General features: G+C 55.2%; 46 protein-coding genes (2 of these 46 only partly in view). 15 read left to right on the top strand and 31 right to left on the bottom strand.

Features of this window, described 5'->3' with window-relative positions; translation table 11 throughout:
- The 17 genes from wzxC to MUU46_RS15745 all read right to left on the bottom strand — a co-directional run.
- Positions 1-216, bottom strand: partial view of a colanic acid undecaprenyl disphosphate flippase WzxC gene (wzxC, locus tag MUU46_RS15665; RefSeq protein ID WP_159753093.1) — the beginning only. Its footprint begins 1263 nt before the window's first position; 216 of the gene's 1479 nt are visible here — the first part of the coding sequence; it begins with the start codon at positions 214-216; the stop codon falls past the left edge of the window.
- Between the two features lie 9 nt (positions 217-225).
- Positions 226-1620 carry an undecaprenyl-phosphate glucose phosphotransferase gene (wcaJ, locus tag MUU46_RS15670; RefSeq protein ID WP_159753091.1) on the bottom strand — a complete coding sequence of 465 codons (1395 nt, stop codon included), beginning with the start codon at positions 1618-1620 and terminating at the stop codon, positions 226-228.
- A 51-nt stretch (positions 1621-1671) separates the two neighbouring features.
- On the bottom strand, positions 1672-3042 hold the full coding sequence (gene cpsG / locus MUU46_RS15675; protein WP_159753089.1) for a colanic acid biosynthesis phosphomannomutase CpsG: 1371 nt from the start codon (positions 3040-3042) through the stop codon (positions 1672-1674).
- 187 nt (positions 3043-3229) lie between these two features.
- Positions 3230-4666 carry a mannose-1-phosphate guanyltransferase gene (gene cpsB / locus MUU46_RS15680; protein WP_159753087.1) on the bottom strand — a complete coding sequence of 479 codons (1437 nt, stop codon included), beginning with the start codon at positions 4664-4666 and terminating at the stop codon, positions 3230-3232.
- A complete protein-coding gene (gene wcaI, locus MUU46_RS15685) occupies positions 4666-5907 on the bottom strand; it encodes a colanic acid biosynthesis fucosyltransferase WcaI (protein ID WP_258965979.1) in 1242 nt (413 codons plus the stop codon). Before wcaI ends, cpsB begins: the two co-directional genes overlap by 1 nt.
- Positions 5904-6383: a GDP-mannose mannosyl hydrolase gene (locus MUU46_RS15690; RefSeq protein WP_159753083.1), complete on the bottom strand. Its 480-nt coding sequence runs from the start codon at positions 6381-6383 to the stop codon at positions 5904-5906. Before MUU46_RS15690 ends, wcaI begins: the two co-directional genes overlap by 4 nt.
- Before the next feature lie 3 nt (positions 6384-6386).
- On the bottom strand, positions 6387-7352 hold the full coding sequence (fcl, locus tag MUU46_RS15695) for a GDP-L-fucose synthase (protein ID WP_258965980.1): 966 nt from the start codon (positions 7350-7352) through the stop codon (positions 6387-6389).
- A gap of 3 nt (positions 7353-7355) precedes the next feature.
- A complete protein-coding gene (gene gmd / locus MUU46_RS15700; protein WP_159753079.1) occupies positions 7356-8477 on the bottom strand; it encodes a GDP-mannose 4,6-dehydratase in 1122 nt (373 codons plus the stop codon).
- Positions 8478-8604: 127 nt separating this feature from the next.
- Positions 8605-9144 (bottom strand): colanic acid biosynthesis acetyltransferase WcaF, encoded by a 540-nt coding sequence (gene wcaF, locus MUU46_RS15705; RefSeq protein ID WP_258965981.1) that lies wholly within the window; start codon positions 9142-9144, stop codon positions 8605-8607.
- Positions 9145-9162: 18 nt separating this feature from the next.
- Positions 9163-9906 (bottom strand): colanic acid biosynthesis glycosyltransferase WcaE, encoded by a 744-nt coding sequence (gene wcaE / locus MUU46_RS15710; protein ID WP_258965982.1) that lies wholly within the window; start codon positions 9904-9906, stop codon positions 9163-9165.
- 15 nt (positions 9907-9921) lie between these two features.
- The gene (gene wcaD, locus MUU46_RS15715; RefSeq protein ID WP_258965983.1) at positions 9922-11142 is read right to left on the bottom strand and encodes a colanic acid polymerase WcaD; all 1221 of its coding nucleotides are present in this window, start codon (positions 11140-11142) and stop codon (positions 9922-9924) included.
- Positions 11117-12334: a colanic acid biosynthesis glycosyltransferase WcaC gene (gene wcaC / locus MUU46_RS15720; RefSeq protein ID WP_258965984.1), complete on the bottom strand. Its 1218-nt coding sequence runs from the start codon at positions 12332-12334 to the stop codon at positions 11117-11119. Before wcaC ends, wcaD begins: the two co-directional genes overlap by 26 nt.
- Positions 12331-12819, bottom strand: a complete 489-nt coding sequence (gene wcaB / locus MUU46_RS15725; protein WP_159753543.1) for a colanic acid biosynthesis acetyltransferase WcaB — start codon at positions 12817-12819, stop codon at positions 12331-12333. The genes wcaC and wcaB overlap by 4 nt, the downstream gene beginning before the upstream one ends.
- Positions 12820-12821: 2 nt before the next feature.
- Complete coding sequence (gene wcaA / locus MUU46_RS15730; RefSeq protein WP_159753069.1) at positions 12822-13664, bottom strand: colanic acid biosynthesis glycosyltransferase WcaA; 843 nt, start codon at positions 13662-13664, stop codon at positions 12822-12824.
- 74 nt (positions 13665-13738) lie between these two features.
- A complete protein-coding gene (gene wzc / locus MUU46_RS15735; RefSeq protein WP_185153715.1) occupies positions 13739-15901 on the bottom strand; it encodes a tyrosine-protein kinase Wzc in 2163 nt (720 codons plus the stop codon).
- A gap of 2 nt (positions 15902-15903) precedes the next feature.
- On the bottom strand, positions 15904-16347 hold the full coding sequence (wzb, locus tag MUU46_RS15740; protein ID WP_159753065.1) for a low molecular weight protein-tyrosine-phosphatase Wzb: 444 nt from the start codon (positions 16345-16347) through the stop codon (positions 15904-15906).
- A gap of 5 nt (positions 16348-16352) precedes the next feature.
- Positions 16353-17486: a polysaccharide export protein gene (locus MUU46_RS15745; RefSeq protein ID WP_110509522.1), complete on the bottom strand. Its 1134-nt coding sequence runs from the start codon at positions 17484-17486 to the stop codon at positions 16353-16355.
- A gap of 787 nt (positions 17487-18273) precedes the next feature.
- Between MUU46_RS15745 and MUU46_RS15750 the strand changes: the two genes are divergently transcribed.
- Positions 18274-19854, top strand: a complete 1581-nt coding sequence (locus tag MUU46_RS15750) for a TerC family protein (RefSeq protein ID WP_258965985.1) — start codon at positions 18274-18276, stop codon at positions 19852-19854.
- Between the two features lie 229 nt (positions 19855-20083).
- On the opposite strand, the gene asmA is transcribed toward MUU46_RS15750, so the two are convergent.
- The 3 genes from asmA to udk form a co-directional block, all read right to left on the bottom strand.
- Positions 20084-21931 carry an outer membrane assembly protein AsmA gene (gene asmA / locus MUU46_RS15755; RefSeq protein ID WP_159753061.1) on the bottom strand — a complete coding sequence of 616 codons (1848 nt, stop codon included), beginning with the start codon at positions 21929-21931 and terminating at the stop codon, positions 20084-20086.
- Between the two features lie 25 nt (positions 21932-21956).
- Positions 21957-22538, bottom strand: a complete 582-nt coding sequence (dcd, locus tag MUU46_RS15760; RefSeq protein ID WP_159753059.1) for a dCTP deaminase — start codon at positions 22536-22538, stop codon at positions 21957-21959.
- 71 nt (positions 22539-22609) lie between these two features.
- Positions 22610-23251, bottom strand: coding sequence for a uridine kinase (gene udk, locus MUU46_RS15765; protein ID WP_110509518.1), 642 nt, complete (start codon positions 23249-23251; stop codon positions 22610-22612).
- 344 nt (positions 23252-23595) lie between these two features.
- Between udk and MUU46_RS15770 the strand changes: the two genes are divergently transcribed.
- Positions 23596-26919 carry a diguanylate cyclase gene (locus tag MUU46_RS15770; RefSeq protein ID WP_258965986.1) on the top strand — a complete coding sequence of 1108 codons (3324 nt, stop codon included), beginning with the start codon at positions 23596-23598 and terminating at the stop codon, positions 26917-26919.
- A gap of 232 nt (positions 26920-27151) precedes the next feature.
- Entirely contained in the window at positions 27152-28402 is a 1251-nt protein-coding gene (locus MUU46_RS15775; protein WP_258965987.1) for an MFS transporter, read from the top strand.
- Here the strand turns inward: MUU46_RS15775 and alkA are convergent.
- On the bottom strand, positions 28399-29241 hold the full coding sequence (alkA, locus tag MUU46_RS15780) for a DNA-3-methyladenine glycosylase 2 (RefSeq protein ID WP_258965988.1): 843 nt from the start codon (positions 29239-29241) through the stop codon (positions 28399-28401). The genes MUU46_RS15775 and alkA overlap by 4 nt on opposite strands.
- A 135-nt stretch (positions 29242-29376) precedes the next feature.
- Here alkA and yegD point away from each other — a divergent pair, with 135 nt between their 5' ends.
- Positions 29377-30729, top strand: a complete 1353-nt coding sequence (yegD, locus tag MUU46_RS15785; protein ID WP_258965989.1) for a molecular chaperone — start codon at positions 29377-29379, stop codon at positions 30727-30729.
- 101 nt (positions 30730-30830) lie between these two features.
- Here the strand turns inward: yegD and MUU46_RS22985 are convergent, their stop codons facing one another.
- Entirely contained in the window at positions 30831-30890 is a 60-nt protein-coding gene (locus MUU46_RS22985; protein WP_125354338.1) for a type I toxin-antitoxin system Ibs family toxin, read from the bottom strand.
- Positions 30891-31177: 287 nt separating this feature from the next.
- Between MUU46_RS22985 and MUU46_RS15790 the strand changes: the two genes are divergently transcribed.
- The 7 genes from MUU46_RS15790 (at position 31178) to trhP (ending at position 43804) form a co-directional block, all read left to right on the top strand.
- Positions 31178-32419: an MdtA/MuxA family multidrug efflux RND transporter periplasmic adaptor subunit gene (locus MUU46_RS15790; RefSeq protein WP_258965990.1), complete on the top strand. Its 1242-nt coding sequence runs from the start codon at positions 31178-31180 to the stop codon at positions 32417-32419.
- A complete protein-coding gene (locus MUU46_RS15795; RefSeq protein ID WP_159753048.1) occupies positions 32419-35541 on the top strand; it encodes an MdtB/MuxB family multidrug efflux RND transporter permease subunit in 3123 nt (1040 codons plus the stop codon). The genes MUU46_RS15790 and MUU46_RS15795 overlap by 1 nt, the downstream gene beginning before the upstream one ends.
- Positions 35542-38628 carry a multidrug efflux RND transporter permease subunit MdtC gene (gene mdtC / locus MUU46_RS15800; RefSeq protein WP_258965991.1) on the top strand — a complete coding sequence of 1029 codons (3087 nt, stop codon included), beginning with the start codon at positions 35542-35544 and terminating at the stop codon, positions 38626-38628. It abuts the gene before it with no gap.
- A gap of 53 nt (positions 38629-38681) precedes the next feature.
- Positions 38682-40097, top strand: coding sequence for an MFS transporter (locus tag MUU46_RS15805; RefSeq protein ID WP_258965992.1), 1416 nt, complete (start codon positions 38682-38684; stop codon positions 40095-40097).
- The gene (gene baeS / locus MUU46_RS15810) at positions 40094-41527 is read left to right on the top strand and encodes an envelope stress sensor histidine kinase BaeS (protein ID WP_258965993.1); all 1434 of its coding nucleotides are present in this window, start codon (positions 40094-40096) and stop codon (positions 41525-41527) included. The genes MUU46_RS15805 and baeS overlap by 4 nt, the downstream gene beginning before the upstream one ends.
- The gene (gene baeR, locus MUU46_RS15815) at positions 41524-42246 is read left to right on the top strand and encodes an envelope stress response regulator BaeR (protein ID WP_159753040.1); all 723 of its coding nucleotides are present in this window, start codon (positions 41524-41526) and stop codon (positions 42244-42246) included. The genes baeS and baeR overlap by 4 nt, the downstream gene beginning before the upstream one ends.
- A gap of 196 nt (positions 42247-42442) precedes the next feature.
- On the top strand, positions 42443-43804 hold the full coding sequence (trhP, locus tag MUU46_RS15820) for a prephenate-dependent tRNA uridine(34) hydroxylase TrhP (protein WP_258965994.1): 1362 nt from the start codon (positions 42443-42445) through the stop codon (positions 43802-43804).
- Between the two features lie 688 nt (positions 43805-44492).
- Here trhP and MUU46_RS15825 read toward each other — a convergent pair.
- Positions 44493-44798, bottom strand: coding sequence for a putative quinol monooxygenase (locus MUU46_RS15825; RefSeq protein ID WP_258965995.1), 306 nt, complete (start codon positions 44796-44798; stop codon positions 44493-44495).
- 82 nt (positions 44799-44880) lie between these two features.
- Positions 44881-45888, bottom strand: coding sequence for a zinc-binding alcohol dehydrogenase family protein (locus MUU46_RS15830; protein WP_258965996.1), 1008 nt, complete (start codon positions 45886-45888; stop codon positions 44881-44883).
- A 313-nt stretch (positions 45889-46201) separates the two neighbouring features.
- Here MUU46_RS15830 and MUU46_RS15835 point away from each other — a divergent pair, with 313 nt between their 5' ends.
- Both MUU46_RS15835 and yegS read left to right on the top strand, forming a co-directional pair.
- Positions 46202-46462, top strand: a complete 261-nt coding sequence (locus MUU46_RS15835; protein ID WP_258966024.1) for a hypothetical protein — start codon at positions 46202-46204, stop codon at positions 46460-46462.
- On the top strand, positions 46455-47354 hold the full coding sequence (yegS, locus tag MUU46_RS15840) for a lipid kinase YegS (protein ID WP_258965997.1): 900 nt from the start codon (positions 46455-46457) through the stop codon (positions 47352-47354). The genes MUU46_RS15835 and yegS overlap by 8 nt, the downstream gene beginning before the upstream one ends.
- 23 nt (positions 47355-47377) lie before the next feature.
- On the opposite strand, the gene MUU46_RS15845 is transcribed toward yegS, so the two are convergent.
- From MUU46_RS15845 to fbaB, 7 genes are all read right to left on the bottom strand, one after another.
- Positions 47378-48151, bottom strand: a complete 774-nt coding sequence (locus tag MUU46_RS15845; protein WP_258966022.1) for an ABC transporter ATP-binding protein — start codon at positions 48149-48151, stop codon at positions 47378-47380.
- 21 nt (positions 48152-48172) lie between these two features.
- The gene (locus MUU46_RS15850; RefSeq protein WP_258966023.1) at positions 48173-49039 is read right to left on the bottom strand and encodes an ABC transporter ATP-binding protein; all 867 of its coding nucleotides are present in this window, start codon (positions 49037-49039) and stop codon (positions 48173-48175) included.
- Positions 49011-49916, bottom strand: a complete 906-nt coding sequence (locus MUU46_RS15855) for an ABC transporter permease (protein WP_258965998.1) — start codon at positions 49914-49916, stop codon at positions 49011-49013. Before MUU46_RS15855 ends, MUU46_RS15850 begins: the two co-directional genes overlap by 29 nt.
- A complete protein-coding gene (locus MUU46_RS15860; protein WP_258965999.1) occupies positions 49913-50950 on the bottom strand; it encodes an ABC transporter permease in 1038 nt (345 codons plus the stop codon). Before MUU46_RS15860 ends, MUU46_RS15855 begins: the two co-directional genes overlap by 4 nt.
- On the bottom strand, positions 50947-52578 hold the full coding sequence (locus MUU46_RS15865) for an ABC transporter substrate-binding protein (protein ID WP_258966000.1): 1632 nt from the start codon (positions 52576-52578) through the stop codon (positions 50947-50949). Before MUU46_RS15865 ends, MUU46_RS15860 begins: the two co-directional genes overlap by 4 nt.
- A 77-nt stretch (positions 52579-52655) precedes the next feature.
- The gene (locus tag MUU46_RS15870; protein WP_258966001.1) at positions 52656-53810 is read right to left on the bottom strand and encodes a mandelate racemase family protein; all 1155 of its coding nucleotides are present in this window, start codon (positions 53808-53810) and stop codon (positions 52656-52658) included.
- Positions 53811-54102: 292 nt separating this feature from the next.
- On the bottom strand, positions 54103-55152 hold the full coding sequence (fbaB, locus tag MUU46_RS15875) for a class I fructose-bisphosphate aldolase (RefSeq protein ID WP_258966002.1): 1050 nt from the start codon (positions 55150-55152) through the stop codon (positions 54103-54105).
- Positions 55153-55401: 249 nt separating this feature from the next.
- On the opposite strand from fbaB, the gene MUU46_RS15880 reads away from it, so the two are divergent.
- Complete coding sequence (locus tag MUU46_RS15880) at positions 55402-56685, top strand: nucleoside permease (protein ID WP_258966003.1); 1284 nt, start codon at positions 55402-55404, stop codon at positions 56683-56685.
- A protein-coding gene (locus tag MUU46_RS15885; protein WP_258966004.1) for an ADP-ribosylglycohydrolase family protein crosses the window boundary here: on the top strand, positions 56682-57671 show its 5' portion. Its footprint extends 18 nt past the window's final position; only the first 990 of its 1008 coding nucleotides appear in the window; it begins with the start codon at positions 56682-56684; its stop codon lies off the right edge, out of view. The genes MUU46_RS15880 and MUU46_RS15885 overlap by 4 nt, the downstream gene beginning before the upstream one ends.

A 57671-nucleotide genomic window follows, 5' to 3' on the forward strand; every position in this document is an offset into this window, starting at 1 on the left:
GATTTCTTTGCGCTGAATAATGGAGTTGGCGATACCGAAATCCGACAGCGTGTCCGCCAGGGCGATAATGACCAGCGAAACCGTCAGCAGGCCGAACTGATGATTGTCGATTATCCGCGCCAGCACAGTCATCTGCACCAGTCCCAGACCGATGATAACCACCGTGGCCATGGCGGACCATTTCGCGCCGCTGATGGTTTTCTCTCTCAGGCTCATGTCACTACCTCAATATGCTGCTTTGTTGACAAAGCCTTTGAAAATCGTCAGGAAAACGATACGGATATCGAACCACAAGCTCCATTCACGGATGTATTCCAGGTCGAACTCGATACGTTTTTCCATTTTTTCCAGGGTGTCGGTTTCCCCGCGCCAGCCGTTAATCTGCGCCCAGCCGGTAATGCCCGGTTTAACCTTGTGGCGAAGCATGTAGCCTTCAATGAGCTGACGATACTGTTCGTTATGAGCCACCGCGTGCGGACGTGGACCGACGATAGACATCCCGCCGGTCAGCACATTGATGAACTGCGGTAGTTCGTCGAGGGAAGTGCGACGCAGGAAGTTACCCACGCGTGTGACGCGCGGATCGTTTTGCGTTGCCTGGGTCACCACGGCGTCGTTTTCCATGACGCGCATAGAGCGGAATTTCCACACTTTGATCGCCTTACCGTCCATGCCGTAGCGAGTCTGGCGGAAGATAATCGGTCCCGGCGACGTGATTTTGACCGCCAGCGCGATGCAGGCCAGCACAGGGGAAATCAGCAACAAGATCATCGTGGCCAGCACAATGTCTTCCACACGTTTAATCACGCGATTCAGGCCGGACAGCGGCGTGTCATACAGAGGCACCACCGGCACGCCGTTCACTTCATCGATACGGGAATGCAGAATGTTAAAGGTGAAAACGTCGGGAATGAGGATGACAGAACAGGTGGTGTCAGCCAGCTCGCGCACCAGGTCTTTAATGCAGGCTTCGTCTTGCATGGTCAGCGCGATGTAGACGTTATGAATTTTGCCCGCACGTGCATCTTCCAGCAGCTGCTGATAGTTGCCCGCCCAGTCGGCATTCACACCTCCCGGTTTCGGATCGTGATAGCTGCCCACCACGTCAAAGCCCAGCCATGGCTGATTGCGGAAGCTATCCAGCAGCACCTGCCCCGCAGGCATATCACCCGCGACGGCTACCTGACGAATGTTATAGCCGCGGTTACGCAGCCAGCCCACGCCGAAGCGGATAAACGCCCGGCAGGCCACCATGCCGCAGGTGCTCAGCAAATACCAGGCCAGCCACACAGCCAGGCTGTTATTGAAATCATCATTGAAGGCCAGCACACCGGCACAGAGGATCAGCGCCAGAGTCCAGTTTTGCAGGAGTAACAGCAGCTCAGTGGTCATGCGCACGCCGCGCCACGAGCGGTAAAAATCAGTCATACCGCCAATCATCTGAAACGCCACCAGGGTGACCAGCGCCATCATCAGATGCATGTAGGAAAACGGCAATGCTGCGCCTTTACAGACCACCCACAGCCCACCAAACATAATGGTAATGTCGGAGAATCGCTGCACCATTGAAATTAACGATGCATTCGTTTTGGCTCGCTCGCGCTTTCTTAGAGTCGTCATCGTTGTTCCTGTTAAAAGTGTCCCTCCCCCCGTCCGGGAGAGGGTATGGGCTTATTGGTTCAGCAGCGCCAGAATGTCCTTTGTTTTGGCTTCCATCAGCGTCGTATCACCGCGTGACTCGACGTTCAGACGCACCACTGGCTCAGTGTTGGACGAACGCAGATTGAAACGCCAGTCTTCGAACGCCAGGCTGATGCCATCGGTGCGGTCAATTTCCAGCGCGTGCTGCGCGAAATGCTGCTCCACGCGGGCGATGGCGCTAACCGGTTCGGCCAGCTTGCTGTTGATTTCACCGCTCGCCGGGAACGCCGCCATGCGGTCACGCACCAGTTCGCCGAGCGTTTTGCCCTTCAGGCACAGCAGCTCGGTCACCAGCAGCCACGGGATCATCCCGCTGTCGCAGTAGGCAAAATCGCGGAAGTAGTGATGGGCGCTCATTTCGCCGCCGTAGATGGCGTCTTCCTGGCGCATGCGCTCTTTGATAAAGGCGTGACCGGTTTTCGACATCACCGGCGTGCCGCCCGCCAGATTCACCACATCCACGGTGTTCCAGGACAGGCGCGGGTCGTGAATAATGCGCTCGCCAGGCTGTTTCTCGAGGAACGCCTCCGCCAGCAGGCCGACGATGTAGTAGCCCTCGATAAACTGACCGTTTTCGTCGAACAGGAAGCAGCGATCGAAATCACCGTCAAAGGCAATACCCATGTCTGCGTCGTGTTCGATAACCGCGTTGCGGGTGTCATCGCGACACTCCGGCAGCAGCGGGTTCGGGATACCATTCGGGAAATTACCGTCCGGGGTGTTGTGAACTTTAATGAACGTCACCGGCAGGTTCATGGCCTGGAAGCGGGCTTCCAGCGCATCAATTACCGGGCCAGCGGCGCCGTTACCGGAGTTGATTACCAGCTTCAGCGGCTTAAGGTTCGCCGTATCGATGTAGCCCATCAGATGGTCGATATACGCTTTTTGCAGGTCGATTTTCTGATAGCTGCCGCGCCTGGATTCAACCACCGGCGGGAAATCATTGGCTTCCGCCAGACGCTGCACGTCGCGCAGGCCAGTGTCGCCGCTGATTGGACGCGCGCCTTCACGCACCAGCTTCATGCCGTTGTAATCCATTGGGTTATGGCTGGCCGTCACTTCGATACCGCCGTCCACACCGAGGTGGAAGGTGGCAAAATAGATCTCTTCGGTCCCGGACAGACCGATATCCAGCACGTCGACGCCCGCATCGCGCAGGCCTTTCGCCAGCGCCATTTTCAGCGTTTCGCTGGTCAGACGCACATCGCCGCCGAGGACGATAGTTTTCGGTTTGAGGAATTCGCCGTACGCGCGGCCGATGCGCCAGGCGATGTCTTCGTTCAGCTCTTCGCCCAGCTTGCCGCGAATATCGTAGGCTTTAAAACAGGTTAATGTGGTCATGTTTTTACCCTTTTCAGGCAACAGTTAACCCTCTCCAGTACGGAGAAAATTATTTAGTAAAATGTATAACCATTAGATTTCGCGTTGCAGGAAGGCGGCAACTGCGTGCATCGCCGGGATGCTTAGTAAACTAAGTGACCGGTGTGCGCAAAGGAAGCCAACGCATCTGCAACGTGAAAGATGATGGTTAGACCCTTCCGTAGCGATCCTGGAACCGCACAATATCGTCCTCTTCGAGGTACGAACCGGAGCGGACTTCAATCAGGTCGAGTGGGATCTTGCCGGGGTTTTCCAGGCAGTGCGTGGCCCCTAGCGGAATGTAGATGGACTCGTTTTCGCCAAGCAGCTTCACGTCGTCATTGATGGTTACTTTCGCGGTGCCCGCCACCACAATCCAGTGTTCGGCGCGGTGATGGTGCATCTGTACCGACAGTCCTTCGCCTGCCTTCACGGTGATGCGTTTCACCTGGTAGCGTTCGCCGGAATCGATGGAGTCATATTTACCCCACGGGCGGTAAACTTCGCGGTGAATGTGGTGCTCGTGGCGGCCGTCGGCCTTGATGCGCTCGACAACTTTCTTCACATCCTGAACTGAATTGCGGTCGGCGATTAGCACGGCGTCTTTGGTCTGCACAACCACCAAATCTTTGACGCCCACTGTCGTCACCAGGCCGGATTCGGCATACACGTAGCTGTTTTCAGTTTTATGGCTGATAACGTCGCCATGATGCACATTGCCTTCGGCGGTGCGGTTACTGATTTCCCACAAGGAAGACCATGAACCGACGTCGCTCCAGCCCGCGTCCATTGGCACCACGACGGCATCGGCAGTGCGTTCCATTACCGCGTAGTCGATGGACTCTTCCGGACAGGCCAGGAATGCCGCTTCGTCGACACGAATAAAATCGAGATCCGGGTCAACCACGCTCATCGCTTTTTCACAGGCCTGCATGATGTCCGGACGGAATTTGCTCAGCTCTTCGAGATAACGTCCGGCGCGGAACAGGAACATGCCGCTGTTCCAGTAGTATTCGCCGCTGGAAACGTAAGCCTGCGCGGTGTCGAGATTTGGTTTTTCAACAAACTGTGCCACGTTAAACGCCACGGCATCTTTTTCGCCTGGGCAAACGTCGCCGCGACGGATGTAGCCGTAGCCAGTTTCCGGCTGATCGGGCACGATGCCGAAGGTCACCAGTTTGCCGCTTTCGGCGTAAGGCACCGCATCACGTACCGCATCGCGGAACGCATCTTCATTCTGAATCACATGGTCAGCCGCCAGCACCAGCATCAGCGGGTCGCCATTCGGGCAGCTGCGTTTTGCCGCCAGCGCCGCCAGGGCAATGGCGGGCGCGGTGTTGCGTCCTGCCGGTTCGAGAATTATGTTCTCGGTCAGCTTATCCAGTTTGCGCAGCTGTTCAGCGACAATAAAACGGTGCTGTTCGTTACAGATAACCACCGGGCTTTCGCACTCCACGCCATTCAGGCGGTTAACCGTGGACTGCAGCATGGTCAAGTCGCCTTTCAGGCACAGGAACTGCTTGGGATAAAGTACCCGGGACAGCGGCCATAAACGGCTGCCGGAGCCACCGGCCATCACTACCGGAAAGAGTTGTGTCTGACTCATCATTTAACCCCGACGTCTTGAGAGGAAATATCAGCAATAAATTGTTTCAGCACGTTCGTCTTTTCGAGCGTGCGTTCGGCGTAATCGCCTGCAATCACGTTGTGGTGTGGCATCAATAGCGCCTGTTCGATACCGTCGACCAGCGCCGGAACCGACTCGGGCGCCACGCACACCGCAATACCTGGATGTACATCGCACAGCTGGCCGAGCTCGGTGGTGGCTTCGGCGGTGATCACCGCATTACCGCCTACCGCCAAAATATTGGTCAGTTTCGACGGCAGTACCGCGTCCGCCGCGCCGCGTTTCTGGATAACCAGATGGCAGTCGGCCATTTTCAACAGCGCGGGCAGCGCTTCGTAGGACTGCAGCGGGAAGAAGCGCACATTGTTCAGGCCGCGTTCGGCGACACGTTTTTCCAGGCGTGCTTTGCCCCCGCCCTGCCCCACAATCACGAACAGCCATGGTTTGTCCTGCAACGCCTCGGCAGCGGCAACGACGTTTTCCAGCCCCTGCTTCTCGCCGATGTTGCCGGAGTAAAGAATAATTTTGCGGTCTGCGGGCAGGCCCAGCTGCTCACGCAGGACAACGACCTGAGTCGGATTCACATCACGAAAGCGCGCCACTTCGGACCAGTTTGGGAAGAAAATGACTTTCTCCTCCGCTACGCCTTTTTCCTGCGCTTTGTTCATCATTGAGCGCGAAATCGTGGACACGTTATCGACGTTATGCAGGCCGCTACGCTCAAAACGGCTGGCGAGTTTCGCCACGGTGCCGCCTTCGCCTTTTCCAGCCATGCCCAGACCGAGCATCGCATCCACTTCATAATCCTGAATGTGCAGCAGGGTGCGCGCGCCGGAGAGTTTCGCCAGCAGGCGCATGCCAGGGGTGCAAAACAGCGTCGGCACGACACCGATAATGCGATCCGGCTTCCAGCGACGTTGCGCCATCAGCGGGAAAAAACTGCTCAATGCAAAGCTGCCGAGGTGAATCAGGCGCTTGAGCGTTGAAGGCTGTTTCGGTACGTACAGCGGGCAGCGCCAGACGGTGGCGGCCCCCTCTTCGCGGCGATAGCGCCACGCGGAGTAGCGCTCGCCAATTTTCCATTCTGGATAGTACGGTGGCGCCGTTATCACGCGCACGTCGTGCCCTTCCTGCGCCATCCACTCCACCATTTCACCGGTGTATTTGCCGATACCGGTGAGTTCAGGCGAGTAGTTGATTCCGTAGACGAGGATTTTCATAAACCCGGTGCCTCTGCGCGTTTCTCTTCGAGGAAGTAAGCGCGACTGTTGTCGTGGACGTTGTCCGCCGCCAGCAGTGCGTCCTGCGTCAGCCAGCGATAGTCGTTGTGCTGCGCTGTCGGCAGTTGCAGGTCATCAACGTCAACCTTCAGGCGAAATCCCAGCACCACGTAATGGGTGCTGAAATCGGTGCCGGAAAAATTGTCGTCATAGAAATGCTGCCAGACGCCGTAAAACTGGCCTGCCGACATCGGCAGGCGCAGACCCAACTCCGCTTCGGTCAGGCGCATAAAGGCATGGCTAAGCGTTTCATCTTTCTGCACTCGCCCGCCCGGCACGAACCAGTAGCCCTGTGCCGGACGGTTATTACGTTTCCCGAGCAGAAATTCGCCCTGGGCATTCTCCACGACCAAATCAATCGAGATGAGCGGTGTCGAACGCACCACGGTGGCAAAATCTTCTGGCTTCAGAAACATGGTTTACCCCCGGAAGCGGTGCTGGTTCTCAAGGAACCACTGGTAAGTACTGGCCAGACCCGCTTCCAGCGTCACCTCGTGATACCAGCCGAGCTGATGCAGACGCGAAACGTCCAGCAGCTTGCGCGGCGTACCGTCGGGTTTGCTGGCGTCGAACACCACGCGACCCTTGTAACCGATCACTTTGGCGAGAGTTTGCGCCAGTTCGCGAATGGTGCAGTCCACACCGGTGCCGACATTGATATGCGACAGCATCGGTTCAGTGTTTTCCTGCCACACCTCGCGGTCGAGTTCCATCACGTGAATACTGGCCGCAGCCATGTCATCCACGTGCAGGAATTCGCGCATCGGCGTGCCGCTGCCCCACACCACTACGTCAGGCGCGTTGTCCTGCGTCGCTTCGTGGAAACGGCGCAGCAGCGCCGGGATCACGTGCGAGTTGCTCGGATGAAAGTTGTCATTCGGGCCGTACAGGTTGGTCGGCATCACCGAACGATAGTCGCGGTTGTACTGACGGTTGTACGATTCGCACAGCTTAATACCGGCAATTTTGGCGATAGCATACGGCTCGTTAGTCGCTTCAAGCGTGCCCTGCAGCAGCTCGCTTTCCGGCATCGGCTGTTTGGCCATCTTCGGGTAAATACAGGATGAACCGAGGAACAACAGCTTATTCACGTTGTGCAGATGCGCGGCGTGAATGATGTTGCTTTCGATCATCATGTTTTCGTAGATGAAATCCGCCGGGAAGCTGTTGTTGGCGACAATCCCGCCCACTTTCGCCGCTGCCAGATACACCTGATCAATGCGCTCTTCAGCAAAGAAATCATTAACCGCTTTACCGTCGAGCAGGTTCAGCTGGTCGCGGGTGCGTAGCACCAGCTCCACATCACCGCGCTGTTCCAGCTGGCGGACGATGGCTGAGCCCACCATCCCGCGGTGGCCCGCCACGAAAATACGTTGTCTGGTCATGACTCAGGACTCCAGCGCGATGGCTACCTCGTAACCGTGAGCTTTAAGCAGGGAGTGTTTCTTCGCCGCTTCCAGATCGTTGGCAACCATTTCGGAGACCATTTCCTGCAGGGTGATTTCCGGTTTCCAGCCCAGTTTTTCGTGCGCTTTGGTTGGGTCGCCGAGCAGGGTTTCCACTTCAGCAGGACGGAAGTAGCGCGGGTCAACGGCAATCATTACATCGCCTGGTTTCACGCCCGGTGCGTCGTGACCAGTGACAGAAACCACGATGCCTTTCTCTTCTACGCCAGTGCCTTCAAAGCGCAGTTTGATGCCCAGCTGTGCCGCGGCCATTTCGACGAACTGACGCACGGAGTACTGCACGCCGGTAGCGATCACGAAGTCTTCCGGGTTGTCCTGCTGCAGCATCATCCACTGCATTTTTACGTAGTCTTTCGCATGGCCCCAGTCACGCAGGGAATCCATGTTGCCGAGGTACAGGCACTTCTCCAGGCCCTGAGCGATATTGGCAATCGCGCGGGTAATTTTGCGGGTCACGAAGGTTTCGCCACGGCGTGGGGACTCGTGGTTAAACAGAATGCCGTTACAAGCGAACATGCCATAAGATTCACGGTAGTTGACGGTGATCCAGTAGGCGTACAGTTTGGCGACAGCATACGGAGAGCGCGGGTAGAACGGCGTGGTCTCTTTCTGCGGGGTTTCCTGCACCAGGCCGTACAGCTCAGACGTGGACGCCTGATAGAAACGGGTTTTCTTCTCAAGGCCGAGGAAACGAATCGCTTCCAGCAGACGCAGAGTGCCCATCGCATCAACGTCAGCGGTGTATTCCGGAGACTCGAAGGAAACAGCCACGTGGCTCATTGCGCCCAGGTTATACACTTCGTCCGGCTGTACTTCCTGCAGAATACGGGTCAGGTTGGAGGAATCGGTCAGATCACCGTAGTGCAGGTGGAATTTCGGATTTGCAGCATGAGGATCCTGATAAATGTGATCCACGCGCTCGGTGTTGAATGAAGACGCACGACGCTTAATACCGTGAACTTCATAGCCTTTTTCCAACAGCAGTTCTGCCAGATAGGAACCGTCCTGCCCGGTAACGCCGGTGATGAGTGCGACTTTAGTCATAATACTTTTTCCTCTATATACATTTTGGGTTCGCCCTTGCCCCTCACCCCAGCCCTCTCCCCGAGGGGGCGAGGGAGTAACTCCCCTCTCCCTTAAAGGGAGAGGGTTAGGGTGAGGGTGAAAGCACTCACGCTCGGGAGCGTATCGATACTGCTGGATTGCCTCGGCAAATCATGTTTGCCGCAAGCGATTTAAATACGCTGCTGCGTGCGCCAACGACGGTGCCATCACCTATCGTCACGCCGGGTGCCACGAAGACATCCGTTGCCAGCCAGCATTTCTCGCCAATCACAATCGGGGTCGCGTTAATATCAAAATGCGCGCTCATATAATCGTGACTGCCGGTACATAAATAGCACTTCTGCGATACTACTGAATTAGCACCGATGGTAATGTCGCCAAGGGTATATAGCACCGCGTCATCACCCACCCAGGCGTTATCTCCGAGCGTTAATTTCCACGGGTACGTAATTTTTACCGAGGGGCGAATCACTACGTTTTTTCCGATTTTTGCGCCAAACAGGCGTAATAAAAATGCACGCCAGCGGTAGAGTATTTGTGGCGACCAGGCAAATAAGGTTGCCTGGACGGCCCACCATAATTGAACCTTAACTCCGCCCGCCCCCCGGAAACCTTTTGGCACCGAGAATCCGTTTAATTCCTGCATTGATTTTCCTTATATTGACTATTTGTTATATAAGGCTTTGGTCTTGCCCGTAGTACGCAGGCGTAATAAATGAGAGAATTCTGCCCAAAAGCCCGGTACGCGTAATATCTGACGCTGAACATTTTTGGCATCACGGCATAATTCCAGATTATTCGAGGTTGACACGCCGCCCATCGAAAATTCTGACACCAGGCCCTTAATCCGTTTAAAGGAATAACCTTCCTTATACATTTTCGCCGCCAGCGCATAATCGGATGATACGCGATATTGCAAATCATACGGATAACGCTGCAGCCCACTCACCGGGAAGAAAATAGCCTGATGGCTCGCCGGGAGGCTGTGATAAATATACCAGCCTGGTTTGGCACTGCGGCGCACCTGATGGCCATCACCGAAATCGAGCATGGCATCGCCGATATACATCGCATTATCTTTTTGCGCAACGAGCTGGCGGACGCTGGTTGCCACTTCGGTATGGAACACATCGCCGGAGTTCAGGAAGATAGCGAAGCGACCTTGCGACATCTCAATGCCTTTGTTCATCGCGTCGTAGATGCCCTTATCCTTCTCGCTGATATAACGTAAGTTATACTCACCGCTCAGGTTTTCCAGGAATTCTGCGGTACCGTCTGCGGAGCCACCATCGACGACAATCCACTCAAATTCGATACCCGGATCGTGCGCCAAATGAGCCAATGACGCCCAAGTTTTCACCACGCCTTCATAATTTCGAAATGCAACGGTAATCACACTTAGCAGCATTTATTCGACTCCTTATTAGCTGTCCGTCAGTTTCAGCGCTTTACGCAAAATAAATGGACATACAATTAAAAACGCATATTCCGGGCTAAAAATCGAACCGGTGAAAAACAGAGAAACCGGAAAAAACAGAAACAACTGCACGCGATAGTTTTGGTTATTACCAAACGCGTTAATCATCATTTTTCCGACTTTCGACATATACCAGGCTGTCAGTAACACCGCGAACCAGGAGAAATAAATAATCAGCAGATACAACCCATTGTCTATTGTTTTCCCGACGTCCGCACCGTTAAAGATTCCGAATGATGCAACATATTCGTAAAGAGAACCAAAACGAACCACACCATCAATGTGGGTAAGGGAATACCCGACCATCACCAGCGGACCAATAATTCGGTAATAAGAGGATGAGCCCTCCGTTCCGAGATCGCCAAGGCGTTCCGAAATATACGGATAAGCAAATACCAGACCGACTAAAAAGACTGCCAAGGAAATGATTGCCAGGGGTAGTTTCTTACTGATTGCTTCCTTATTCAGATACTGGAATGCCCATTCCAGCAAATAAAACAGGATAAATGTCATTACGCCGGAAAACGATCCTGAAAGCACTATCCCTGCCAGAATCATAGCATCGGTCTTAGGCGTTTTGATACCGAACTGTTTGATACTGAGCCAAATTGAGATTAATGCCAGGGCGAAGAAGGCTGGCTCGAAATATAAAGCAGTAGTTCGCTTGCCACCGAACTTGATAAAGTTCAGAACGTAGCTATTACTGTAAATAAGATATTTCGAAATTATCTCCATCAAACTGCTGCCGCCGGTCAGGATAATCTGCGCCATTTCCAGCGCGGCGAGCATCACTACCAGCCCGACGACAACATAAAAGAAGCGCAGGATTTTACGGTGATTGTGCGGCGAAATCGTTTTAAAACGAATGGCCCACACCATGCCGATAATGATAACGATGTAAACGAACAGCATCGTGGAGGTGACGTATTTGCTGGCATCAAGCGACTGACCAAATACGTAGTTAAACAGCGTCAGTCCGGCACCGGCACCCAGCGCAATCATCAGTTTTTTCAGGCTGATGCGGTCCACATAGAGCAGCAACAGCACGGGTAAAAACGTCACAATGGTTATCGGAAAACTTTCGCCGAGCTGGACGATTTTGACGTTAACCAGCAGGTAGATTAACGGCAGCAGCAGGTAGCTACAGATTCTGATAGAACGAGACATATTCCTCCAGCATCTGTTTTCCGCTGTACGCCTGGCGGCTGCGGGCGCGAAACGCATCGAGCGTGGTCGCAAAAATTGCTTCGGCAATCTGCGCTTTTGGCTGCTGAACCAGCGCCAGCACTTCATCGACGTTTACCGTGCGCCCGCCGGATTTCTCCAGCACTTCCTGGGCCGCTTCGCTTGGAGTCGCAATCACCGGCACGCCGATGGACAACGCTTCACACAGGATCAGCGGATAGTTATCAACGCGCGAGCTGAACAGCAGCGCATCCAACTGATTGAGCTCACTCATTAACTGGCGCTTATTGGTCAGAAAACCGTGATTAATGACGTTGCTGCCTTCAAACGGTGAGAACTTGCCGAAGGTATGCACTTCAACTGCGTCACCCAGTGCAATAATGTCGCGCACCAGCTGCTGATTGGTTTTACCGTCGTAGCGCAGGTCATGGGCCACAACCGCAATTTTCGGTTTGCTGCCGGTCACACTCTGCGGTGCCAGTTCCGCCAGGATGGCTTCGGTCGCGACATCGATACCGTTGTTGATAATCTGGCAGTGCCCTTCCCCGTAGAGACGATTAAACGCATCGGCCACGTGTTGGCTTGGGGAGATAAACTGGCAGCCCAACGTAATCATTTCGCGGAACAGCTCACGTTTTCCACTCACCAGCTGGCTGGCACGGTCAATTTTCACCGGCGGATAGTTGGTCAGGGTCGGGCATTTGCCGCAGCCGTTTTTCCACTCTTCGCAGCCGTCGAGAAACGCACAGCGGCCAGTGACGCTCCAGTGATCGTGCAGCGTCCAGACGAAACGCACGTCGCGCTTGTGCTCTTTCAGTTTGTGGCAAAACTCCACTACTTCTTCGAGGTTCAGCCAATAGCTGTGCAACACGTGGAAGTGCAGCACCACCGGCCCGGATGTGCGGGTCACGGTGCGATACAGATTATTCAGATTGCCGAAAACGTCGCGGTTAAACAGACGAAACAGCGCCAGGTTTGCTATCGAGGTGACGCGTGCGGTGTGTTTGATGACGTTCGGATAGTCGTCGTGGCTGACGCTTTTCTTGCCGCCTTTGCCGTAACCGTAGACAAAGCGAGATGCCATGCCCTGTTGCAGCGCGCGCTGATGCAGATCGAGCGCCACGCCTGCCGCCCCGCCTTCCGCGAGACGAACGTTAAATTGCATAATATTCATTTGATGACCTTTACCCGCGCTTTTTCACCCACCACTAGCGCGTTGTCCGGCACGTCGTCGAGGACGACGCTACCTGCGCCGACGGTGACGTTATTGCCGATGCGTATCTCACCAATCATCACCACGTTCGCGCCAAGCTCAACGCCGTTGCCAATCACCGGGCAGGCCAGGCTTTGTGGGCCACGATTGCCAATGGTGACGCCGTGCCGGATGGTGAAATCATCCCCCGCCACCACGAATTTGTTGATCACCACGGCATAACCGTGGTGAATGGTGAAACGACGGCCAATAGTGGCCGCGGCCTGAATTTCGTAACCGAACACACATTCGGTGATGAATCGGTATATCAGCAGCATCGGGGCTGCCCAGAGGTTGTTAATGACGCTTTTTTTGCGCCACACCGAGCAGAAATGCGCGATACGGTACGCGGTAACCATGCAGCATGGGCGCAGGCTCCAGCTGTTTGCACGTAAGTCTTCCAGCAGCATTATTTCCCCCGCAGGCCATCGGCCAGACGTTTGCCGTTACGCACTGACAGCAGTGTCAGCAGCGTGCGCCAGTTCATGCGCTTGTTGCGGATCTGATACAGCGTGAACAGCTGGTACTTTTTGCTGGCGCGGTCGAATTTGTCTTTGTGCTTACGGTAGAAATGGAAGTAGCCGGAGAATTTTTTCGGCGACGACGTAATCTGCATTTCACCGTGGTTGATGTGCAGAATTTGCGTGGCGTCTTCCACTTTCCACGGCTCGCCGTATTCGGTCACCATGCGCAGGAAAATGTCGTAATCCTGCGCCGCTTTCAGTTCGGTATCGAACAGGCTCTCTTTGAAGCGCCAGGCCCAGCTGAATACCTGGTTGCCGATGATATTGCGCTTGAAAAATAGCGTGCGGGAATATGGTGATTTCGGGTACAACGGCAGGCTCGCGGGCTGGGAGTAAACCTCGCCTTCGCAGACATAGTCGTTGGCATACAGAAACGCGTGGGTCGTCAGCTGATGCTTATGTTCAAGGAACACCGACAGGCGGTTTGGCGTCCATTCGTCATCGTCATCGATACCGGTAATGAACTGGCCTTTGGCCTGCACAATCGCCTGATTACGCACCGCACAGGCTCCAGAGTTAAAGTCGTTGCGAGTATATTTCACGCGCGCATCGTTCAGGCCGTCGACAAACTGCTGCAGCTGTTCAAAGGAAGAGGAGCAGTCGTCGACAATCATCATTTCCCAGTGTGGATAATCCTGGCGAAGCACCGATTTAATGGCGCGAATCGCCAGCTGTTGCCGATTCCAGGTTGGCATATAAATGGAAATTAATGGGTTATGTGTCGTCATTTTGTTCCCCGAATGGCGTTGAACTTTGCCCCTCACCCCTTGGGGGAGAGGGTCAGGGTGAGAGGCAAAGCACGTTATTTACTGTCTGACTTGTACTCGTACTCGTAGTAGCCGTAGTCCTGATAACCGGAGGCCCGACGGAAGATGGAGTTGAGGATGACACCTTTGACGTGAATACCATTCTGCTCGAAGCGGCTGAGGCTGGTTTCCACCTCTTTCAGGGTGTTAACCGCATAACGTGCCACCATCAGCGTGGTGCCTGCGTGGCGACCGATGATACCGGCATCGGTCACGGCCAGAATTGGCGGGGTATCGATAAGCACCAGGTCATACTGGCTGCTGGCCCATTTCACCAGTTCCGCAAAACGTTCGCCCATTAACAGCTCGGACGGATTCGGCGGTACCTGACCACGGGTGACCAGGTCGAAGTTGGTCACCGAGGTGCGTTTGGCACAGTTTGCGATCTCGGTTTTACCGACCAGCACTTCGGAAAGGCCGTTGTCATTGGTAGTACCGAGCAATTCGTGGGTGTAGCCTTTACGCATATCGCAGTCAATCAGCAGCACGCGCTTGCCGGTCTGGCTAATCACTGCCGCCAGGTTGGCGCAGACGAACGTTTTACCGATCGACGGGCTGACCCCGGTCAGCATCAGTACGTTGTTGCTGGCCTGCATCATGGCGAAGTGCAGGCTGGTTCGCAGACTGCGCACCGCTTCGATAGCGAGGTCAGTCGGGTTACCTACAGCCAGCAACTGGCTTTGCTTGTAGCGCTTGATGCCTTTGACGGTTTTGACGTGGTCGCGCTTCTTCTGCCACTCAGACAGCGGAATGCTGGCGTAAACGTTGATGCCGTGGTCTTCCAGGACCTGAGGACTTTCAATCCCGCGGTTAAACAGTGAACGCAGCAGCACGCCAAGAATAGAAAGCATCAGACCCAGAATGATCCCGCCGAAGACAATCAATGCTTTTTTCGGCTTCAGGACGCCCGGCTGAGTGATGGCGGAATCCACGATACGCACGTCACCGACGGTACTCGCTTCCTGGATTTTCAACTCCTGCTGTTTGTTCAGCAGTTGCATGTACACCTGCTGCCCGGATTCCACATCACGCGTCAGACGCACGATTTCCTGCTGGGTTTCCGGCATCGCAGTGATGCGTTTGTTGAGATTAGCCTTCTCGTCTTCCAGCGTTTTGCGTTTTTCCAGCAGCGTGCGGTAAGCCGGGTGGCGCTTAGTGTAGAGCTTGGAAATCTCGGCCTCGCTGAAGGTCAGCTGGTTGAGCTGCGAATCAATGTTAACCACCGAATCCAGCACCGACTTAGCTTCAAGCGACATATCTACCGAGTCTTTCTGCTGGCGATAAGCGTTGAGTTTGTTTTCCGCATCGTCCAGACGCGTTCGCACTTCCGGCAGCTGTTTGGCAAGGAATCGCAGGCTGCGGGATGCTTCTTCCGATTTACGCTCGACGTTTTGCGCCAGATAGTTATCCGCGATGCTGTCGAGGATCACGCGGATTTGATCTTTATCTTCGCCGGTGTATGTCAGGCTCAGCACACCGGTGTCCTTGCCGTTTTCCGTTACCGTCAGGCTGTTTTGCAGGGTGTTGATCATCCCGAGCGTGGAGTATTTGGTGACGGTAAATTCACCGCCCTCCTGCGCATGGATGGCGCTCACCAGCAAGGTCAGACCGGATTTCGTCAGCGGCTGGCCAACGGTCCCGCGTGCACTGAAGCCGCCATCGCTGGTCAACTGGTAGCTGTTTTTCCCCAGCACTTCCAGGGTGAAGGTTTGTTCACGCATGCCCGCAGGCACGGTAAAGGTTTCAACGTTAACGCTCTCGTTGGCGCGGCCCATCAGGCGTTCCCAACCGGCACCAAAAATCGGCATCGTGTTTTTGGTTACGGCGATGTCCAGATTAAGGTCGTCCACCGTTTTGCCGAGCACCATACGCGACTGAATCAGCTGAATTTCAGCGTCAGACGCAGGCGGCTTATTGCTGAGCGCCGAGTTTAAATCCTGTACCAGCGAACTGCTGGTATCCTGCTCAATCTGCACCAGCGCGTCGGCGCTGTAGATTGGCGTCGCAAAAAGGGTGTACACCACTGCGGCAGCGGCAAACACGGCGGTGATGCCGAGCACCCACCATTTGGCCTCCACCACCGTACCGACCAGGCGGCCAATATCGATTTCATCACTGCCCGAAGCCTGCGGCGGTGCGTGTTTTACGTTATCTGTCATTGTTATCCCTGCTGTACTTTCAGTGCCTGCGCCCATTGAAGAGCAGACTGATCGAGTAAGTGGTAAACCGCTTCAAAAGCGTCGCGACTTTTGCGATAAGGATCGGGGATCTCACGTTCATCGTCCCAGTGGCCAAACAGCATCACTTTGCCGCGCATTTCCGGCGCGATTTCGCACAGCCGGGCAATGTGGCGTTTTTCCATGGTCAGAATGAGATCGTATTCGCGGCACATCTTTCCGGAAATTTGACGGGCGCAGTGCCCGTCCAGGGAAATGTTGTGGACAGCCGCGACGCGTGCCGCACTGTCATCGGCACCCTTACCTACCAGTGCGCCGAGCCCGGCGGAATCCACGTCCAGCGACGGAAGATAATTTTTCAGCAACCGCTCCCCCGTAGGGGAACGGCAGATATTGCCGACGCATACCACCAGAATTTTGTTGAACATAATGGTTACCAGGTATGAATATCTTTCGCCGCGTCCGTCATGTAGCGTACGCCACTGATGGTCGGCAGCAATTGGTTGATGAGACGGTTCCAGCGCGTGATCGGTGCGGTGGTGACATACACCACGTCATACGGCTGCAGCGTGAAGTTGGTTGCCATTACCAGCGACGTCGCATCGGACATATCGAGCTGATAAACGTTGGCAATTTTGCCGCTCTTGTCGTTTTTCAGCGGACGAATCACGAAGATGCCGCTGGCGTTGGAGGCGGTCATATCGATACCTTCCGCCTGGCCCAGCGCTTCGGTCAGCGTCATACCGCTGAAGTCCATTTTGAGGGTGCTCTGTTTCTTCACTTCGCCCATCACGAAGACTTTGAGGTCATCGTTACGCGGCACGAACAGAATATCGCCCGGGTACAGCAGACGGTTTTGGCTGAGGTCGCCGTTTTGCATCAGCGCCTGAAGGGATATGCGTTCTTCTTTACCGTTGTGCGTCAGCACCACGTTGCGCCAGTCGGCGAGGTCGGTCATCCCACCCGCGGAGTTGATCGCATCCAGCACGGTCAATGGCACGTTGGTAATGGCCTGCTGGCCAGATTTATTCACCTGGCCGGACACGTAGGCTTTTTGCGAACGGAATGCCGCCACATTCACATCAACCTGTGGGTCGGTGATGTACGTCGCCAGACGGCCGGTAATCATATCGCGGATTTCCGACAGCGTTTTACCGACGACCTGTACGCGGCCAATATAAGGATAGAAAATGGAGCCATCAGGCTGAACCCAGTTACCGGTATCGCTCGAGCTACGATACTGGCCGGCCGGCGTCGTTAACTCCGGGTGATCCCAGACGGTTACGCTGAGCACATCACCTGCGCCCACGCGATACTGATAATTGCTTAACTCCTGATCCAGGGACATGTTTGGCTGCGCCACGTTTGGACGCGGTCGCAGTTGTTCAATCAGTCGCGGGGTCAGCGGATAAACATTCACCATCCGGTCGATATCAAAATCAGCGTCTTGCTGTTTAACGACATCTTTTCCGAAGGTCGACATATTGCTGCCGGGAAGGACCGTGCAACCACTCATCAGGATTGCAGACACCAATAATGGCATCAATTTCAGTTGGGATTTCATCATTGATTATTTATCACTTTGGCAGAGAAATTATCCTGTGCGAATAAAACAAACCAGATTTCATTCAGGTCATTTGCATTGAGCATGCCGTTAACCGAAACGAAATATAACTGGCATCATTCCTAAAAAAACGTTATCTATCCGCAAGCAGTTGACAGAATAATCGAGGCTGATTTAGCAGCCATCAGGCACGCTACCGCCCTTGGCTTTCAGTTACCAATCTACTGTTCAATCATAAGGTTATAAGCAGTTACGGCGATAAAGCAGACCGAAACAGAGAGACAGTGTATAAAACAGCAAACATTTTCTTTCACCGCCGGGAATAAAGCGCGGATGAAATCTAATATTCATTTATACATTTCGATTGTTACAGCAATGCCAATTTCCGACAAGGTAACAACTCCTAACGCCATTGCTTTTAGGATAAATATTAAGAATTGCCGCTGACTTTTAGGATTATCTTTATATTGACATTAACCCCTCCCCTGCAACTCTTGGGAAATTGACCGATTAATAAGAAATTAAATTAGTTAATAACAGAAACAGTAGGGTTATATTATTAACCAACAATAATTCATATTTAAGAATAAACTCAGGGTATATACCCAAATAATTCGAGTTGCAGGAAGGCGACAAGGCTGCAAGTCCCCAGGAGCTTACTTAAGTCAGTGTCTGGGGTGAGCGGACGCAGCCAACGCACATGCAACTTGAAGTATGACGGGGATATTGCAATTTGGGTCACCGTTAACCATGATCCTAATGTCTTGTCACAGAAGGTGTTAAACAACGTATGGAATGGATTGCCGACCCCTCTATTTGGGCAGGGCTTATCACCCTGGTGGTCATCGAACTGGTGCTCGGGATTGATAACCTGGTGTTTATCGCGATCCTCGCGGAAAAGCTGCCACCCGAGCAGCGCAACCGGGCGCGCATCACCGGGCTGATTCTGGCGATGCTGATGCGTCTGCTGCTGCTGGCGTCAATTTCGTGGCTGGTCACCCTCACCCGCCCGCTGTTCACGATTCGCGATCTCAGTTTCAGCGCGCGTGATTTAATTATGCTCGGGGGTGGTTTATTCCTGCTGTTTAAAGCCACGGTCGAACTCAATGAGCGGCTGGAAGGTAAGGACAACGAAGGGCCTACTCAGCGACGAGGGGCAAAATTCTGGGCCGTGGTGGCGCAAATTGTGGTGCTCGACGCCGTATTTTCCCTCGACTCGGTGATCACCGCCGTCGGGATGGTCGACCATTTACTGGTGATGATGGCGGCAGTGGTGATTGCCATCAGCATGATGATGCTCGCCAGCAAGGCGCTGACGCGCTTCGTGAACAGCCATCCAACCATCGTCATTCTCTGCCTGAGCTTCTTGCTGATGATTGGCTTCAGTCTGGTCGCCGAAGGCTTTGGTTTCTACATTCCGAAAGGTTATCTGTACGCGGCGATTGGTTTCTCGGTGATGATTGAGTCGCTCAACCAATTGGCAAACTTTAACCGTCGCCGTTTTTTGTCGGCTAATCAAAGCCTGCGTAATCGCACTACAGAAGCCGTGCTGCGCCTGCTAAGCGGGCAGAAAGAAGATGCCGAGCTGGATGCACAAACCGCCTCCCTTGTGGCGGACAGCAAAGACGAGCCGGTCTTTGACCCGCAGGAGCGACGAATGATTGAGCGGGTGCTAAATCTTAATCAGCGCACCGTTAGCAGCATCATGACCTCGCGCCATGATATTGAGCACATCGACCTCAGCGCGCCGGAAGCCGACGTCCGCGCGCTGCTGGAGAAAAACCAGCACACCCGTCTGGTGGTGACTGGCGGAAATAATGACGAAGAGCAGCTCGGGGTGGTGCACGTCATTGACCTGCTGGCACAATCGCTGCGCGGAGAGCCACTGGATATACGCGCGCTGATCCGCCAGCCACTGGTGTTCCCGGAAACACTGCCGCTCCTGCCCGCGCTCGAACAGTTCCGCAACGCCCGCACTCACTTCGCCTTCGTAGTGGATGAGTTTGGCTCCGTTGAAGGGCTGGTGACGTTAAGCGACGTGATGGAAACCATTGCCGGGAACCTGCCGAATGAAGTGCAGGAGATCGACGCCCGCCACGATATCCAGAAAAATGCTGACGGCAGCTGGACCGCGAACGGCCATATGCCTCTGGAAGATCTGGTGCAGTATGTGCCGTTGCCGCTCGATGATAAACGCGAGTACCACACCATCGCCGGCCTGCTGATGGAGCATTTACAGCGCGTGCCGACCACCGGTGAAAGCGTCGACATCGAAGGCTTTACCCTCAAAACGCTGCAAGTAGAAAATCATCGCGTCCAGCGGGTACAGATTTTCCCGCCCGCGCACCCGGAACTCGATTACGAGGTCTGAGCAATGTGAATAAAAGAGGCCGTCATTTTTAGCAGGCCTTTTTTATACATGACAGTCAAAATCCCCTAAATAATTCGAGTTGCAGGACAACATGCCTGTGGCATGTTGAACAGTGCTTGCGCTGGCCCCGAAACCGAATCACGCGGCAAGATAGTGAATCCCCAGGAGCTTACATAAGTAAGTGACTGGGTTCATGAAAGCCGCCAACGCCTCTGCAGCCTGAAGGGGATTACAGTTTATCGAGAAACTTCTTCAGGTCTTTTCCCGACTGGCTGTCCTGATTCTTATCAGCCCAGTCTTTCAGACGATCGCGGGCTTCGCTTTGCAGCTGCTTACGCAGAACCTGATCGACCTGCAGACTGTAGTTGAGTTCGGTCCATTTGCCGTAAACGCGCAGCGGGATTGCCGTTTCCTTCAGCATATCCACTACCTTGCCCTCGCCCTGCCAGCCATCCAGCACGCGCACATTAAAGAGCATGTCGCCTTCTTCTTTGACCAGGTCCAGAGAGCCTTTTCCGTCCATCGTCATTAACGACGATTTACCGACAATGTCATTGAAGGACATCTGTCCGTTGTTTAACGTCAGGTCGCTGGAAAACTCATCCAGACGGGTTGCGCTCTCAAGGTTCTCTTTCGCTTTCACATGCGTGCTGCGTTCCACGGCCTGCTGAACCAGCTGCTGGAAGTTCAGTCCTTCTGCCCGGGAGTCAAGCAACGACAGCTTCGCCTTTCCTTGCCAGCTGCGACGGAAGTTATCTGCATCAATTTTATCGCCGCTAAATTCGCCATCGAGGGAAAGTTTACCGGTGAGATTGATAGGATAATCAAACGCTTTTAGCAGCGTACCAATCTGAATATTTTCAAGCTTCGGCTGGAAGGACGATTTCGGTGTATTTCGGCGAGCGTCGAGGCTGCCCGGTAGCGACAGGGTGCCGCCGTCCAGTTTGCCCTGCAAGCCGCTGACGTTGAGTAAGCCGAACTGGTTGTCAGCCTGCACGTCAACGTCGGCAAAATTCATACCGCGCCACATCACCTGGCCAGCCTTAAGTTGCACCGCTGCGCTGAATCCACGCAGACCGCTGTAATCAGGCTGATTAGCGCTTTCTGCAATCACCGGGCGCTGCTGCCGTTGCTGGCTTTGCCCCTGCTGGTTCACGCTGGAATTTGCAGACGGATTGCTCTGGGAAAGCAGGTTATCGAGATTCAGTTTGTCGGAGTGCAGATTCAGCGTCCACTGCGGCTTATCGCCGAGAACCACACTGCCTTCGCCGCCGAGAGAGCTATCGTTGGCAGTCAGCTGCAGCTGGCTGAAACTGATGCGCTTCTGCTCTTCCTGCCATTCGGCCTGCACAGAGCCCTGCCCACCAATCCCCTGCGGCGGTAAGTCTGCACCCTGGAGATGCCAGTTGATCTGGCCCAGCGTGGCGGTCAGCGCATGCGGATAATCACCGGCATTCACCTTCGCGCTAAAAGAGAGATTGAGGTCACGCTGATCGCGGTTTACCCGCCCGGAAAAATCAACATTGGCCAGATAATGAGCGTCCTGTTCCAGCTGCATTTTGATGTCACGGACGGTGATTTGTTCGCCGCCTTCATGCTGGAACACCAGCACGCTGTCAGCCACCTGCAGTTTAGCAATATCAAACGACCAGCCCCGGTCTTCCGGTGCTTGAGGGAGCGTATTTTCACGCGGGGCGACCGGCGCTTTGCTATTTTTCACCGATTCCGTTTTCGGCGTCAGCTCAATCACCGCGCCTTTCAGCATCACTTGATTGACCTGCAGCTGGTGAGAAAGTAGCGGGAACAGCGCCACATCAAGGCGCATATTATCGGCTTTGACTAACGGGCCGCTGGCACCCGGTTCGGTCAGCGTCATGCGGCCGGAGAGAATGCTGAGCTGAGGCCAGACGTGCCAGCGCAGCGGGCCGTCCAGTTTCAGTTGATAACCGCTGCGCGATTCCACCTGGCGCACCAGATAGTCGCGAAAATCATTCGGATTAACCAGCAGTACCAGCGCCGAAAGGCCGGCGACAATCACCACCAGCAATATCATCAGCGTTGTCAGAATTCTTCTCATGCTCTCTCCGACGTGTCAGTCACGCTCAGTCTTTATCGATGCGACTGGCAACCGCACCCTGCTGATCGCGATACTTCGCGTCTTCACGGCGGTTGTAAGGACGAGCGGCCGGACCAGACAGTGGCTCAAAGCTCAAGGCACCAATAAGCATACCCGGACGCAGCGCCAGCGGCAGTTTGCCCGAGTTGTAGAATTCAAGCACGATGCAGCCGGACCAGCCGGGATCGATGCGGTGCGCAGTAACGTGAACCATCAGGCCCAGTCGCGCCAAAGAGGAACGCCCGTCGAGCCAGCCGACCAAATCAGCCGGAAGGGTAACGGACTCCAGAGTCACGGCCAGCGCCAGTTCACCGGGATGCAGGTAAAACGCTTCGCCTTCCACCAGCACGATTTCGTCGCTCATCACGCGATCAAGCGCCGCGCTGACTTCCGCTTTCGGCCCGCTCAGGTCGATGAATGCCGCCGTGTGTCCGCTAAACGTACGGAATTTATTGCCGAGGCGAACGTCCACCGTCGCACCATTAATGCGTTCAACCGGCGGTCGTGGAGAAATACCCAAACGGCCGTCATCCAGCCAGGCTTCAATATCTCGGTCACACAGACGCATGCGCTATCTCCTTTAATGCATTATGCCCGGCATCTACCGGGTCATTTAGCACAGTACATAATTCGAGGGAATTATTCAAAAAACTGACTGATTTTGGCCTTTAGAATATCGATGGCGATGCGGTTTTTCCCGCCACGCGGCACGATAATGTCGGCGTACTGTTTGGACGGCTCGATAAACTGCAGGAACATCGGGCGGACCGTTTTTTGATACTGTGCCATCACCGAATCCATCGAACGGCCGCGCTCGTTAACATCACGCTTAATGCGACGCATCAGGCAGATATCCAGCGGGGTGTCGACAAAAATGGAGAAGTTCATTTCTTCGCGCAGACGGGCGTCGGTCAGCAGCAAAATCCCTTCGAGGATAATGACCTTCTTCGGCTTGATATGCACGGTCTGTGGCATGCGAGTATGTTCCACATAGCTGTACACCGGGAGTTCAATTGCTTCACCGCGTTTAAGCGTTTGCAGATGCTGATACAACAGACTGTGATCCATCGCGCTTGGATGGTCATAGTTAGTTTTGACGCGATCTTCCATCGACAGATGACTCTGGTCTTTGTAATAGCTGTCTTCAGGGATCACGCCGATATGTTCATCGCCAACCTGTTCACGCAATTCACGATAGAGGGTGCTGGAGATGAGGCTTTTACCTGAAGCCGATGCGCCGGCGATGCCTATAATGACGCACTGATGAGACTTATCAGTCATAAGTTTTTGCGACCTGATTAACCTGGATGATAGGAAGGGTGGCGTCGGAGCGCCAAACGCGGCAATTATAGGGATTTCAGCCCGTCGATACCAGTCGAAAACGATTTTCCCCCCAGCGGGGCTTAAAAGCGACTATTCTCAAATTAATATGTTCAATTTTCCAACGTGTTAGACACTTTTTGTTCACCGCCACTTCTTTATCTCTCAATGCTGTTAAATATTGAGCAGATACCATAGGAAATGTAAATTGTTTGTACTAGCATGACTCCATTTATCATCCTAATGAATTTAGGCCAATTCCTCGTGAAAAGTCGCGGCCGGAAAGCCATGGCGGAAAGCGGTAAATGAAAATATCTGAACAACAAGTGCATGTTACGCCCCCTCACCCATGGCTAAATATGCTATGCCTCGGGTTGCTGACGTTCATTTTTACCCTTTTCTCACTCGAACTGACGCGTTTTGGCACTGCGCTCGCGCCATTATGGTTCCCAACCGCCATTATGATGGTGGCCTTTTATCGGCACGCCGGGAAATTCTGGCCCGCGATAGCCGCCGTATGCACGCTCGGCAGCCTGTTGGCCTCGTGGGTGCTGTTTCCGCCCAGCACCATGAATATAATTTATCCCGCCATCAATGCTATTGAAGCGGCGTTGGGTGCGCTGCTGCTACGCAAATTTTTGCCCGGCTATAATCCACTGCAAAACCTACATGACTGGGTTCGTTTGGCCATCTCGAGTGCGGTAGTGCCGCCGCTGGTGGGCGGACTGCTGATGCTGCTGTTCGCCCCGGCCGAACATCCGCTGCACACGTTCCTGGTGTGGGTGTTGTCCGAATCGATTGGCGCACTGGCGCTGGTCCCGCTCGGTTTGCTGTATAAAAACCATTATTTATTGCGTCATCGCAACCCGCGTCTGTTACTGGAAACGCTGCTGACGCTGGCGGTTACGCTTGCGCTAAGCGTGATAGCGATGCTGTGGCTGCCGTGGCCGTTTACCTGCATTATTGTGTTGTTGATGTGGAGCGCCGTGCGCCTGCCGCGCATGGAAGCGTTCACCATTTTCCTCGTTACCATCATGATGGTGTCGTTGATGATGGCGACTAATCCGCTGAGCCTGCAAACCCCTCACGTTTATGTGATGAACAACACGCCGTGGCTGCCGTTCTTGATGATCCTGCTGCCCGTCAACGTGATGACGATGGTGATGTATGCCTTTCGCGCCGAACGCAAACACATTACCGAGAGCGAAGAACGCTTCCGCAACGCGATGGAATATTCCGCCATCGGTATGGCGCTGGTCGGCACCGAAGGTCAGTGGCTGCAGGCTAACAAAGCACTGTGCAAATTCCTTGGGTACAGCCAGAACGAACTGCGGGCGATGACTTTCCAGCAGTTGACCTTGCCGGAAGATCTCGACAATGATTTGTCGCAGCTAGAACTCCTGGTCAGCGGCGAAATCAACACTTACACCATGGAAAAGCGCTACTACACGCGTAAAGGCGACGTAGTCTGGGCGCTATTGGCGGTGTCGCTAGTGCGTCATGCGGACGGTACGCCGCTCTATTTCATCGCCCAGATTGAAGACATCAATGATCTGAAGCACACCGAATGGGTCAATAAACGACTGATGGAGCGCATCACGCTCGCCAACGAAGCGGGCGGGATTGGCATCTGGGAATGGGAGCTGGAATCTGACCTGATTTCCTGGGACAAGCGAATGTTCGAGATGTATGAAATCCCGTCGCATCTCAAACCGACCTGGCAACTGTGGCATAACTGCCTGGTGGAAGAGGATCGCGAGCAGGCCGAACGTATTATTCGCAATGCGCTGACGGCCCGTTCGCCGTTCAAGCTGGAATTCCGTATCCACGTCAAAGAAGGCATCCGCCATATTCGCTCGCTGGCTAACCGCGTGCTGAATAAACAGGGCGAAGTGGAGCGCCTGCTCGGCATTAATATGGACATGACCGAGGTGAAACAGCTGAACGAAGCGCTGTTCCAGGAAAAGGAGCGCCTGCACATTACCCTGGATTCTATCGGCGAAGCGGTGCTGTGTACCGACGTCGATATGAATGTCATCTTTATGAACCCGGTTGCCGAAAAAATAAGTGGCTGGAGTCAGGACGAAGCCATGAAGCAGCCGCTGCTTAACGTGCTGCGCATTACCTTCGGCGACAACGGCCCGCTGATGGAAAATATTCACAGCGGTGATATGTCTCGCAACGATATCGAACAGGATGTGGTGCTGCACCGCCGGGACGGCGGCAGTTACGACATCCACTACAGCATCACCCCATTGAGCACACTCGACGGGCAAAACATCGGTTCAGTGCTGGTTATTCAGGACGTCACCGAATCGCGGAAAATGCTCCGCCAGCTAAGTTACAGCGCGTCGCATGATGCTCTCACCCATCTGGCTAACCGCGTCAGTTTTGAGAATCACCTCAAACGTCTACTGCAAACCGTTCAGGAAACGCATCAGCGTCACGCGCTGGTGTTTATCGACCTTGATCGCTTTAAAGCGGTAAACGATACCGCCGGTCACGCCGCGGGCGATGCGCTGCTGCGCGAACTCTCTTCGATGGTGCTCAGTATGTTGCGCACCAGCGATGTGCTCGCCCGTCTCGGTGGCGACGAATTTGGCCTGCTGCTGCCGGACTGCAACATCGAAAGCGCGCGGTATATTTCCGGGCGCATCATTCAGGCCATCAACGATTATCACTTCCTGTGGGAAGGCCGCCTGCACCGCGTCGGTGCCAGCGCCGGGATTACCCTTATCGACGAGCATAACTGTCTGGCGTCCGAAGTGATGTCGCAGGCCGATATTGCCTGCTACACCTCGAAAAATAACGGACGCGGTATTGCCAGCGTCTATGAACCGCAGCAGGACCGGTTGCATCAGCAGCGCAGCATGATGTCGCTCGACGAGCAGTGGCACATGGTACGCGACAACCATCTGGTGCTGATGGCCCGGAGCGTGGCGTCGCCGCGCATTCCAGAAAGTAGCAACTTCTGGCTGCTGTCGATGCGGCTGTGGACCCCCGAAGGTGAAATGGTAGAGGAACAGGCGTTCCGTAAAGGGCTGGCGGATCAGGAACTGATCCATGCTCTCGACAGACGCATTTTCCAGGAGTTCTTCCGCATCTGGGCGCATAAAGTTGCCGCCCGCGGGATAAGCGTAACCCTGCCGCTGTCGGTGGCAGGTCTGACCGGGCCAGTGCTCATTAACGAAATTCTCGACGGACTTAAACTCAGTGCCATGCCTGCCCGGTTGCTGCATCTGGTGTTCAACGCCAGCAGTCTGGCGCAGTCTGGCGTTCAAGAAAGGTTAGATCAACTGCGCCACGCGGGTTGCAAAATCATCATCAGTCAGGTTGGTCAGGATCTCGATTTGTTCGAACAGATGAAAGCGGGTGTCGCTGATTACGTGATGCTGGATCCTGAACTGATTATCAACGTTCACACCAGTCTGATGGATGAAATGATGGTTACCATCGTGCAAGGCCACGCCCAGCGTCTGGGGATGAAAACCATTGCCGGGCCAACCAATCAGGCGCTGATGATGGACACGCTTTCCGGAATTGGCGTGGACCTGATTTACGGCGATTCGATTGCCGCCAACCAGCCGCTGGACGTGGTACTGAACACCAGCTATTTCGCCATCAACTGATCCCCGTTATGCATCTTCTCGCCCGCCGCAGCTGCCGCGGGCTTTTTCATTTTCGTTGCGCTTCGAATATTTACAAAATCTAACGATTAACCTGCTAACTAATTATTCTTTACATGTAATATACAAATGATTAACAAAAGAATCCCGGTGACAGGTCCTGTCGACATCTTGCCCGCACAATGCCCTGCCTGCCCTACGCTGTCCCCGCACAGCCAATTTCAGGACACCGAACATGCCTACACTTTTCAACTGGAGCACGACTCAAAAGCACGTCGCTTTCGCCAGCTTCTCAAGCTGGACGCTGGACGCCTTTGACTTCTTCATCCTCGTATTCGTGCTGAGCGATCTCGCCAGCTGGTTTCATTCATCGGTTTCAGAAGTCTCGATTGCCATCATGCTGACCCTGGCGGTCCGTCCTATCGGCGCACTTATTTTTGGCCGGATGGCGGAAAAATATGGTCGCCGTCCAATCCTGATGCTCAATATTTTATTCTTCAGCATCTTTGAACTGCTGTCTGCGTGGTCGCCGACCTTCACTACTTTCCTGGTGCTGCGGTTACTGTATGGCATCGCGATGGGCGGGATTTGGGGCGTCGCATCGTCGCTGGCGATGGAAACCATTCCCGATCGCTCACGTGGCCTGATGTCCGGGATTTTCCAGGCGGGCTATCCGTGCGGTTACCTGCTGGCGTCGATTATCTTCGGCCTGTTCTACAGCACTGTGGGCTGGCGCGGCATGTTCCTGATTGGCGCCCTGCCGATTTTCCTGCTGCCGTATATCTGGTTCAAAGTGCCTGAATCGCCGGTATGGCAGGCGGCGCGCGAACGCAAAGAGAGCACGGCACTGCTGCCCATTTTACGCAGCCAATGGAAGCTGTGCCTGTATCTGGTGCTGCTGATGGCCTGCTTTAACTTCTTCAGCCACGGCACGCAGGATCTGTATCCGACGTTCCTGAAAGTGCAGCATGGTTTTGATCCACACACCGTCAGCCTGATCGCCATCGGTTACAACATCGCAGCGATGCTCGGCGGGATCTTCTTCGGCTCGGTGTCGGAAAAAATTGGGCGTAAGAAAGCGATGATCATCGCGGCATTTCTGGCGCTACCGGTGCTACCGCTGTGGGCCTTTTCAACCGGATCGTTCAACATTGGGCTTGGCGCATTCCTGATGCAATTTATGGTTCAGGGCGCATGGGGCGTGGTGCCAACCTATCTCAACGAACTGGTTCCTGCGAATGCCCGTGCGGTGCTGCCAGGGTTTGTCTACCAGCTGGGGAATTTGCTGGCCTCGGTGAACGCCACACTACAGGCGCGCATCGCCGAAGCCAACGGCGGTAACTACGGTATGGCGATGGCGCTGGTCGCCGGGACGGTCGCCATTCTTATCTGCCTGTTTGTCGCCTTTGGTCGGGAAACGCGCGGGGTAGTGATTTCCGGTCATCAGCCTGAAGGGACCACTCGCCGCGAGCAGCACACCCATTAGCCCGGCTGAAAGCCGTCGCTGTACCAAATGTGCAGCAGCGCGTAAGAGCGCCAGGGCTTCCAGCGCTGTGCATATCGGCGGATTTGGGCAGGCGTCATGCCAGGAAAACGCTGTTTAATCAGGTAGTCATCTGGCAGGAAAACGTCCTTCGCCTGCCAGCCTCGCAGCGCATAGTAATTGGCGGTCCAGCGGCCAATCCCGGGAAACGTTTGCAGCATTTTCATTGCCGCTTCCACATCGTGAGGTGGCAATAACGGTAGCTCACCCGAAATGGCAGCCTGCGCCAGATGTATCAAGGCTTCGGCGCGTTTTACCGGCATTCCCAGCGCTTTTAACGCCAGCGGATCGGCAACCACCAGCTGCTGGGGCGTCGGGAAACAGGTAAATTCCGGTGCCTCTTCAAGCGGCGTGCCATAGGCTTTCGCTACCCGACTGGTGAGCTTTGCGGCCATCGCCACGCTCACTAACTGCCCGAGAATCGCGCGTACCCCTTGTTCAAACGCATCAACACACCCCGGCAGACGCAGGCCCGGCCGTGCAGCGGCCAGTTCACCCAATGCCGCCGACACCTGCTGTGGCTCGCAGCGCAAATCGAAAAGTTGCTCAAGGCGTTGCAAACACCGCTCTTTAACCGGCAACAGCCCATCGGAAAGAGTGACCACCAGCGTCTGAGTGGTAAGATCGGGCGTGGCGCGCATCAGCCCATGATGGCCGTCCAGCGAAAAACTGCGGGTATAGGTTTGGCAGTCAAAGCGCTCAACGCCCTCTACGGTACGCCCTGCCAGAAAGCCAAACATCCAGGCCCAGTCATAAGGTGCTTGCCAGGGTAAAATGAACATTGTTTCTCCTCAATAAGTTTCCAGAGCATAGCGGCTAAGCGCCATTCGCGCCTTGCTTTCATATTCCGGTTGTCGCCAGCACGACATTCCGCTAAAGTCTTCGCCCTTTCTTCACCGGCATGGGGAATTTACACAGTGTTTATTGGTTTTGATTACGGTACGGCAAACTGTTCAGTGGCCGTCATGCGCGGTGATTCGCCGCAGCTTTTAACTCTCGAAAACGGGAGCACGCTGCTGCCCTCGATGCTCTGCGCGCCAACGCGTGAATCGGTCAGCGAATGGCTGTACCGCCAGCACGACATTCCCGCGACCGGCACGGAAACCGAAGCGCTGCTGCGCCGGGCTATCCGCTACAACCGCGAAGAAGATATTGAGGTTCAGGCCAATAGCGTCCAGTTCGGTCTCGCATCGCTGAAGCAGTACATCGATGATCCCGAAGAAGTGTACTTCGTCAAATCGCCGAAATCATTCCTGGGCGCCAGCGGGCTCAAGCCGCAGCAGGTTGCGCTGTTTGAAGACCTTGTGTGCTCCATGATGCTGCACATTAAGCAGCAGGCAGAATCGCAACTGTCAGAAAACATTACTCAGGCGGTGATTGGCCGTCCGATTAACTTCCAGGGGCTCGGTGGCGGTGACGCTAACGAACAGGCCCAGGGCATTCTGGAACGTGCCGCGCAGCGTGCCGGTTTCGCCGACGTGGTATTCCAGTATGAGCCGGTTGCTGCGGGTCTGGATTTTGAAGCCACGCTGACCGCCGAAAAACGCGTGCTGGTTGTTGATATCGGCGGCGGTACCACCGACTGTTCCCTGCTGCTGATGGGGCCGCAGTGGCGCGCCCGTCGTGAGCGTCAGGACAGCCTGCTCGGCCACAGTGGTTGCCGCGTGGGCGGTAACGATCTGGATATCGCGCTGGCGTTTAAATGCCTAATGCCACTGCTCGGCATGGGGGGCGACACTGAAAAAGGTATCGCCCTGCCGGTTCTGCCCTGGTGGAACGCCGTCGCTATCAACGACGTTCCGGCACAGACCGATTTTTACAGCGCCGCCAATGGGCGCATGCTGCGTGACCTGGTGCGTGACGCGCGCGATTCGGACAAAGTCAATCTGCTGTTGAAAACCTGGCAACAGCGCCTGAGCTATCGTCTGGTGCGTAGCGCCGAAGAGAGCAAAATCGCCCTTTCCGACAAAGAAGATATCACCACCGCGCTGTCGTTCCTGAGCCCGGAACTCGCCGCGGACATCAACCAGATGGGTCTGGAAGCTGCGCTGAATCAGCCGTTAAACCGCATTCTGGAGCAGGTTCAGCTGGCACTGGAAAACGGCAATGAAAAACCTGACGTTATCTATTTGACCGGCGGTAGCGCCCGTTCACCGCTGATCAAAAAAGCGCTGGCGCAGCAGCTGCCTGGGATTGAAATTGCCGGCGGCGATGATTTCGGCTCGGTCACGGCCGGTCTGGCGCGCTGGGCTCAGGTCATTTTTTCCTGAGTTTGCGAGCAGCGTCGGAAAAGCGCGGGTTGACTCCGTTGCTTTTTCGACCTAATTTGGAAGGCAAAGGGCGAGGGAGGATTACTCCCCCCTCTGGTCTCTTAGTATGCTGGCAAGCTAATGACTAAGAGCACGACCAGTATGATGACTACCTTCATCATATCCCTTTCCTTTTACAAAGCCCCAGCTTCGGTTGGGGCTTTCCCGTTTTAGCCCCGTGCTAACGTCCTTATCAGCCTCAATTAAACTCAAATGCGGCCGCCGACGACTGTAGCGTGCGCGTCATTCGCTCTGCACAATTTTTGTTCAACCCTGCGAGCAGCCTCGTAAAACCCCGTCATTCAGACGTTTCCAGACAGTACTTCATATTTCCTCCATCTTTCCGGGGTGTTCCATTACTAAACTAGTATCATTCCGTGAAAGTTTTCAGGACGAGATACGTATAACGATGAAAGGCAGCAATAAATCGCGTTGGTTAGTCGCGCTGGGTGTGGTGGTGATTGCAGGTGTCGCCGTGTATTTCTGGCACAACAGCGGGTCGTCTGACTCCGCATCGCCAACAGCAGCCCAGGGCCAGAAAGCCGGTGGTGGTCGCCACGGCGGGCGCTTCAGCGGCGCCCTGGCTCCGGTTCAGGCGGCAACGGCCACCAGCGAAGCCGTGCCTCGCTACCTGACCGGGCTCGGCACTATCACCGCAGCAAACACGGTGACGGTCCACAGCCGGGTCAACGGCCAGCTGCTGGCGCTTCACTTTCAGGAAGGTCAACAGGTGAAAGCCGGTGATCTGCTGGCGGAAATCGATCCGAGCCAGTTCAACGTTGCTCTCGCACAGGCTCAGGGCCAGCTGGCAAAAGATAACGCCACGCTGTCCAATGCTCGCCGCGATCTGGCTCGCTATCAGCAGCTGGTCAAAACCAATCTCGTGTCTCGTCAGGAACTCGATACCCAACAATCGTTAGTCACCGAAAGCTTAGGTACAGTGAAAGCGGATGAAGCCGCCGTCGCCAGCGCGCAATTACAGCTCGACTGGACGCGCATCACTGCGCCGATTGATGGCCGCGTGGGCCTGAAACAGGTCGATATTGGCAACCAGATTTCCACCAGCGATACCACCGGGATCGTGGTGCTGACGCAAACCCATCCGATTGACCTGATTTTCACCCTGCCGGAAAACGACATCGCCACGGTAGTGAAAGCGCAAAAAGCCGGGCAAAACCTGACCGTTGAAGCCTGGGACCGGACCAATAAGCAGAAGCTGAGCAGCGGTTCGCTGCTCAGTCTGGATAACCAGATTGATGCCACCACTGGCACCATCAAGCTGAAAGCACGCTTCAACAACATGGACGACGCGCTGTTCCCGAATCAGTTCGTTAACGCACGTCTGTTGGTGGATACCGAGCAGAACGCGGTCGTCATTCCTGCCGCTGCGCTGCAAATGGGCAACGAAGGCAACTTCGTGTGGGTGCTGAACGATGACAACAAAGTCAGTAAACACATCGTGGTGCCGGGCATTCAGGACAGCCAAAAAGTGGTTATCACGGCAGGGCTTTCTGCGGGCGATAACGTCGTCACCGACGGAATTGACCGTCTGACCGAAGGCGCGAAAGTCGAAGTGGTTGAAGCCCACAGCGCAACCACAGAGCAAAAACCAGCGGCTGAGCAAAGCGGTAAAAAAGGAGCTCGCTCCTGATGCACGTTTTACCTCCTGGCAATACGGGCGGGCCTTCCCGCCTGTTTATCCTGCGCCCGGTCGCCACCACGCTGATGATGGTGGCTATTCTGCTCGCGGGGATTATCGGCTACCGTTTTTTGCCGGTCTCCGCCCTGCCTGAAGTTGATTATCCGACCATCCAGGTGGTCACGCTGTACCCTGGCGCCAGCCCGGATGTCGTCACCTCGTCTATCACCGCCCCGCTTGAGCGCCAGTTCGGGCAGATGTCCGGCCTGAAACAGATGTCCTCCCAGAGCGCAGGCGGGGCGTCAGTAGTGACGCTGCAGTTCCAGCTGGAACTGTCGCTGGACGTCGCTGAACAGGAAGTGCAGGCCGCCATCAACGCCGCCACTAACCTACTGCCGAGCGATTTGCCTAACCCGCCAGTGTACAGCAAGGTCAACCCGGCGGATCCGCCGATCATGACCCTGGCCGTCACCTCATCAGCTCTGCCGATGACGCAGGTTGAAGACATGGTGGAAACCCGCGTCGCGCAGAAAATTTCCCAAGTGTCCGGCGTCGGTCTGGTGACCCTCGCGGGCGGCCAGCGTCCGGCCGTGCGCGTGAAGCTAAATGCTCAGGCTATTGCGGCTCTTGGGCTGACCAGCGAAACCGTGCGTACCGCCATCACTGGCGCTAACGTCAACTCGGCGAAAGGTAGCCTCGACGGCCCAACCCGCGCGGTAACGCTTTCAGCCAACGACCAAATGCAGTCCGCTGAAGAGTATCGCAAGCTGATTATCGCCTACCAAAACGGTGCGCCAGTGCGCCTGGGCGATGTGGCGACCATTGAGCAAGGGGCAGAAAACACCTGGCTCGGCGCGTGGGCCAATAAGCAGCAGGCGATTGTGATGAACGTCCAGCGTCAGCCGGGCGCGAACATTATTTCTACCGCCGACAGTATCCGCCAGATGCTGCCACAACTCACCAGCAGCCTGCCGAAATCGGTGCAGGTGAAAGTTCTGTCTGACCGCACCAACAACATTCGCGCGTCGGTCAATGACACTCAGTTCGAGCTGATGCTGGCCATCGCCCTGGTGGTGATGATCATCTATCTGTTCCTGCGCAACGTTCCGGCGACCATTATTCCCGCCGTGGCGGTGCCGCTGTCGCTGATCGGCACCTTCGCGGTGATGGTGTTCCTCGATTTCTCAATCAATAACCTGACGCTGATGGCGCTGACCATCGCCACCGGGTTCGTAGTCGATGATGCGATCGTGGTTATCGAGAACATCTCACGCTATATCGAGAAAGGCGAAAACCCGATGGCCGCCGCGCTGAAGGGCGCAGGTGAAATCGGCTTTACCATTATCTCCCTGACCTTCTCGCTGATTGCGGTGCTTATCCCGCTGCTGTTTATGGGCGATATCGTTGGACGTCTGTTCCGCGAATTTGCCGTCACGCTTGCCGTTGCGATATTAATTTCTGCCATCGTTTCACTGACGCTGACGCCGATGATGTGCGCGCGCATGCTGAGCCACGAATCCCTGCGCAAGCAGAACCGTTTTTCTCAGGCCAGCGAACGTTTCTTTGAGCGGGTAATTGCCGCTTACGGACGGATGCTCGCCAAAGTGCTCAACCACCCGTGGCTGACGCTCGGCGTGGCGCTCAGTACCCTGGCGCTGTCGATTCTGCTGTGGGTGTTTATCCCCAAGGGCTTCTTCCCGATTCAGGATAACGGCATTATTCAGGGCACCTTGCAGGCCCCGCAGTCCGCGTCGTTTGCCAGCATGGCGCAGCGGCAGGAGCAGGTTTCTGACATCATTCTTAAAGACCCTGCGGTGGAAAGTCTGACGTCGTTCGTGGGCGTCGACGGCACCAACCCGGCGCTGAACAGTGCGCGTCTGCAAATTAACCTTAAGCCGCTCGCTGACCGTGACGATCGCGTGCAGAAGGTTATCCGCCGCCTGCAACACTCTATTGATCGCGTGCCGGGCATCGCGCTTTATTTACAGCCGACGCAGGATCTCACCATCGATACCACCGTCAGCCGCACGCAGTACCAGTTTAGCCTGCAGGCCAACTCGCTCGATGCGCTCAGTGAATGGGTGCCGCAGCTGATGACGAAACTTCAGACCTTGCCGCAACTGGAAGACGTCAGCAGCGACTGGCAGGACAAAGGTTTATCGGCGTACGTGAACGTTGACCGCGACAGCGCCAGCCGTCTGGGGATCAGCATGGCGGATGTCGATAACGCGCTGTATAACGCATTTGGGCAACGACTGATTTCCACCATTTACACCCAGTCCAACCAGTATCGCGTGGTGCTTGAACACGACATCAGCGACACGCCGGGGTTGTCGGCGCTGAATAATATCCGTATCACCAGCAGCAGCGGTGGCGTTGTGCCGCTGAATACCATTGCCAAAGTTGAAGAGCGTTTTGCACCGCTGTCGATTAACCACCTCGACCAGTTCCCTGTGACCACAATTTCCTTCAACGTGGCGCAGGATTCCTCGCTGGGTGACGCGGTACAGGCCATAACCGATGCTGAAAAAACGCTGAACCTACCGACCGATATCCGCACCGAATTCCAGGGTAGCTCCCTCGCCTTCCAGGCCGCGCTGGGCAGCACCGTGTGGCTGGTGCTGGCGGCGGTGGTCGCAATGTACATCGTGCTCGGCATTTTGTATGAGAGCTTCATCCACCCGATTACCATTCTCTCGACCCTGCCGACCGCGGGCGTGGGTGCGCTGCTGGCGCTGTGGGTATCGGGCAGCGAGCTCGACGTCATCGCCATCATCGGGATAATCCTGCTGATCGGCATCGTGAAGAAGAATGCGATCATGATGATCGACTTTGCGCTGGCCGCCGAACGTGAGCAGGGAATGCCACCGCGCGAAGCCATTTACCAGGCTTGTCTGCTGCGTTTCCGCCCGATCCTGATGACGACGCTTGCCGCACTGCTCGGCGCGCTGCCACTGATGCTCAGCACCGGCGTCGGCGCAGAGCTGCGTCGTCCGCTGGGGATTGGCATGGTCGGTGGTTTGCTGGTCAGCCAGGTACTGACGCTGTTTACCACACCGGTGATTTACCTGCTGTTTGACCGCCTGTCGCTGTACCTGAAAAGCCGTTTTCCGACCCGTGAAGAGGAGGCGTAAGTGAAGTTTTTCGCCCTCTTCATTTACCGCCCAGTGGCGACGATTTTGATTTCGCTCGCCATCACCCTGTGCGGCGTGCTCGGCTTCCAGCTACTGCCGGTCGCCCCGCTGCCGCAGGTTGATTACCCGGTGATCATGATCAGCGCCTCGCTGCCCGGTGCCGCGCCTGAAACCATGGCCTCGTCGGTGGCAACACCGCTTGAGCGCTCACTCGGACGCATCGCCGGGGTCAATGAAATGACCTCCATGAGTTCGCTTGGCAGCACGCGTATTATTTTGCAGTTTGATTTTGACCGCGACATCAACGGTGCGGCGCGTGACGTGCAGGCCGCCATCAACGCTGCGCAAAGCCTGCTGCCCACCGGAATGCCGAGCCGCCCGACCTATCGCAAAGCAAACCCGTCGGATGCGCCAATCATGATTTTGACGCTGACCTCGGATACCTATTCCCAGGGCCAGCTGTACGACTACGCTTCCACGCAGCTGGCGCAGACCATCTCACAAATCGACGGTGTGGGCGATGTGGATATTGGCGGCAGCTCCCTGCCCGCAGTGCGTGTTGACCTCAATCCACAGGCGCTGTTTAACCAGGGTGTGTCGCTGGACGACGTGCGTTCCGCCATCAGCGACGCCAACGTGCGTAACCCGCAGGGGGCGATTGAAAGCCAGGGCCAACGCTGGCAGCTGGCGACCAACGACGAGCTGAAAACGGCGGAAGAATACAAGCCGCTGATCATTCACTACAACAACGGCTCTGCGGTGCGGTTAAGCGACGTGGCCAACGTCTCGGACTCGGTGCAGGATGTACGTAACGCCGGGATGACCAACGCCAAACCGGCGATTTTGCTGATGATCCGCAAACTGCCGGAAGCCAATATTATTCAGACCGTGGACGCGATCCGCGCCCAGCTGCCGGAGCTGAAAGAGACTATTCCGGCGGCTATCGATCTGCAAATTGCCCAGGACCGCTCACCGACCATTCGCGCTTCGCTCGAAGAAGTTGAGCAAACGCTGGTGATTTCCGTTGGGCTGGTGATTCTGGTGGTCTTCCTGTTCCTGCGTTCGGGCCGCGCCACGCTTATTCCCGCTGTGGCGGTACCGGTTTCGCTGATAGGCACCTTCGCCGCCATGTATTTGTGTGGCTTCAGCCTCAACAACCTGTCGCTGATGGCGCTGACCATTGCCACCGGGTTTGTGGTCGATGACGCCATCGTGGTGCTGGAAAATATTTCACGCCATCTGGAAGCAGGCATGAAGCCGTTGCAGGCCGCACTTCAGGGCAGCCGCGAAGTCGGCTTCACCGTGCTGTCGATGAGTCTGTCACTGGTGGCGGTATTCCTGCCGCTGTTGCTGATGGGCGGGCTGCCTGGCCGCCTGCTGCGCGAGTTTGCGGTCACGCTGTCGGTGGCGATTGGTATTTCGCTGGCGGTATCGCTGACGCTCACGCCGATGATGTGCGGCTGGATGCTGAAAGCGTCCCGTCGGCACGAACCCACCCGCGATCGCGGCTTTGGTCGTCTGCTGGTCGCCATGCAGCGCGGTTACGGCAAATCCCTGAAGTGGGTGCTGAATCATGCTCGGCTGGTTGGCGTGGTGCTGCTCGCCACCATCGCGCTGAACGTCTGGCTGTATATCTCCATTCCGAAAACCTTCTTCCCGGAGCAGGACACCGGCGTGGTAATGGGTAACATTCAGGCAGACCAGAGCATTTCGTTCCAGGCGATGCGCGGCAAATTGCAGGACTTCATGAAAATCATTCGTGAAGACAAAGCCGTGGATAATGTCACCGGCTTTACCGGCGGTTCACGCGTCAACAGCGGGATGATGTTTATCACCCTCAAGCCACGTGGCGAGCGCAACGAAACGGCGCAGCAGGTCATCGACCGTCTGCGGAAAAAACTCGCCAAAGAGCCCGGGGCTAATCTGTTTTTGATGGCGGTACAGGATATTCGCGTCGGCGGACGTCAGGCTAATGCCGGTTATCAGTACACCCTACTGTCGGATAATCTCGCCGACCTGCGGGAGTGGACACCTAAAATCACCGCCGCGCTGGCGAAACTGCCCGATCAGCTGGCGGACGTAAACTCCGATCAGCAGGATAGCGGCGCCGAAATGGATTTAGTTTACGACCGTGAGACCATGTCACGGCTCGGCATAAGCGTTGAAGATGCCAACAGCCTGCTGAATAACGCCTTTGGCCAGCGACAGATTTCCACTATTTATCAGCCGCTGAACCAGTACAAAGTGGTGATGGAAGTCGATCCGGTGTACACCCAGGACATCAGCGCGCTGGATCAGATGTTCGTGATTAACAGCGACGGCAAAGCCATTCCGCTCTCTTACTTTGCCAAATGGCAGCCCGCCAACGCGCCGTTGTCAGTGAACCATCAAGGACTGTCGGCGGCCTCGACGGTGTCCTTCAACCTGCCGACCGGTAAATCGTTGTCGGAAGCCAGCGACGTTATCGACAAAACCATGACCCAGCTTGGCGTACCGCCGACCGTTCGCGGCAGCTTTGCCGGTACGGCGCAGGTGTTCCAGCAGACCATGAATTCGCAGGTGATCCTGATTCTGGCGGCCATCGCTACGGTCTACATCGTTCTCGGGATTTTGTATGAGAGTTACGTTCACCCGCTGACTATTCTGTCGACGCTGCCTTCCGCCGGAGTAGGTGCGCTGCTGGCGCTGGAATTATTCGGCGCGCCATTCAGCCTGATTGCGTTAATCGGTATCATGCTCTTAATTGGCATCGTGAAGAAAAATGCCATCATGATGGTCGACTTCGCCCTTGAGGCGCAGCGCAACGGCAATCTGTCGCCGGAAGAAGCCATTTTCCAGGCCTGTTTGCTGCGTTTCAGACCGATAATGATGACCACGCTGGCGGCGCTATTTGGCGCACTGCCGCTGGTACTTTCGGGCGGTGATGGCTCGGAATTGCGCCAGCCGCTGGGGATCACCATCGTCGGCGGTCTGGTAGTGAGTCAGCTATTAACGCTGTACACCACACCGGTGGTGTATCTGTTCTTCGACCGCCTGCGGCTACGTTTTACGCGTAAGAGCCAGGCCGTGGTTCAAAATGGCAAATAAAATAGCCCGAATGGGCCAGGATCTCATTCTCGTTAACCGATAACAGAGTCACTATGGAAGAACTGCCTGCCAGCGTGCGCTGGCAACTGTGGATTGTGGCGTTCGGCTTCTTTATGCAGGCGCTGGACACCACCATCGTCAACACCGCCCTGCCCTCTATGGCAAAAAGCCTCGGGGAAAGCCCCCTGCACATGCACATGGTGGTGGTCGCCTACGTGCTGACGGTGGCGGTAATGCTGCCCGCCAGCGGCTGGCTGGCGGACCGGGTCGGCGTGCGCAATATCTTCTGTATTGCCATCGTGCTGTTCACCGCAGGTTCGGTATTTTGTGCCAGCGCCAACACGCTTAACGAACTGGTCATGGCGCGTGTATTGCAGGGCGTCGGCGGCGCAATGATGGTGCCGGTCGGCAGGCTGACAGTGATGAAAATCGTCCCCCGCTCGCAGTACATGGCAGCGATGACGTTTGTGACGATTCCCGGCCAGGTCGGGCCATTACTTGGCCCGGCGCTCGGCGGGATCCTGGTGGAGTACGCCTCCTGGCACTGGATTTTCCTGATTAACATTCCGGTCGGCATTGTCGGGGCGATAGCCACGTTATGGCTGATGCCAAACTACACCATGCAGACCCGGCGTTTTGACATTTCAGGTTTTATCATGCTGGCGTTGGCAATGGCGGCGCTAACCCTGGCGCTTGATGGGCAACGCGGGCTGGGCATTTCATCGCTTGCTTTGGTCGGGCTTATCGCCGTCGGTGCGCTGTCGCTGCTGTTTTACCTCTGGCACGCACGCAAAAATGACAATGCACTGTTCAGCCTCAATTTATTCAACACTCGCACCTTCTCGCTCGGGCTGACGGGCAGTTTCGCCGGACGCATCGGCAGCGGGATGTTGCCGTTTATCACCCCGGTCTTTTTGCAAATTGGTCTTGGTTTTTCACCGTTCCACGCCGGGCTGATGATGATCCCGATGGTGCTCGGCAGCATGGGCATGAAGCGCATAGTGGTCCAGGTGGTGAACCGCTTTGGCTATCGCCGGGTACTGACCTACGCCACGCTGGGCCTTGCGCTCATCAGCCTGCTGTTTATGACGGTCGCACTGATGGGTTGGTACTGGCTGCTGCCGCTGGTGCTGTTTCTGCAAGGAATGATTAACTCCAGCCGCTTCTCGTCCATGAATACGATGACGCTGAAAGATCTGCCGGATGACCTCGCCAGTAGCGGGAACAGCATGTTGTCTATGGTGATGCAGCTGTCGATGAGTATTGGGGTCACGGTGGCGGGCCTGCTGCTTGGGATGTACGGCCAGAACCATATCAGCATCGACAGCGCGGGTTCCCATCAGGTCTTTTTGTATACCTACCTCAGCATGGCGGTCATCATCGCGCTTCCGGCGTTGATTTTTGCCCGCGTGCCTGACGACATCAGCAAAAACACAACTATTGCACGACGCAAAAGGAGCGAGCCGTGAAAGTCTGGCGCCCCGGCATTACTGGAAAACTGTTCCTCGCCATCCTCACCACCTGCATCGTGCTGCTGATCAGCATGCACTGGGCGGTGCGACTGAGCTTTGAGCACGGCTTTATCGACTACATCAAACGCGGCAACGAGCAGCGGTTGCAACTTTTGAGCGATGCCCTGGCAGAGCAATATGCCACGCACGATAACAACTGGCGCTTCCTGCGCGGCAACGACCGTTTTGTGTTTCAAATTTTGCGCTCGTTTGAACACGATACGCCTGACGACAAACGCGGTCCTGGCCCTGATGGCCGTCATGGCCCGCCAGACATGCCGCCGCACGGTTGGCGCACGCAGTTTTGGGTGATTGATCAGCATGCAAAAGTGATGGTCGGCCCGCGTTCCCCTGTGCCGCCGGACGGTACCCGGCGTGGCATTCTGGTAAACGGCGTAGAAGTGGGCGCGGTCATCGCCTCCCCTGTTGAACGTCTGACCCGCAATACCGACATCAACTTCGACCGCCAACAGCGGCGTTCAAGCTGGATGATTGTGGTGCTGTCGGCGCTGCTGGCGGCACTGGCGACGTTCCCGCTGGCGCGCGGTTTACTGGCCCCGGTCAAACGTCTGGTGGAAGGCACGCACAAGCTGGCCGCCGGGGATTTCTCGACCCGCGTAACCGCCACCGGTTCGGATGAACTGGGCCGTCTTGGGCAGGACTTTAACCAGCTTGCCAGCACTCTGGAGCGCAATCAGCAGATGCGCCGTGACTTTATGGCTGATATTTCCCACGAGCTGCGCACCCCACTGGCGGTGTTACGCGGCGAGCTGGAGGCGATTCAGGACGGCGTGCGCAAATTCACCCCGGAATCCGTGGCCTCGTTGCAGGCAGAAGTCGGCACGCTGACCAAACTGGTGGACGATTTGCATCAGTTATCGATGTCCGACGAAGGCGCGCTGGCCTACCAGAAAACCTCCGTCGATATTATCTCTCTGTTGGAAATGGCCGCGGGAGCCTTCCGCGAACGCTTCGCCAGCCGTGGTCTGAAAATCAGTCTCAAGCTGCCGGAAAGCGCCACCGTATTCGGCGACCGCGACCGACTGATGCAGCTGTTTAACAACCTGCTGGAAAACAGCCTGCGCTATACCGACAGCGGCGGCCAGCTGCACATTTCAGCCGAAAAATCCGCACATAACCTGACGCTGGCCTTTGCCGACAGCGCGCCGGGCGTCACCGACGACCAGCTGACGATGCTCTGCGAACGCTTCTACCGCACTGAAGGCTCGCGTAACCGGGCCAGCGGTGGCTCAGGATTAGGCCTGGCGATTTGCGTCAATATCGTCGCTGCGCACGGCGGCACGCTGAGCGCCGGGCATTCGCCTTTTGGCGGGGTAAGCATTAAAGTAGAACTCCCTCTGGACCGCGATTTACCAGGAGCCGTATGACCGAATTACCGATTGATGATAAAACCCCACGCATCCTGATTGTCGAGGACGAACCCAAGCTGGGACAGCTGCTGATTGATTATCTGCTGGCGGCCAACTACGCGCCGACGCTGATTAATCACGGTGACAAGGTGCTAAGCTATGTACATCAGACCCCACCGGATCTGATTCTGCTGGATTTGATGCTGCCGGGCACTGACGGCCTGACGCTGTGCCGCGAAATCCGCCGTTTCTCCGAAGTGCCCATTGTGATGGTCACCGCCAAAATCGAAGAAATCGACCGGCTGCTGGGGCTGGAAATCGGCGCAGATGATTACATCTGCAAACCATACAGCCCGCGTGAAGTGGTGGCGCGTGTGAAAACGATCCTTCGCCGCTGCCGTCCGCACCGCGAACTGCAGGCGATGGACGCCGAAAGCCCGTTGATTGTCGATGAAAGCCGCTTTCAGGCATCCTGGCGCAACAAGCTGCTGGACCTCACGCCCGCCGAGTTCCGCCTGCTGAAAACGTTGTCGCAGGAGCCGGGCAAAGTGTTCTCGCGCGAGCAGCTGCTGAACCATCTGTATGATGATTACCGCGTGGTCACCGACCGCACCATCGACAGCCACATCAAAAACCTGCGTCGTAAGCTCGAAGCGCAGGACGCCGAGCAGTCATTCATTCGCGCGGTGTATGGTGTGGGTTACCGTTGGGAAGCAGATTCCTGCCGCCTGACGTAACGCAAATCTATGGCGCCTCGCCTGAGCTGACCGACCGTCAGGGCCAGTACAAGCGAAGCGCCACGCGCCATTCCCTGACACGCAAAGGTTTACTCCCCTCCCCCGCAGCGCTACAATTCCCGCCCTTAATGTAGGGGAACCTCCCCGATCGCTTTCTCACGAAGCGAGTCTGACCTGTCATCAGAACGAGAAAATCATGTTTAAACCGGAACTCCTTTCCCCGGCGGGAACGCTTAAAAATATGCGTTACGCTTTCGCCTATGGTGCCGATGCGGTCTACGCCGGCCAGCCGCGCTACTCACTGCGTGTGCGCAATAACGAATTTAATCACGAGAATTTGCAGCAGGGCATCAACGAAGCCCATGAGCTCGGCAAAAAATTCTACGTGGTGGTCAACATTGCGCCGCACAACGCCAAGCTGAAAACCTTCATTCGCGATTTGCAGCCTGTTGTGGATATGGGGCCGGACGCGCTGATCATGTCCGATCCTGGCCTGATTATGCTGGTACGTGAGCATTTCCCGCAGATGGACGTGCACCTTTCCGTGCAGGCCAACGCCGTTAACTGGGCGACGGTCAAATTCTGGAAGCAGATGGGTCTAACCCGCGTGATCCTTTCCCGCGAACTGTCGCTGGAAGAAATCGAAGAAATTCGCTCACAGGTTCCAGAAATGGAACTCGAAATTTTCGTTCACGGCGCGTTGTGCATGGCCTATTCCGGCCGCTGCCTGCTGTCGGGTTACATTAACAAGCGCGACCCGAACCAGGGCACCTGCACCAACGCCTGCCGCTGGGAATATAACGTTCAGGAAGGCAAAGAGGACGACATCGGCAATATCGTGCATAAGCACGAGCCTATTCCGGTGAAAAATGTCGAGCCAACGCTTGGCGAAGGCCAGCCAACCGACAGCGTATTTATGCTGGAAGAAGCGCAGCGTCCGGGCGAATACATGACCGCGTTCGAAGACGAACACGGCACGTATATTATGAATTCCAAAGACCTGCGTGCCGTCGCGCACGTGGAACGTCTGACGCAAATGGGCGTGCATTCTCTGAAAATTGAAGGCCGCACTAAATCCTATTACTACTGCGCCCGCACCGCGCAGGTGTATCGCAAAGCCATCGACGATGCCGCCGCAGGCAAACCGTTCGACGCCTCGCTGCTGGAAACCCTTGAAGGGCTGGCGCATCGCGGTTATACCGAAGGCTTCCTGCGTCGTCACACCCACGATAGCTACCAGAATTACGAATACGGTTTCTCCGTCTCCGAACGCCAGCAGTTTGTCGGTGAATTTACCGGGGAGCGCAAAGGCAGTCTCGCGGCCATCGCGGTGAAAAACAAGTTCCTCAAAGACGACAACCTTGAGCTGATGACGCCGCAGGGCAACATCAATTTCACCCTCGAGCACATGGAAACCAACAAAGGGCAGCCGACCGACGTCGCGCCTGGCGATGGTCACACCGTGTGGATCCCGGTGCCAGAGGAAATCGCGCTGGATTATGCACTGCTGATGCGTAATTTTGACGGACAGAACACGCGTAATCCGATGCTGAAGTAGTTCAGAACGGTTATTTTTTCAGTATGGAAAAATCTTAGAAACGGATCACATACCGCTTCGCTTGATACGGGTATTATCCAAAGCGCTGAAAAACATAACCCATAAATGCTAGCTGTACCAGATACCACCTCCTTAGCCTGCGTAATCTCCCTTACGCGGGCTTATTTTTTTGCATAAATTAAAGATGCTGACCCTATACGTTCATATTGTTTGATTTCTCGCCAGGTTTTGATGGTAATCCACATATACTTAATGGATTAAGGTCAGAACATGATGTTCACGTTATATGCGCGATGGGATGCAAAGCTCTACCTTACACCGGAGTATATTCAATTCATTCTGACGCCGGATAAGGCGCTGGCAAGATCCGCGATTTACTATGGACTCGCTTACAGCAAATACACACGTTCTCTCAATCCTCAACAAGCCCCAGACAGAAAACAGGGTCATCACCATCGATTTTCCGCTACTGGCTACAAACGCAAGCCCCGCCATCAATACGATAGACTTTACGATGAAGGTCAAGCTGGCGTTGTGCTGGACCTATATACTTCACCATAGCTGGCTTATGAAGTGGCGTTTAGTGATGAGAAAGGAAAAACTATCGCCTTACTGGCGTGGTAATCCACCATGCAGAAGAGGACAGGATGAGGCGATAGCAGAGACCGCCTCGATCCGTTTCGGTTAATTATGCCGGTTCAACTGTATTTAGACGCACCAGTTGCAATGGCTCGGCCAACAGCTGATCCATCTGCTGCACAAACATCTGAAAATGTGGCAGTCCAACATGGGCATCAAGTGCTTCCTGCCCTTTCCAGGACTCACGCATGTAAAATACATCCGGCGTTTCCTGGAGCTGAAACAAGGCATAATCCAGACAGCCCTCTTCCTTGCGGGTGGGTAAAATCAATGCCTGCAACGCAGACTTCAGATCCTCGCTTTTACCCTCTTTTGCTTTTAGCACTGCAATGATCGACAGCGTATTATCAAACATGGTTAGCATTCCGTTAAAATTTCACTTAACTCAAGGCGCGAGCGAGTTGCCCATGGCGATTTCTCTAGAATTTTTTATGTGATCAGAAGCCTTCAAGCACGATTTTTCCGACCGCACGGTTGGTTTCAATTAATTCATGAGCACGCTTCAGGTTTGCCGCGTTAATAGTGCCGAAATGCTCCCCGAGGGTCGTTTTCAGTACGCCCTGGTCAATCAACGTGGCTACGCGAGTTAACAAACGGTTCTGCTCAATGATATCGCTGGTTTCAAACATGGAACGCGTAAACATAAACTCCCAGTGCAGAGAGATACTCTTCACTTTCAACGGACGCGCATCCAGCGTTTCAGGATCGTCAATCAGTGCCAGTTTTCCCTGCGGGGCCAGCACGTCAATCAATTGGCTATAATGCTGTTCAGTGTGATTCAGGCTGGCGACATGAGTGACATTTTTCACCCCCACGCGCGCCAGCTCCTCTGCCAAAGGTTTGCTATGGTCGATAACATGGTGTGCACCTAATTCTGTAACCCATTTCTGACTTTGCGGGCGCGATGCGGTACCGATAACGGTGATATTGGTGAGCTTGCGCGCTAACTGCGTCAGGATCGAACCCACGCCACCCGCTGCGCCGACAATCAGCAAGATATCATTTTCATTACCCTTTTCAGCAATACCCAGACGGTCGAACAGCATCTCCCAGGCAGTAATTGCCGTTAAAGGCAGTGCCGCTGCGGAAGCGTTGTCGATGGAGGTCGGTTTCAGCGCCGCAATACGTTCATCCACAAGCTGGAATTCACTGTTGCTTCCAGGTCGAGTCAACGAACCGGCATACCACACTTCATCACCTGGCTTAAACAGCGTGACGGCTTCCCCCGTTGCTACCACTATGCCAACGGCATCCCAACCCAGAATGCGAGGTTGTTCAGCGTTAAAACCGACGCGGACTTTAGTATCCACCGGGTTTACCGATATAGCTTTTACTTCCACCAGCAAATCATGCCCTGCGGCAACAGGCTCAGGAATAGTAATCTCACTTAAAAATTCCAGATTGTTGCCAGCCTGCGCGGCCTGAGTAATAGCGATAGCTTTCATGGGGTGCTCCTGGGATTAAAGGGTTCATCATGTGAATGAACTCATCATACAAGGAATAACGATGGCGAATACCGGGCCATAGAAAACAACACTTATACTCCTGGAGTTAAAATGTTTAATCATATGGAACACGCGTTCACCCCGCTATTCCAGGCCGGATACCTACACTCCGGATAAACATTTGTGTGCTTACACTAACCGCAGTATTGTCGCCCGGCATCTGCAAAATCAGGTGCCTAAATTAAACTCACCGAAGCCACAATGGCGCGTTAGCGTCTTTAAAGATTTCCCCTAGCGGAGTTGAGTCCAACCTATGTCAACCACTCTTTCCCCGGACAGCGATTTACTGACCTTCCCTTTTACCGCCTCAACAGATTTTACCGATCTGGCTGACTGTGGTGACCGCTTCGCTGAAACCCTGATCGAATACGAGGATGACGTGCACAAGAAGGCACTGTTTGCCCGACAACATAATGCAGATTTGCCACGTAATTCAGCCAGGTCTCATGCACAAGTTCAGTTCATAAGGTACACTTTTATCATGTTGAATAATTTGGATAAAACGGATGACTGACTTTCCACCCAGCGTGTTGATCTTAAATGGCAAAGGAGCCGGAAACCCGCAGCTGCGCGAAGCCATCACCCAGCTGCGCGACGAAGGCGTGGAAATCCATGTCCGCGTCACCTGGGAGAAAGGCGATGCGGCACGCTATCTGGAAGAAGCCTGCCAGTTAGGCGTGGCGACAGTCATCGCGGGGGGTGGCGACGGCACCATTAATGAAGTCGCGACCGCGATTATCCATTGCAAACACAGCCACATTCCGGCGCTTGGCCTTCTGCCGCTCGGCACCGCCAACGATTTTGCCACCAGCGTTGGCGTGCCCGAAGAATTGAGCAAAGCCCTCAAACTGGCTATCGCCGGGAACGCAACCGAAATAGATATCGCCCAGGTCAATGATAAAACCTGCTTTATCAATATGGCGACCGGCGGTTTTGGCACGCGGATTACCAGCGAAACGCCTGAAAGACTGAAAGCCGCGCTCGGCGGCGTGTCGTATTTGATCCACGGTTTGATGCGAATGGATACCCTGAAGGCCGACCGCTGTGAAATTCGTGGCGAAGGTTTTTACTGGCAGGGCGACGCGCTGGTCATTGGCATTGGCAACGGGCGTCAGGCCGGTGGCGGGCAACAGCTTTGCCCGGAAGCGTTAATCAACGACGGTCTGCTGCACCTGCGCATTTTCACCGGCGAGGAACTGCTGCCCGCGCTGTTCTCCACCCTCTCGCGCCCGGAAGAAAATCCGAACCTGATTGACGGCGTGTCGTCGTGGTTTGAAATCACCGCGCCGCATGACATCACCTTTAATCTCGACGGCGAACCCAAAACGGGCCGCGATTTCCGCATAGAAATTTTGCCACACGCCCTGGAATGCCGTCTTCCGCCAAACTGCCCGCTACTGGGTTAGCAGCGGCGGGTGAATTTTAAGCGTCAAAATTTCGCCACTTGCTGTGCCATTTCACGACTGTACTGGCGGCTGGCGTTAACCAACATTTGCGTATACGGAACCTGCGCGCCCCCGCTGATTAAATCATCGGTACTGAGCGACTCCAGAATACGCCCGTGTTGCATCACGCCAACGCGATGGCATAAGTGCGCGATCACCCCCAAATCATGCGTCACCATTAAGTAGGTAAGTTTCGATTCCTGCTGCAAATCTGCCAGCAGGTTGAGAATTTCCGCCTGCACCGAAACATCCAGCGCGGAAGTCGGTTCATCGAGTAACAGCACCTGCGGCTCAAGCACTAACGCGCGGGCAATTGCCACGCGCTGACGCTGCCCGCCGGAAAGCTGGTGCGGATAACGACTGCGAAACGCACGATTTAAACCGACTTTATCGAGCATCATATTGATGCGCCGGTCGCGGTCGGTGTAGCCTTGAATTTGCAGCGGTTCTTCCAGAATATCGCCGATGGTGTGGCGCGGGTGCAAAGAACCATACGGGTCCTGAAACACCATTTGCACCATGCGGCAGCGCTCGCGGCTGATTCTGCGCTCAAGCTCAGTGCCGTCGATCGTCAGCTTTCCCTGCCAGTGCGTGAACAGCCCGGCGAGGCATTTCAGCACTGTGGTTTTCCCGGAACCAGACTCCCCCACCAGACCGAAGATTTCGCCGTGGCCAACGGTAAAGTTCACATCAAACAGCACCTGGTTGGTTTTCGCCCCTTCGCCAAAGGCTAAGTTGAGCTGACTGACTGCAATCATGGATGACATGCGTTGCTCCTTTTATTCGGTTCGCCAACTGGACTGGCGTTGCAGTACCGGCAGATGCGCGCGGGGTTTGTCCATATCCGGCAAGGCGCTAATCAACCCTTGGGTATAGGGATGCTGCGCGTTATCCAGATCTTTAGCGGCGATGGATTCCACCACGCGCCCGGCATACATCACTAGCACACGGTCGCAGAAACTGCGCACCAGATTGATGTCGTGGCTGATAAAAATCAGCCCCAGGCCGCGCGACTGCACCAAATCATCAAGCAGCGCCAGCACCTGCAATCGCACTGAAACATCAAGTGCGGAAGTCGGTTCATCGGCAATCACCATTTCCGGATCGGTAATCAGCATCATGGCAATCATGATGCGCTGGCCCTGGCCACCGGACACTTCGTGAGGATAGAGGTTATAGACGCGTTCCGGCTGGCGAATGCGCACTACATCGAGCATCTCCAGCACTTTCTGTTTGGCCTCTTTATGGCCGACACGATGGTGCGTCAGCCACGCTTCTGCAATTTGATCGCCTACGCACATCACTGGATTGAGTGAGTATTTCGGGTCCTGCATGATCATTGAAATACGCTTGCCGCGCACATTTCGCATTTGAGCATCCGTGGCGCTGAGCAAATCTATATCGCTAAACTGTATACGGTCGGCGGTGATTTGCGCCTTTTTGGGGTGTAGCTGCAGCAGAGCGCGCCCCACGGTGGATTTTCCTGAACCAGATTCGCCCACTATCGCCAGCTTTTCGCGTCCGAGCTGGAAGGAAACGCCACGCACCGCGTGGGTTTGCTGGCGACCATTCACAAACGTGACGTTCAGGTCGCGTACATCAAGCAGGTGCGGCGAATTATTCACTGCGAGGATCGAGGATGTCACGTAGGCCATCTCCCAAGAAGTTGAATGCCAGACTATTGATCAAAATCGCCAGCCCCGGAATCGTTACGACCCACCAGCACTCCATCATGTAGGTGCGTCCGCTGGAGATCATCGCCCCCCATTCCGGCTCTGGGGGCTGTGCGCCAAGGCCTAAAAAGCCCAAACCAGCGGCGGTCAGGATGATGCCCGCCATGTTCATGGTGATACGAATAATCACCGACGGCATGCACAGCGGGACGATGTGACGACACAATACACGCACAGGAGATGCACCTTGCAGACGCACCGCAGAGATAAAATCGGCCTGCCGTAACGAGAGGGTTTCGGCGCGCGCCAGACGCGCAATCGGCGGCCAGGCGGTGAGCGTAATCGCAATCACGACGTGCTCAAGGCCGGGGCCGAGTGCCGCTACAAACGCCAACGCCAGTACCAGGCTTGGGAACGAGATGAAAATATCGGTGATGCGCATCAGTACCATATCGACTTTACCGCCAAAATATCCGGCGGCGACGCCGAGCAATAGGCCAAGCGGGCCTACCGTAACCGATACCAGCAGCACGATGTAGAGCGTGATGCGCGAGCCGTAAACAAGGCGGCTAAAAATATCCCGACCAAATTCATCTGTGCCGAACCAATATGTGGCGCTTGGTGCGGTCAGCGCGCGGTTGAGATCCTGCACCAGCGGATTATACGGCGCAATCCACGGGGCAAAAATGGCCACCATCAACAGTAAAAAGACGATACCACCGCCAATCGCCGTCAGCGGATTGCGCGCCATTTTTCCGATAAACCCCACCGCCCGCAGCCCGGCGCGTTTTACGCGTAGTGAACGCTCGTCGCCGGCGGTAAGTTGGGGTGTTCCAAAGGAAACCGTCATGATTTTGTCCTCGGATCAAAGAGTTGATAGAGCATGTCGGACAGCAGGTTCAGCAACACAAAAATCACGCCTACTACCAGCACGCAGCCCATCACCGCATTCATGTCGCCGAGCAACAGGCTGCCGGTGAGATACGAACCAAAGCCAGGCCATGAGAACACGGTTTCTATCAATACCGCGCCTTCGAGCAACGATCCGTACGCCAGCGCGACCACCGTCAGCAACTGCACCAGAATGTTGCGGAACGCGTGGTTCCAGATAACCTGGCGCTCGGTCAACCCTTTCACGCGCGCGGTAATAATGAATTCCTGCGAGAGCTGCGCCAGCATAAAGCTGCGCGTCATTCGGCTGATGTAGGCTAGCGAATGGAAGCCGAGCAGTGATGCAGGCAGAATCAGGTGGTTCAGCGCGTTAAAAAATACGGCGCTGTTACCCGCCAGTAGCGCATCCACCAGCAGCAAACCGCTGCGGCGCGGCACCACGCCATCCAGCCCTAAATCTATGCGCCCTGCACCGCCGACCCAACCGAGCCACGCGTAAAACAGCAGCAGCCCCATCATCCCGACCCAGAAAATTGGCGTCGAATAGCCGGCCAGGCTGATAATGCGCACCGCGTAATCCACCACGCTGTTACGGCGAGCCGCTGCCCACACGCCAAGAGGGATCCCTACACCCGCGCCGACGATGATCGCCACCGTCGCCAGTTCGAGCGTAGCCGGAAACACGCGCAGAATGTCGTCCACCACCGGTTTCCCGGTTAGCAGCGCGTTGCCTAAATCGCCGTGCAACAGGCCGCCGAGGTAAATCCAGAACTGTGTTGCCAGCGATTTATCGAAACCGAGTTGATGGTAAACTTGCTGATAGGTGCTTTGATCGGCGTCCGGGCCGACAATCGCCAGCACCGGGTCGATGGGCATCACGCGACCAATAAAGAACGTCAGAAGCAGCAAGCCCAAAAGGGTGACTAACACCTGGCTTACACGTTTTGTAAATCGCCGGGCGCCGCCACCCGGCGCTAACAGAATCATGCTCATCCTTTGTTCTCCCCATTTTCAGCGGGCGTTTTATAAACATCGCGCAGGAAAGTGGTGGCAGACGGGTGCGGCTGGTAATTCTGCACGTCGTTGCGTACTACCACCGAGTCGACCATTTGTGAAAGCGGGAGCAATGCCGGGATAAGCTGGTCATAACGCGTCTGAATGGCCTGATATTCCTCTCGCTGTTTCGCCGGGTCGCGTTCAACCAGTGCCTTATCGATTTGCTGATTAATCTGTTTGTCGTAGAAACCGGTGCGCCAGCCCTGGAAGTTGGTCAAACGTGCCGCGTCACTGTTGTCAGGGTTATAGACCAGCGAGCGCAAACTGGAATGCGGATGCGGTTCCACGCCACTCCCGCCGCGCCCAACCAGCATGTCGAATTTACGCTCGCGCATTGCGCCGTAAATCTGATTGCCAGTTCCCGTCACAATTTTGGCGTTGATCCCCGCCTGCAACAGCGTGGACTGCACCGAAATCGCAATATTCAGGAACGGCTGATCTGCCAGCACCCGTAGAGTGGTATCGAAACCATCCGGGTAGCCCGCTTCGGTGAGCAGCGCTTTAGCGCGGGGGATATCCAGCGCGTAGCCCGGGTCTGGCAGCGTGGCAGGCATTCCAGACTGGATTGGACGCTGGTGCAGCACGCCATAGCCCGGCATCAGCGCTTTGTTGATGCCTTGATAATCAATCAGATAACGCACCGCTTCGCGCACCTTTGGATTGGCAAAATGCGGCTCTTTCATGCTCATGGCGACGTAATAAAGGGTACCTTTTTTGACCGCATCGACCGTCATATTTGGGTCTTTTCGTAGCGCATTAACATCCGATACCGCCATGTTGCTGGCGATATCCAGGTCCCCTTTGGCAATCATCAGGCGCAAGGTTTGCGATTCCTGAAAATGACGGAAAACCACGCGGGAGAGTGTTGGTTCGCCGCGCCAGTAATCAGGGTAACGCTTCATGCGCAGCACGTCTTTTGCCTGCCACACTTCAAGGCTGAATGGGCCGGAACCCGCTTCGTTGGTGGTCAGCCATCGGTTGCCCCAGTCATCGTTTTGCACATGCTGCTCAACCGTCTTTTTGTCCAGCACCACCACGCTGCCCAATGCCGCCAGTGAGTAAATCACCAACTGCGGATCGTTGGCCTTTGGTAACGTAATTTCTACCGTTGAGGCGTCCAGCGCTTTCACCTGTTCATCAACGTTCGTTTTACTGAAACCGTAGGATTTCCATACTGATGCCTGAGCGAGATTCAGATGCAACACGCGGCGCATCGACCACACCACGTCGTCGGCGGTAAGCGCATTGCCCGAGTGGAATCGCACACCCTCGCGCAAGTGGAAAGTCAGGCGATTGCCGTCATCCGAGATTTCCCAGGATTTCGCCAGCGCCGGGCGCACGTTAGTGAGTTTTACCGGGTCTAACTCCACCAGCGAGTCATAGAGATTTACCACCAGCCCAACCACTTCGTTACCGGTCATTGCAGCCGGGTCGAGGGTCAGCAGGTTGTTCATATTCATGCCGATAATCAGCTGGTCAGGTGGCGTTTTCGCCACCGCCGAGCCGCTGCCGAACATGAACAAGAGCGTGAGCAGGCACGCGCCAAGTCGGGAGCTTCGATTCATGATAGATACCGTTTTGTAGGGTAGAGATTACTCAGGCGCTATGCGCCTGGGCTTATTATTTTTAGGGTTGTTGCAGGTCAATCTCGGCTAACTGTGTTCATCTCGATATAGTCAAAATTAATGTCTTCGCCCAGACCCGGACGCTGTGGCAAATGCACAAAACCGTCGGCATCCATCGGATCAACAATGCTGTTCAAGTAGGCTGCTGGCTCATCATATTCAAGGAATGGGTGAAGCAAGCCGCGTTCATACCAGCGGCAGTTACGAATCGCGCCGACTGCTGCCAGGCTTGCAGCCCCGTTGCCATGGATTTCACAATCCATGCCGAACGATTCTGCCAGCGCCGCCACTTTCATGGTTGGCGAAATCCCGCCGACGCCATTAGCCCCGGCACGCAGAATGTCGCAGGCACCCGCTTTCGCCCAATCGGCACGGCTGTGGTGCTTGCCGCCGAGGCTTTCAGGCCCAACAACATCAATGGATAAGTTCTCGGAAAGCCAGACGTAGGACGCCATGCTCTCTTCTTCCATCGGTTCTTCGAACCATGCAAAGTTGAGTTTTTCCAGCGCCTTACCGATGTACAACGCCTGGCTGCGGCTATACCAGTGGTAACCATCAAGCATTAAGTCGATGTCAGGACCAACGGCTTCACGCACCGCAGCGCAGGCTTTTACATCCATTTTTGGGTCTGGTGCGAACGCAACAGGTGGCATCCAGGTATGGAGTTTTATCGCCTTATAACCGCGCGCCACCAGTTTTTCAGCGAACTGGCCGAATTCATCTGGTGTGGATAAACCGCCTTCCAGTTCATCACCGCACATAGTGCTGCCATAGGCCGGAACTTTGTCGCGGAAACCGCCAAGTAACTTGTAGACCGGTACTTTCAGTTTACGGCCAATCAAATCCCACAACGCTTGTTCAACAAACGACAGTGCACGTTCGGTTAGCTGATGGGCGCTGCCACGTTGCCAATGCACCAGGTCTTGCCAGATGCGTTCACGGTTAAACGGATCTTGCCCGACCAGAACTTTGCGAAAGAAAGCATTCACCACATACGGGCGGACCACTTCAGGGGGGGCGAAAGAGTAGCCACAATCCCCTTGGTCGGTGGTAATGGTCAACATAGCCATTTTTGCGAGGCTCTCAGCGCCAGGATGAGAGTGCCCTGCGCTATCAGAGACTCGGCGGGTCGGATACGTAAAAACGGTGACGTTTACAGATTCTATTTTCACGACTGTTATTATCCTTGTTTAAATTTAAAACAGCGTTTCAACAGATACTGTATGTGTAAAAATTCACCGTCGCCTCGTCAAAAGGGGCCTAAATAGGCATGATTTTTTGGACATATGCACAAAGTGATGTGACATTTTTCACAAAATGTTATGGAGTTGTGATGGGGGTAACAGAGGGGAATTCGAAGGAAGGTTTCGTGATTTCCGTTCACCGCGGGTAAGGGCTTGCGGAAGCCCAACCCTGGTGAACGGAAAAATAGTGGCCTTGTAAAGAGTGGCCGGTCCTGCTTAATCAGGCAATCGTCACTTTTTCGTCGAGATAGACATCCTGCACGGAGTTAATCAACTTCACGCCGTCAGCCATCGATTTCTTGAAAGCTTTACGACCGAGGATCAGCCCCATCCCGCCCGCGCGTTTGTTGATAACCGCAGTACGAACGGCATCGACCTGATCGTTATCGCCTGCGGCACCGCCGGAGTTAATCAGGCCCGCGCGGCCCATATAGCAGTTCACCAGCTGGTAACGCACCAGATCGATTGGGTTGTCGGTGGTGAGTTTGCTGTACACACGCTCGTCGGTATAGCCGAAATTCACCGCTTTGTAGCCGCCGTTATTTTCCGCCATTTTCTGCTTCACGATATCCGCGCCGATGGTGGCCGCCAGATGGTTGGCCTGACCGGTTAAATCCGCAGAAACGTGGTAATCCACGCCATCTTTTTTGAAACCTGAATTACGCAGATACGCCCACAGCACGGTCACCATGCCAAGTTCATGCGCACGCTCGAAGGCCGCAGAAATCTCTTCAATCTGTCGACGTGACTCTTCCGAACCGAAATAAATCGTCGCCCCTACCGCCACTGCGCCCATGTTGAACGCCTGCTCTACGCTGGCATATAGCGTCTGGTCGAAGGTATTCGGGTAGCTCAGCGTCTCGTTGTGATTCAGCTTCACGAGGAACGGGATCCGGTGTGCGTAACGCCGCGACACGCTCGCCAGCACGCCATACGTTGAGGCCACACAGTTACAACCCGCTTCAATCGCCAGCTCAACAATGTTTTTTGGGTCGAAATAGAGTGGATTTGCAGCAAACGATGCGCCCGCTGAGTGCTCAACACCCTGGTCTACCGGTAAGATAGAGAGATAGCCGGTGCCCGCCAGACGCCCGGTGTTATACAGGGTCTGCATGTTTCGCAGTACGGCTGGGGGACGGTTGTTGTCAATCATCACGCGATCGACATAATCGGAACCGGGAAGATGGAGCTGCCCGGACGGAATGGTCATACAACGATGCTGTAAAAGGCTGTCGGCGTCTTTGCCAAGCAAATGCGCAATATCAGTCATAGCGATAACTCCCGTAAGTGCCAGCCAGGCTGGCAATGAATGTCCTGTGCCTGTTTTTCAGGCAACACTAAGCCTGGTCTCCCGAGGCAGATTTTTCCAGCGTATTCGTGCCTTTTAAGCACATTCCGCTGGATCGATTCAGGAGAGGGAAAGTGTTAAGTCGCTCAAAGAATCACCTCAAAGGTATTTAAAAGGTATTATTAAATGGTAGTGTTCAGGCGTACCTTACCTGTCATGAAGGATTTAAAGATGAAAACTACAGTAAAGCTGTCGTTCATGATGTTCGTGGAGTGGTTTATCTGGGGCGCGTGGTTTGTGCCGCTGTGGCTATGGCTGAGCAAAAACGGCTTTAGCGCCGGAGAAATCGGCTGGTCCTACGCCTGTACCGCCATCGCCGCGATCCTCTCACCTATTCTCGTCGGCTCGCTGACGGACCGCTTCTTCCCGGCGCAAAAAGTGCTGGCGGTGCTGATGTTCGCCGGGGCGATTTTGATGTTCTTCGCCGCGCAGCAAACAACGTTCAGCGGCTTCTTCCCGCTACTGCTGGCGTACTCGCTGACCTATATGCCAACCATCGCCCTGACCAACAGCATCGCGTTTTCTCACGTGCCGGACGTCGAACGCGACTTCCCACGCATTCGCGTGATGGGCACCATCGGCTGGATTGCCTCCGGCCTGGTGTGCGGTTTCCTGCCGCAGATGATGGGCTACAACGACATTTCACCGACCAGCATTCCGCTGCTGATCACCGCCGCCAGCTCTGCGTTACTGGGTGTTTTCGCGCTATTCCTGCCGAATACGCCACCGAAAAGCACCGGAAAAATGAGCCTGAAAGTGATGCTCGGATTAGATGCGCTGGTGCTGCTGCGCGACAAAAATTTCCTCGTCTTTTTCTTCTGCTCGTTCCTGTTCGCGATGCCGCTGGCGTTCTATTACATCTTCGCCAACGGTTATCTGACCGAAGTCGGGATGCACAACGCCACCGGCTGGATGACGCTCGGCCAGTTTTCCGAAATCTTCTTTATGCTGGCGCTGCCGTTCTTCATAAAGCGTTTTGGTATTAAAAAGGTATTATTGCTTGGTCTGGTAACAGCGGCAATTCGCTACGGCTTCTTTGTCTACGGCGGCGCAGAACAATACTTTACCTATGGCCTGCTTTTCCTTGGGATTCTGCTGCACGGCGTGAGCTACGATTTTTACTACGTCACCGCGTATATCTACGTCGACAAAAAAACCCCGGTTCACATGCGCACCGCCGCGCAGGGTTTGATTACCCTCTGCTGCCAGGGATTCGGCAGCCTGCTCGGCTACCGTCTCGGCGGCGTGATGATGGAAAAAATGTTCGCCTACAAGACGCCCGTTAATGGACTGACCTTTAACTGGGCAGGCATGTGGACTTTCGGCGCAATAATGATAGCGGTGATTGCCGTGCTGTTTATGCTGTTCTTCCGCGAATCGGATAAAGACATTACCGCCATCCACGTCGACAACGACGAACGCGACATGGCGATGACACATGAGGAAGTGAAATGAAACACCAACGAATTCTCGGTGCCCTGTACGGTCAGGCGTTAGGCGATGCGATGGGGATGCCCTCTGAACTGTGGCCTCGCTCCCGCGTGAAAGCGCACTTCGGCTGGATCGATCGTTTTCTCGATGGCCCGGCGGAGAACAACGCCGCCTGTTATTTCAAACGCGCGGAGTTTACCGACGACACGTCGATGGCGCTGTGTCTGGCGGATGCGCTGATCGAATGCGACGGCGACATCGTCCCGGACGTGATTGGCCGCCACATTCTGGCATGGGCGGAAGGCTTTGACGCCTTCAACAAAAACGTGCTCGGCCCAACCTCAAAAATCGCGCTGAACGCCATTCGTGACGGCAAACCGGTCAGTGAACTGGAAAACAACGGCGTGACCAACGGTGCGGCAATGCGCGTTTCGCCGCTCGGCTGCGTGTTACCCACCACCTGTCTCGACACCTTTATTGATGCGATTGCGCTGGCCTCAAGCCCGACACATAAATCCGATTTGGCGATTGCCGGAGCGACGGTGATCGGCTGGGCTGTTTCCCGCGCAGTGGACGGTGAAAGCTGGCAAAACATTGTCGATGCCCTGCCCGCCGTCGCGCGTCAGGCACAGGAAAAACGCGTCACCACCTTCAACGCGTCGCTGGCCATGCGTATCGAACTGGCGCTGAAAACCGTTCGTGAAGCACACGGCGTGGAATCGGCCAGCGAACAGCTTTATCAACTGGTCGGGGCGGGCACCAGCACCCTCGAATCGGTCGCCTGTGCGGTAGCGATGGTCGAACTGGCACAGACGGACCCGAACCGCTGCGCCATGTTATGCGCCAACCTCGGCGGCGACACCGACACTATCGGTGCGATGGCGACGGCAATTTGCGGCGCGCTGCACGGCATTGACGGTATCGACCCGGCGCTGAAGCAGGAACTCGACGATGTGAATCAACTGGACTTTGGCGGCTACGCCACGGCCCTGCTGGGCTACCGTCAACGG

Origin of the sequence: Scandinavium tedordense (assembly GCF_024764965.1) — a bacterium.
In the GTDB taxonomy this organism is placed as follows: Bacteria; Pseudomonadota; Gammaproteobacteria; order Enterobacterales; family Enterobacteriaceae; genus Scandinavium; species Scandinavium tedordense.

What these genes read in the sequence shown, in the direction of transcription:
- wcaJ (WP_159753091.1), bottom strand. Translation starts at nt 1,620, where the DNA reads ATGACGACTCTAAGAAAGCGCGAGCGAGCCAAAACGAATGCATCGTTA.
- cpsG (WP_159753089.1), bottom strand. Translation starts at nt 3,042, where the DNA reads ATGACCACATTAACCTGTTTTAAAGCCTACGATATTCGCGGCAAGCTG.
- cpsB (WP_159753087.1), bottom strand. Translation starts at nt 4,666, where the DNA reads ATGAGTCAGACACAACTCTTTCCGGTAGTGATGGCCGGTGGCTCCGGC.
- wcaI (WP_258965979.1), bottom strand. Translation starts at nt 5,907, where the DNA reads ATGAAAATCCTCGTCTACGGAATCAACTACTCGCCTGAACTCACCGGT.
- MUU46_RS15690 (WP_159753083.1), bottom strand. Translation starts at nt 6,383, where the DNA reads ATGTTTCTGAAGCCAGAAGATTTTGCCACCGTGGTGCGTTCGACACCG.
- fcl (WP_258965980.1), bottom strand. Translation starts at nt 7,352, where the DNA reads ATGACCAGACAACGTATTTTCGTGGCGGGCCACCGCGGGATGGTGGGC.
- gmd (WP_159753079.1), bottom strand. Translation starts at nt 8,477, where the DNA reads ATGACTAAAGTCGCACTCATCACCGGCGTTACCGGGCAGGACGGTTCC.
- wcaF (WP_258965981.1), bottom strand. Translation starts at nt 9,144, where the DNA reads ATGCAGGAATTAAACGGATTCTCGGTGCCAAAAGGTTTCCGGGGGGCG.
- wcaE (WP_258965982.1), bottom strand. Translation starts at nt 9,906, where the DNA reads ATGCTGCTAAGTGTGATTACCGTTGCATTTCGAAATTATGAAGGCGTG.
- wcaD (WP_258965983.1), bottom strand. Translation starts at nt 11,142, where the DNA reads ATGTCTCGTTCTATCAGAATCTGTAGCTACCTGCTGCTGCCGTTAATC.
- wcaC (WP_258965984.1), bottom strand. Translation starts at nt 12,334, where the DNA reads ATGAATATTATGCAATTTAACGTTCGTCTCGCGGAAGGCGGGGCGGCA.
- wcaA (WP_159753069.1), bottom strand. Translation starts at nt 13,664, where the DNA reads ATGACGACACATAACCCATTAATTTCCATTTATATGCCAACCTGGAAT.
- wzc (WP_185153715.1), bottom strand. Translation starts at nt 15,901, where the DNA reads ATGACAGATAACGTAAAACACGCACCGCCGCAGGCTTCGGGCAGTGAT.
- wzb (WP_159753065.1), bottom strand. Translation starts at nt 16,347, where the DNA reads ATGTTCAACAAAATTCTGGTGGTATGCGTCGGCAATATCTGCCGTTCC.
- MUU46_RS15745 (WP_110509522.1), bottom strand. Translation starts at nt 17,486, where the DNA reads ATGATGAAATCCCAACTGAAATTGATGCCATTATTGGTGTCTGCAATC.
- MUU46_RS15750 (WP_258965985.1), top strand. Translation starts at nt 18,274, where the DNA reads ATGGAATGGATTGCCGACCCCTCTATTTGGGCAGGGCTTATCACCCTG.
- asmA (WP_159753061.1), bottom strand. Translation starts at nt 21,931, where the DNA reads ATGAGAAGAATTCTGACAACGCTGATGATATTGCTGGTGGTGATTGTC.
- dcd (WP_159753059.1), bottom strand. Translation starts at nt 22,538, where the DNA reads ATGCGTCTGTGTGACCGAGATATTGAAGCCTGGCTGGATGACGGCCGT.
- udk (WP_110509518.1), bottom strand. Translation starts at nt 23,251, where the DNA reads ATGACTGATAAGTCTCATCAGTGCGTCATTATAGGCATCGCCGGCGCA.
- MUU46_RS15770 (WP_258965986.1), top strand. Translation starts at nt 23,596, where the DNA reads ATGAAAATATCTGAACAACAAGTGCATGTTACGCCCCCTCACCCATGG.
- MUU46_RS15775 (WP_258965987.1), top strand. Translation starts at nt 27,152, where the DNA reads ATGCCTACACTTTTCAACTGGAGCACGACTCAAAAGCACGTCGCTTTC.
- alkA (WP_258965988.1), bottom strand. Translation starts at nt 29,241, where the DNA reads ATGTTCATTTTACCCTGGCAAGCACCTTATGACTGGGCCTGGATGTTT.
- MUU46_RS15790 (WP_258965990.1), top strand. Translation starts at nt 31,178, where the DNA reads ATGAAAGGCAGCAATAAATCGCGTTGGTTAGTCGCGCTGGGTGTGGTG.
- MUU46_RS15795 (WP_159753048.1), top strand. Translation starts at nt 32,419, where the DNA reads ATGCACGTTTTACCTCCTGGCAATACGGGCGGGCCTTCCCGCCTGTTT.
- MUU46_RS15805 (WP_258965992.1), top strand. Translation starts at nt 38,682, where the DNA reads ATGGAAGAACTGCCTGCCAGCGTGCGCTGGCAACTGTGGATTGTGGCG.
- baeR (WP_159753040.1), top strand. Translation starts at nt 41,524, where the DNA reads ATGACCGAATTACCGATTGATGATAAAACCCCACGCATCCTGATTGTC.
- trhP (WP_258965994.1), top strand. Translation starts at nt 42,443, where the DNA reads ATGTTTAAACCGGAACTCCTTTCCCCGGCGGGAACGCTTAAAAATATG.
- MUU46_RS15825 (WP_258965995.1), bottom strand. Translation starts at nt 44,798, where the DNA reads ATGTTTGATAATACGCTGTCGATCATTGCAGTGCTAAAAGCAAAAGAG.
- MUU46_RS15830 (WP_258965996.1), bottom strand. Translation starts at nt 45,888, where the DNA reads ATGAAAGCTATCGCTATTACTCAGGCCGCGCAGGCTGGCAACAATCTG.
- MUU46_RS15835 (WP_258966024.1), top strand. Translation starts at nt 46,202, where the DNA reads ATGTCAACCACTCTTTCCCCGGACAGCGATTTACTGACCTTCCCTTTT.
- yegS (WP_258965997.1), top strand. Translation starts at nt 46,455, where the DNA reads ATGACTGACTTTCCACCCAGCGTGTTGATCTTAAATGGCAAAGGAGCC.
- MUU46_RS15845 (WP_258966022.1), bottom strand. Translation starts at nt 48,151, where the DNA reads ATGATTGCAGTCAGTCAGCTCAACTTAGCCTTTGGCGAAGGGGCGAAA.
- MUU46_RS15855 (WP_258965998.1), bottom strand. Translation starts at nt 49,916, where the DNA reads ATGACGGTTTCCTTTGGAACACCCCAACTTACCGCCGGCGACGAGCGT.
- MUU46_RS15860 (WP_258965999.1), bottom strand. Translation starts at nt 50,950, where the DNA reads ATGAGCATGATTCTGTTAGCGCCGGGTGGCGGCGCCCGGCGATTTACA.
- MUU46_RS15865 (WP_258966000.1), bottom strand. Translation starts at nt 52,578, where the DNA reads ATGAATCGAAGCTCCCGACTTGGCGCGTGCCTGCTCACGCTCTTGTTC.
- fbaB (WP_258966002.1), bottom strand. Translation starts at nt 55,152, where the DNA reads ATGACTGATATTGCGCATTTGCTTGGCAAAGACGCCGACAGCCTTTTA.
- MUU46_RS15880 (WP_258966003.1), top strand. Translation starts at nt 55,402, where the DNA reads ATGAAAACTACAGTAAAGCTGTCGTTCATGATGTTCGTGGAGTGGTTT.